Genomic DNA, 57,671 nt, shown 5'->3' on the forward strand with positions numbered 1-57,671 from the left:
AGTAACTCAGGTATGGCTGTGATTTCATTTGTTTTGCTATCAACGGCTGTTTGCCCTAAAACTAACTGGTGTTGGCAGCTCCATGCACTGACGGTATGTAAAGCACTTTTTCTATCTTTGGTTGTAAATGAACGACGTGCAGTTTTTCCATCCATAGCAATAATATCAGCACCCGTGGTTTCAATAAGTGAAGATATCCAAGATTGAAATGCATGCTCTATTTCATCTGATTTTAACCGACAAATGACACGGGCTATGGTGTCGTGTCTTGGAATACCCGCGTTGAAAGCGCCATATCTTTTTAACCAATCAAGTTTTAGATGCCCAAAGTCTTCAATATCCTCCCATCCTTGTGCACCGGAGATTACTGCACTAATGGCTAAAAGGAGAATATCGATAAGCTCATGCTTTTTACAGCGTTCAATGCGAGGATCGGTAATTGAATTAAAGTGTTTCAGAAAAGTAGCGCTCATATTTTACGTGACCAAGGTGATTATTATGCCTTGATCTGATCACTACATATTCTATAAGTTCAATTTATAATGATCTTGCCGTGATGTGAAAGGTTTTAGGTACTAGGTTTTAGGGAAGTGACTAGGAGCTAGGTGGACTTTGTTTTGTGGGAACAGGCTTTAGCCGTGATAGTGATAATGGTGTTTGAGGTTATGTGTTAAAGGTGTGCTGAACATAGCCCGTGGCTTTTCTCATTCACTTCTCTTTGTGCAAAATGTTTTTTGACTGTGGACATTACTTATAGGCGGCGAGTGGCTTGCCACTGCAAAAATAACTTAATTGTCGCGAGGTAAACTCGCTGCTACCAATGCGTAGGCGCGGGTTTACCCCGCGCAATTAAAATTTGTTCACAAAGAGGATAAGAGGCGCTGCGCTTTAGAGGGAAATAGGTACTAGGTTCTATTGAAGTGACTAGGCGCTAGGTTGAAGAGATAGCTGCGAGCTACGAGATTCGAGAAATAACAAGATTAAAGTTAAAGGGTTTGCTCGTTGCTCGTTGCCCGCAGCCCGCAGCCCGTTACCCGTTGCTCGCTGCTAGCGGCGCAAAACAATGAAAGTGCTTTGCTGTTATTCTGCTTGGAAATCTATTAGCATCTGACTATGTATTTGTTTACAGACTCATTATGAAAATAAACTCTTTTGGCGTGGTTGATACCGCGATGCAACGACCATGTACGCATTTTGATGAACGCCCGAATGATGAAGATATCTCTTTATTAGTCATTCATAATATTTCATTGCCAGCAGGGCAGTTTGCCACGCCGTTTGTTGACGATTTATTTATGGGCTGCATAGATTGCCAAGCGCACCCTAGTTTTACTGATTTGCAAGGGCTTAGAGTCTCGGCGCATTGCTTTATTAAACGCAGCGGTGAAATAGTGCAATACGTGCCTTTTAGTAAACGTGCTTGGCATGCTGGGCGCTCTGAATTTTTAGGGCGCAATCAATGTAATGATTTTAGTATTGGTATTGAGCTGGAAGGCACAGACACAACGGCGTATACCCAAAATCAATATAATGCATTACAATCTTTGACTAAGGCGTTGATAAATAAATACCCAGCAATCACTCGCTCGCGTATTGTAGGGCATTGCCACATTGCACCAGGGCGAAAAACTGACCCTGGTGACAGTTTTGATTGGAACCATTACTTTGCAGCACTATAACTATATTTTAATCAGCTTTAACTAGCGCCAATTTGGAATGAAAAAAGTATGATCTTAATTTCTATAATAATAGCCCTAATTTTAGAACGTTTAGGTGCTCGTTCTGATTATTGGCAAATAAGCTATTACGCACAAGGCTATTTAACGCGCTCGAAAAAACAATTAAGCGAACAAGGTTTATTTAATTCACCCGCTGGGTTTATGATCTGGCTATTTTTGCCAGTATTACTGATTGCCGTTATTTTTACCTTATCTGATTTTGTATTGTGGCAGTTGGTTATTAATGTTGCAGTGCTGCTGGTGTGCTTTGGCTGTGCTAAACAACGTGCTTTATATAAGTCGTACCTCAATGCGTTAACCCGTGATGATCTGCAAGCCGCTACCTTATATGCATTGCAAATGGGACAAAAGAAAACCGAAGATGAAATAGGTGGAGAAACCTTTGGCCAAACCTTGGCTTGGGTAAACTTTCGTTTTTATTGCGCGGTTATTTTTTGGTTTGTTGTTTTAGGTGTGCCTGGTGCAGTGTTATATGCCTTGGTACGTACTTTTGCTGATTTAGTGCGAGACGACCATAAAGTTGCCTATGCGAATCGCTTTAAACTAATTCATACATTATTATTTTGGCTTGATTGGCTACCGGCCAGAATCGCAAGTTTTGGTTACTTAGTAATTGGTAACTTTAATAAAGGCACCAGTTGTTGGTTGCAGTATGTGCTCGATTTTTCAGTAAGTAATCGTAAGGTAGTAACCAATACCGCACTTGCGGCAGAGCAAATTGAACAACAGCACTTTGGCTGCGCCTATGAAGCAACCTGTATGATGAAGCTGGTAAAACGCAATGTGTTGTTTTATTTAGTGTTGATTGCCTTGCTAACCTTGTTTGGCGGGTTAGCGTAAAGAAACAGGTACTAGGTTTTAGGGAAGTAATTGTCGCGAGGTAAACTCGCTGCTACCGGCGTAGGCGCGGGTTTACCCCGCGTAATTAAAATTTATTTACAAAGAGGTTATGAGGCGCTGCGCTTTAGAGAAGTAATAAAAGGTTCTAGGTAAGTGACTAGCTGCTAGGGGGGATTCGAAGCCCGTGGCGTTTTTTCTCATTTGCTCTCATTCACTTCTCTTTGTGCAAAATGGTTTTAAGTAATTAATTTTACTTTTGTCTTCTCGGTGTAGCGCGCAGCGCCTCCAGCCCTCGGTGGTGAAATATTCTTGTCGCCATAAATGACGACCTACAGGATCGCGGTGGGCATTCTTTGTAGGCGAGTGACTTGCCACCGTGAATGCCATCCCATTGTCGCGAGGTAAACTCGCTGCTACCCGCGCAATTAAAATTTATTCACAAAGAGGTTATGAGGCGCTGCGCTTTAGAGAAGTAATAAAAGGTTCTAGGGAAGTGACTAGCTGCTAGGGGGTATTCGAAGCCCGTGGTGTTTTTTCTCATTAGCTCTCATTCACTTCTCTTTGTGCAAAATGGTTTTAAATAATTAATTTTACTTTTGTCTTCTCGGTGTAGCGCGCAGCGCCTCCAGCCCTCGGTGGTGAAATATTCTTGTCGCCATAAATGACGACCTACAGGATCGCGGTGGGCATTCTTTGTAGGCGAGTGACTTGCCACCGTGAATGCCATCCCATTGTCGCGAGGTAAACTCGCTGCTACCCGCGCAATTAAAATTTATTCACAAAGAGGATAAGAGGCGCTGTGCTTTAGAGAAGTAATTATAAGAATAGGTTTTAGGAAGTTACTAGGCGCTAGGGAAGAGACTAGGTGCCCTAGAACCTAAAAATTCATCTCTCCACTATCTGGTCAGACCATTTGTTTTTTCTGTTTAAACCCTTCCCAAACTCTGGCTTTATCTCATACTGTTTAATCTTTGTGCTAAATGCGTTAGGCTGGATTATCGACAGCTGGCCTCGGTAAATTGACAGCAAACTTGCTTTTTGATAACGTATGGCTCAAATTTGGTATGACCAATTTACCTTTTGGTCTAGGCAATGGGCACAAGTTTGAATTATTCAGGCTATATTCCCACTACAATGCGGACGTTGATTAATGTCTTTAAAGATTAAAGCAGCAAAACTATCGGATGTTATTTTACAGCAACTTGAGAATATGATTCTTGAGGGCTCATTAGCTCCCGGAGAGAAACTGCCGCCAGAGCGTGAATTAGCCAAGCAATTTGAAGTGTCTCGTCCTTCACTGCGCGAAGCGATTCAAAAGCTAGAGGCAAAAGGCTTAGTAACGCGTCGTCAAGGTGGCGGAACGTTTGTAAAAAATCAGCTTGAAGAAGGACTCACTGATCCGCTTTTTGATTTGATCAGTAAGCATCCTGAATCGCAATTTGATTTATTAGAGTTTCGTCATGCATTAGAGGGCATTGCCGCTTATTATGCCGCGCTGCGTGGCACTAGTACGGACTTTGATAAAGTGAAGCAAAGCTTTGATTGTATTGCCGTAGCACATGATAATTTACAGCAAAAAGCCAAAGCAATTAATGCGTTTCACTTTAGTGTTGCAGAAGCGTCACATAATGTAGTACTGCTGCATTTAGTGCGCGGTATGCAGGCATTGCTTGAACAAAACGTATTACAAAATTTAACGGTATTGTTAGAAAAGCCGCACATCAGTTCGCGCTTAGCTGAGCATCGCCGTTTATTAATGGATGCAGTGATTGAAGGGAATCCCGAGCAAGCGCGACTTGCCAGTAATGCTCACTTAGCTTTCATTGAAGAAGCATTATTGGAAGCCGGCAAAGAGCATTCGCGAATTGAACGTAGTTTAAGACGCACCAAACAAAATTAGCAAACACAGTAAAAAATCAATAATTTAAGCAAGTACTGTATATGGCAACAACGATTACCACAGTACTAATTAAGAACATTCGTATTTTAAACATAAGGAAACCTCCATATGTCTGAAGTCAATAAAATTGACGTAGACGCGCTAGAAACACAAGAGTGGTTACAAGCTCTTGAATCAGTTGTGCGTGAAGAAGGTGTTGAACGTGCTCAGTTTTTACTTGAGCAAGTATTAGAGCAAGCCCGTTTAGACGGTGTTGATATGCCAACCGGCATTAACACAAACTACGTTAATACGATCCCGGTAGACCAAGAGCCTGCATACCCAGGTGATGTAAATCTTGAGCGCCGCATTCGTTCTATTATTCGTTGGAACGCAATCATGATTGTATTGCGTGCATCGAAAAAAGACCTCGACTTAGGCGGCCATATGGCGTCTTACCAGTCGTCTGCTGCATTTTATGAAGTATGTTTTAACCACTTCTTTAAAGCACCAAACGACGTAGACGGCGGTGACTTAGTTTATTACCAAGGTCATATTTCTCCGGGTATTTACGCACGTGCATTTGTTGAAGGTCGTTTATCTGCTGCCCAGTTAGATAATTTCCGTCAAGAAGTTGATGGTAATGGTTTACCTTCATACCCACATCCTAAGTTAATGCCTGAGTTTTGGCAGTTCCCTACAGTATCTATGGGCCTTGGTCCTATCGCGTCTATTTACCAAGCGCGTTTCTTAAAATACTTAGATGGCCGTGGCTTAAAAGACACCAAAAACCAGCGCGTCTATGCGTTCCTTGGTGATGGTGAAATGGATGAGCCAGAATCACGCGGTGCTATCTCATTTGCAGCCCGTGAAAAGCTAGACAACCTTTGCTACCTAATCAACTGTAACTTACAACGTTTAGATGGCCCAGTAATGGGTAACGGTAAGATCATTCAAGAACTTGAAGGTCTATTTAAAGGCGCAGGTTGGAACGTAATTAAAGTAGTTTGGGGTAGCGGCTGGGATATCTTACTTGCTAAAGATACCACAGGTAAGCTATTACAATTGATGAACGAAACCATCGATGGTGACTACCAAACTTATAAAGCGAAAGATGGCGCGTACGTACGTGAGCATTTCTTTGGTCGTTATCCTGAAACAGCAGCACTTGTGGCTGATATGACAGATGACGAAATCTTCGCGCTGAAGCGTGGTGGTCATGAGCCATCAAAACTATACGCTGCATTCAAAAAAGCGGAACAAACCAATGACCGTCCAACTGTTATTCTAGCTAAAACTGTAAAAGGTTACGGCATGGGTGAAGCAGCTGAAGGTAAAAACATTGCGCACCAAGTGAAAAAAATGGACATGACTCATGTGGCTCATTTACGTTCACGTTTAGGTTTACAAGACTTAGTCTCTGATGAAGAGATCAAAGAGCTACCATACTTGACCCTTGAAGAAGGTTCACCAGAGTATAAGTATTTACACGCTCGTCGTGATGACCTGAAAGGTTACACGCCAACACGTATTGCTAAGTTCTCTGAAAAGTTACAGTTACCAGAAGTAGAAGCATTCAAGCCACTACTTGAAGAGCAAAAGCGTGATATTTCTACTACTATGGGCTTTGTTCGTGCACTTAATATCTTATTAAAAGATAAAGGCATTGGTAAAAACATCGTACCAATTATTGCCGATGAAGCACGTACATTTGGTATGGAAGGTTTATTCCGTCAAATCGGTATTTATAATCCACATGGCCAAAACTATACACCACAAGACCGCGATATCGTTTCTTACTATAAAGAAGCAACATCAGGCCAAGTATTGCAAGAAGGTATCAATGAGTTAGGTGCAATGTCTTCATGGGTTGCTGCGGCAACATCATACAGCACTAACGATTTACCAATGATCCCATTTTATATCTACTATTCAATGTTCGGTTTCCAACGTGTTGGCGACATGGCATGGATGGCAGGTGACCAACAAGCACGTGGTTTCTTATTAGGTGCAACGGCGGGTCGTACAACGCTAAATGGTGAAGGTCTTCAGCATGAAGATGGTCACAGCCATATTCTTGCCAACACAGTACCTAACTGTATTTCTTACGATCCAACCTATGCGTATGAAGTGGCGGTTATCATGCAAGACGGTATTCGTCGTATGTACGGTGAAGACCAAGAAAACATTTACTACTACCTGACGTTAATGAATGAAAACTACGCACAGCCTGCAATGCCTGAAGGTGCTGAAGAAGGTATTCGTAAAGGTATCTACAAGCTTGAAAGCTACGCAGGCAAAAAAGCCAACGTACAGCTATTAAGCTCAGGTACTATCATGACTGAAGTACGTAAAGCGGCTGCTATCTTAAGTGAAGATTACGGCATTGCGTCAGATGTTTACTCGGTAACTTCATTCAATGAGCTTACCCGTGATGGTCAAGACGTTGAGCGTTTCAACATGCTTAACCCTGAAAGCGAGCAAAAAACAGCTTACATCACTAGCGTATTAAATGACTCAGTGACAGTTGCTGCAACGGATTACATGAAAAACTACGCTGAGCAAGCGCGTTCATTCATTCCTAGCAACAACTACAAAGTGTTGGGCACAGACGGTTACGGCCGCTCTGATAGCCGTGAAAACTTACGCCGTCACTTTGAAGTTAACGCAGGCTATGTTGTTGTTGCTACGTTATCTGAACTTGCTAAACGTGGTGAGCTTGAAAAGTCAGTGGTTGTTGAAGCGCTTAAGAAGTTCAACATCGACACGACCAAAGTTAACCCACTGTACGCATAAGAGGTTTTGCAATGAGTATTGAAATTAATGTACCAGATATCGGTGGCGATGAAGTTGAAGTAACCGAAATCTTAGTAAGCGTTGGTGACAAAGTTGAAGTTGACCAATCACTACTAACCGTTGAAGGCGACAAAGCATCAATGGAAGTACCGGCTGCGCAAGCAGGTACTGTTAAAGAAATCAAAGTAAACGTGGGTGACACGGTTACTACGGGCTCTTTAGTATTTTTATTTGAAGGCGAAAGCGCTGGCGAAGAAAAAGCGCCGGAAGCTGCGGCTAAATCTGAAGACGCAGCACCTGCTGCCTCTTCAGGTTCGACAACTAAAGAAGTTACTGTACCGGATATCGGCGATGATGAAGTTGAAGTGACTGAAATCATGGTTGCTGTTGGCGATACTGTTGAAGAAGAGCAATCTATCTTAAACGTTGAAGGCGACAAAGCGGCAATGGAAGTACCGGCGCCGTTTGCAGGGACTGTTAAAGAAATTAAAGTTGCCACTGGCGATAAAGTAAAAACAGGCTCGTTAGTGTTTGTTTTTGAAGTTGCTGGTAGTGAGCCTGCGCCAGCTAAAGCTGAGGCCGCTCCAGCTGCTGAATCTGCGCCTGCACAAAGTGCTGCGCCGAGCAGTAAAGAAGTTAACGTGCCAGATATCGGCGGTGATGAAGTTGAAGTCACTGAAGTTATGGTTGCTGTAGGCGATAAGGTTGAAGAAGATCAATCAATCTTAAACGTTGAAGGCGATAAAGCGGCAATGGAAGTACCAGCGCCGTTTGCAGGTACAGTTAAAGAGATTAAAGTTGCAGCGGGCGATAAAGTATCGACCGGTTCCCTTATCTTTGTATTTGAAGTTGCAGGCAGTGCACCTGCTGCATCAGCTGAAAAATCAGCGCCTGCACCAGAAGCTAAAGCAGAAAAAACAGAGTCTGCTCCTACTTCACAAGCAGCACCTGCTAAAGCGAGCAATGAAAGCTTCGAAAACAACAGTGCGTATGCTCATGCATCGCCAGTTGTACGTCGTTTAGCCCGTGAGTTTGGTATTAACCTTGCAAACGTTAAAGGTTCAGGGCGTAAAAACCGTGTTGTTAAAGAAGACGTGCAAAACTATGTGAAGAACTTAGTTAAGCAAGTTGAGTCTGGTCAGTTATCTGCTGGTAACGGAAATGCTGGAGGCGGTGAGCTTGGATTAATTCCATGGCCAAAAGTTGATTTTGCTAAGTTTGGTGAAATCGAAGAGAAGAAACTATCTCGCATTCAAAAGCTATCAGGTAAAAACTTACACCGTAACTGGGTGCAAATCCCTCACGTTACCCAGTTTGATGAAGCTGATATCACCAGCCTTGAAGCGTTCCGTAAAGAGCAAAATGCACTAGCGGAGAAGAAAAAGCTCGGCGTTAAAATTACGCCACTGGTATTTGTAATGAAAGCAGCGGCAAAAGCGCTAGCTGAGTTCCCTACATTTAACTCGTCGCTATCTGCTGATGGTGAAAGCTTAATCCTTAAAAAGTACATCAATATCGGTGTTGCAGTTGATACACCAAACGGTTTAGTTGTTCCTGTATTTAAAGATGTTGATAAGAAAGGCATCATTGAATTATCACGTGAATTGATGGAAGTGTCAGTTAAAGCGCGTGACGGCAAACTAACATCGTCTGATATGCAAGGTGGTTGTTTTACTATTTCAAGCTTAGGTGGTATCGGTGGTACGGCATTTACGCCAATCGTTAACGCGCCAGAGGTTGCTATTTTAGGTGTCTCTAAATCTGAAATGAAACCGAAATGGAATGGTAAAGAATTTGAGCCTAAACTGATGGTTCCACTTTCTATGTCATACGACCATAGGGTGATTGACGGTGCACTAGCGGCACGCTTTACTGTCACTCTTGCAAGTTACATGAGCGATATTCGCCAATTGGTAATGTAAGCAATTGGTGCATGTAGCTAAATAAATAGAATCAAATCCCAGCCAGTTGTTTTTTGCTGGGATTTTTACCATTTGCAATGATACAATCTGTGTATATCTTGCATAAATTTTTGATCTGCTCTCCCTTTCTGCCTTGCAGAAACATGGCAGTTAAACTTTAGGGCAGTGTCCCGTTCAAACAATTAAGGTAAAAGCATGAGCAACGAATTAAAAACTCAAGTTGTTATACTAGGCGGTGGTCCTGGTGGTTATTCTGCGGCTTTCCGTGCTGCTGACTTGGGCTTAGAAGTTACATTAGTAGAATCTCGCGACACATTAGGCGGTGTATGTCTTAATGTGGGTTGTATCCCTTCAAAAGCACTTTTACACGTAGCTAAAGTAATTGATGACGCTGCTGAAATGTCATCACATGGTGTTACTTTTGGTGCACCACAAATTGACTTAGACAAAATCCGTGATTGGAAAGAGTCTGTAATTGGTCAGTTAACTGGCGGCCTAGACGGCATGGCTAAAATGCGTAAAGTTAAAGTGGTTTACGGTTACGGTAAATTCACTGGCAGCAACACCCTTGATGTTGAAGGCGCTGACGGCAAAACTACAATTACTTTTGATAATGCAATTATCGCAGCAGGTTCGCAACCAGTTAACTTACCTTTCATCCCAGAAGATGACCGTGTAATTGATTCAACAGGCGCGCTTGAGCTTAAAGACGTACCAGAAAAACTACTTGTATTAGGTGGTGGTATTATCGGTCTTGAGATGGGTACTGTGTACCGTGCGCTTGGTTCTGCAATCGACGTAGTTGAATTTGCTGACCAATTAGTACCAGCAGCTGATAAAGACGTTATCAAGATTTACCAAAAATACGTGAGCAAAAAGTTCAACGTAATGCTTTCTACTAAAGTGACTGGCGTTGAAGCAAAAGACGACGGCCTATATGTAACGTTTGAAGGTAAAAACGCACCAGCTGAACCAGTACGTTATGACAAAGTACTTGTTGCTGTTGGTCGTACACCAAACGGTAAACTACTTGATGCTGACAAAGCGGGCGTTAACGTTGATGAGCGTGGCTTTATCAATGTTGATAAGCAACTTAAAACAAACGTTAACCACATCTTCGCGATTGGTGACATTGTTGGTCAACCTATGCTTGCGCACAAAGCGGTTCACGAAGCACACGTTGCAGCTGAAGTTATCTCTGGTCAAAAACACTTCTTTGACCCTAAATGCATTCCTTCAATCGCCTATACTGATCCAGAAATCGCTTGGGTTGGTGTAACTGAGAAAGAAGCAAAAGAGCAAGGCTTAAGCATAGAAACTGCGGTATTCCCGTGGGCTGCGTCAGGTCGTGCAATTGCATCTGCTCGTACTGAAGGTCAAACTAAGCTTATCTTTGATAAAGAAAGTGGCCGTGTAATCGGTGGCGCTATGGTTGGTATCAACGCAGGCGAAATGCTTGGTGAAATCGGCCTAGCAGTTGAAATGGGCGCAGATGGCGAAGACTTAGCACTGACTATCCACGCTCACCCAACATTGAACGAATCAATCGGCCTTGCTGCTGAAATCTTTGAAGGTTCGATCACTGATTTACCAAACAAAAAAGCAGTTAAAAAGAAGAAGTAAGTTCTTTTAGTTAATTGTTTAAAAACCCAAGCCTAGGCTTGGGTTTTTTGTTTTGTAGGCGCGGGTTTACCCCGCGCAGTGTGCTACAATACGCGCCGATCAATTTTTAGGTACTTTTTTAGGTGACAAACCTCGTGACTAACCGCTCTTCTAATTCAGTGCTTACTTTGCGTGCTCAGCAAATTAGCGAATCTCGCCGTGAGTTTAATGCTCGAGGTGGCAAAATGGATCGCTGTGAGCAATGCTTAATTGCAAAACATTATTGTATTTGTGACGGCGTAGAGCAGGCTGAGTGTGGTGCCGCGGTTTGCATGCTGATGTATCATAATGAAAGTTTTAAACCTTCTAATACAGGGCGCTTGATTGCAGAAATAGTCCCTGATAATCATGCTTTTCGTTGGGACAGAACCGAGCCTGATGCAAAGCTGTTAGCGTTATTGAGTGACTCACAATATCAGCCTATGGTGATTTTTCCTGCCACGGATGTTGAAGATGCCACGCGTGTAATAACCAAAGTGCAAACCCAGCCAAATAAACGCCCTTTATTTATCTTTTTAGATGGTACATGGCGTGAAGCGAAAAAAATGATCCGCAAAAGTCCTTATCTTGATAGTTTGCCTGTACTTTCGATCACTGCTGAAAAGCTTTCTGATTATCGCTTGCGCGTTGCACCGCATGCCCATCAACTAGGCACCGCAGAAGTCGCAATTATGGTGTTAGCACTAGCAGGAGAGGCTGATGCCGCAACTAAGCTTGAACAGCATTTTATGAAATTCCGCGATGCGTATTTATTAGGCAAGCGCAATAAAGGCAGACCCGAGTAACTCGGTTTTGCCGCGTAATTATATTTATTCACAAAGAGGTTAAGAGACGCTGCGTTTTTTCTTCTCTGTGTAGCGCGAAGCGCCTCCTGCCATTCTATGGAAAAATAGGTTTGTCGCCATAAATGACGACCTACAGGAGCACGGTGCTTACATTACTTGTAGGCGAGTGGCTTGTCATCGCGAAAGTAATCTCATTGTCGCGAGGTAAACTTGCTACAAACTCATATCCTGCACGGCAATAAAAAAGCGCGCTGTAAGTTAATACACCGCGCTTTGAAAACTTAAAACTTACAACTTAAAGCTCAAATCAATGCGATACCACAATTAAGCGAATTGCATCTAACTGCAACTGTGCTTTGCCGATATAACTTGTCAGCTCTGTGCGTTGCTTATCGTAAAAGGTCAGTTCTTCTTCACGGATATTTGGGTTGATCTGTTTCAGCGCAGCTAAACGTGCTTGCTCTTCACTGAGTGATTGCTGCATTTGCTCAAGTGCTTCAGCTCTAATCACCTCTAGCTTAGTTTGTGCCATATCTTGTGCTGTTTTAAGCATTGGGTGAATCGCACTTTGTAATGCGCCTGCTAGTTTACTCGCTGTTTGACGACCTACCGCAGAAAGCTGCTGATTAAAGCCATCAAAGCCGACGTTATCAGCTAAGTTGTTGCTAGCTTTGTCGAGCAAAATACGAATTGGTGTTGGAGGTAAAAAGCGGCCTACTTGCAGTGCTTTTGGGGCCATGGCTGCTGCTACGTATATTAGCTCAACAAAAAAGGTGCCTGGCGGTAACTTTTTGTTTTTAAGCAGTGCTACAGAAGCTGTGCCAAAGTCATCATCGCAAATCATGTCTAAGGTGCCTTGCACCATAGGGTGATCCCAACTAATAAAGTGTACATCTTCTTGTGCTAATGCTGTATCACGGTCAAACGTGACTGTCATACCGTCGTCTTTTAAACTTGGGAATGATGGGTTTAACATATGCTCAGTCGGTTTTAAGATAATGGTATTCTCACCTTTATCTTCTTGGCTAACACCGAAGGTGTCAAACACGTTGATCATATAGCTTGGTAGTTCAAACTGGTTGTCTAGTTTTTCAATATCGACTACTAAGGAATCCGCTGCGCCTTGGCCTGACGAGTGTAATTCAAGTAAGCGGTCACGACCACTTTCCATTTGCTTACGCAGCACGGCGTTTTGTTTGGCAACTTGCTCTAGTAATGGCTCTAACTCGTCTTCATCACAGTTATGCGCAGCAATAAACTCAAGTAGTTCATCTTTGAACTCTTTATACAATAATTGGCCAGTGCTTGAGGTGGTTTCAAAGGCATCTAAGCCTTCGTTATACCAACGCAGTAATACTTCTTGTGCGCTGCTTTCAAAGTACGGCACATGGATGTTGATATCTTGAGTTTGACCAATGCGGTCAAGGCGACCAATGCGTTGCTCAAGTAAGTCTGGGTTCAGTGGTAAATCAAATAACACTAAGTGATGAGCAAACTGGAAGTTACGACCCTCAGAGCCAATCTCAGAGCACAGCAATATTTGCGCGTTGTCATACTCGTCAGCAAAAAAAGCAGCTGCACGGTCACGTTCAATAATCGTCATTCCTTCGTGGAACACTGAGGCTTTAATTGCTTCACGCTCACGTAAGATTTGCTCAAGGCTGATTGCAGTTTCGGCTTTAGCGCAGATCAGCAGTACTTTTTCGCGTTTTAGAGTTTTTAGGGTGTCGATCAACCAATCAACGCGAGGGTCGAATTGTCCCCAGCTGGCGCTTTCCCCTTCAAATTCTTGGAAGATCTTTTCAGGGAATAGGGCACGCTGCGCGCTTAGCTCTGCATTTTGAATGCCGCTCATATTACCTAAAACTGAAATTGCTGTTTTATATTGCTTTGGCATTGCCATAGGGTAGGCATGCAGTTTACGGCTAGGGTAGCCATCAATGCCGCTACGGCTATTTCTAAATAAAATACGACCTGTGCCATGGCGATCTAATAACATCGCTAAGATTTCTTTACGGGCCGCAGTATCGCCATTTTGCGCTTGTTCAAGTACCGTTGTGATGTCGGTTTCTTTTAATAGCTCAATTAGCGTGGCTTTGGCGCTGTCATCCAGTGCCTGCTGTTGCAATAACTGGTTGGCTGCTTCTGCAACATGCTTATAATTACTTTCTTCTGCCACAAAGGCATCGTAATCATAAAAGCGATCTGGGTCGAGTAATTGCAAGCGCGCAAAGTGACTGCGGTGACCAAGTTGATCTGGCGTTGCGGTAAGTAGTATTAGCCCTGGAATATCTTGGCTCAGTTCAGCCATACGTTGATACTCGGTGCTTGGTTTGCCGTTATTGATACTTAAGTGATGAGCTTCATCAACAATCAGTAAGTCCCAATCAGCCATTGTGGCTTGTTCAAACCAACGTTTTTTCTTGGTTAAAAACTCAAGGCTGGTAAGCACTAATTGTTCTGTGTCGAATACATTGGGTGAATCAGCAAATGCTTCATCACAACGCTCTTCGTCAAAAATTGAAAAGTGTAAATTAAAACGGCGCAGCATTTCTACTAACCACTGATGCTGCAAGTTCTCCGGCACGACGATAAGTACGCGACTGGCACGGCCACTGATAATTTGTTGGTGTAAAATCATCCCTGCTTCAATGGTTTTACCAAGGCCAACTTCATCAGAAAGTAAAACGCGTGGGGCAAAGCGCTTACCTACTTCTTGGGCAATATAAAGCTGATGCGGAATTAAGCTTGCACGCTGACCAATCAAGCCTTTAATTGGCGATTGTTCACGCTCAAATTGATGTTGCCATGTTTGATAACGTAAGGTGTAGCGGTCAAAACGGTCTACTTGACCGGCAAATAAGCGGTCTTGTGGTTTATTAAATTTAATAAAGTGATCTAAAAAGGTTTCTTTTAATTGTGCTTGTTCGCCGTTATCAACACGGGTGCCGTGATAACAAAGAAGCTCGCCTATCGTTTCAATTGACTCGACTGTAAGTTCCCATTCTTCAACGCTTTTGATCACATCACCTGGATTAAATGCCACACGAGTAACCGGTGCTTCTAGCATTGAATACACGCGGTTTTCGCCACTGGCGGGAAATAAAATGCTGACCTGACGGCCTTCAAGGGCAACCACTGTGCCTAATCCTAAATCTGACTCTGTATCACTGATCCAACGCTGACCTAAGGAAAAATTCATGTATGTCTCGTCTATGAAGAAAAAGGCGGCTATGTTACCTGTTAGCTAACACCACTGCAAGGTGCGAACTAGCTGACTTTTAATTAATTTAGCAACTGTGAATTATTCCTATTAAAGCGTGGGCGATCAGGATTAATTCAAAACAAAAAAAGGTTTGTCATAAAACAGACTTTTATGACATCTAAGCTAAACTTAGAATATACCTTAACAATTAAGTTTTTCAGGGTGAACATTCAACCCGTTTTACTTGATTAGTTGGGTATAGCATAAAAATCATAAAACGTAAGGAAAGTGCTATGGAAAAAGCTTCGAACCTTGATAGTAAAATGTATGTGCTAGATACCAATGTATTGCTCCACGAGCCCCTCGCTTATTTATCTTTCCAAGAACACGATGTTGTAATTCCTATGACAGTTTTAGAGGAACTGGATCATATTAAAGACCGCAAACACGATGTGAGTCGCGATGCCCGTGTCGCCATTCGTGGTTTAGATGAAGTTCTCAAAGACGCCACGCCAGAACAAATGCTCAAAGGTGTCGCACTACCTAGTAATAAAAAGGCTAAAGCGTCATCCGCAGGCACTTTAATCATTGTTAACGACCATTTATTTGCAGATTCGATTTCTGGTTTACCTGGCAATGAAAACGACCACCGCATTATTAACTGCGCTGTACACCTACAAAAGCAACACCCGCACTGCAAAGTGGTATTAGTAACTAAAGATATCAATATGCGCCTAAAGGCAAAAGGCGCAGGACTGAAGTTTGTAGAAGATTATCGCACCGACCAACTGATTGATGACATTGCTTTATTGTCCAGTGGCTATAAAAAAATCACGGGAGATTTTTGGCAACATGTGGGTGAATGCGAAACGCAGCAGCAGGGCCGTGATGCGTTTCATAAAGTGGCAAAAAGTTTGATCCCTGATGTATTTTGTAATGAATATTTACTCGATGATAGTGGGCACTTTGCGGCAAGAGTTAAGTCGTACGATGATCAACATATTATGCTCAAAGATATTGGCGTTGAGCGGCTAATGCATCAATCAGCATGGGGAGTAAAACCAAAAAATATCTACCAAGGCATGGCAATGGACGCACTGTTAGATACGGGGGTTGAATTAGTCATTTTAACAGGCCCTGCAGGGTGTGGTAAAACTTTGTTAGCGCTTGCCTGTGCGCTTGAGATGGTGGTTGAAAAAGGGATTTACGATAAAGTAATCGTTACCCGTAATACGCCAGAAATTGCTGAATCAATTGGTTTTCTACCAGGTACAGAAGAGGAAAAAATGGCACCGTGGCTCGCGGCCATTACCGATACTTTAGAGGTTTTACATAAAGGAGATGAAAACCCAGTATCAAGCCGAAATTACATTATGGAAAAAGCTAACGTGCAGTTTAAGTCGGTAAACTTTATGCGTGGCCGCAGTATTCAAAACGCGGTGGTGATTTTACAACCCCGAATTGGAAAGATTTTAAAGTTTTTACCCCCTTGTTTTTATTGGCCTGTAGAAAAAGTAAAAAGAATTTCTCTAAACATGGATTTTTGTAACGACTTTAAGCATTCCCACAATAGCCAATCTTTACAGAGTATTTGTTATTTGGGATGTAAGTACAACACGCATTCTAGCAACGATGCAAACTTTTGGAGGGCTGCGTCATGAAAAGCTCTGTTGAAAACCGAAACCCTCGTGTTCTTGACACGTCTGCGTTGGTTCATGATCCAAAAAGTATCCTGTCATATCAAGATGATATTTACATCTGTCTAACAGTTCTAGAAGAATTAGATAACTTAAAAGAAAGAACTAACAAATCGGTTAGTGCTGATGCTCGTGTATGTATTCGTATGCTTGAAGATATAATAAATGGGCACAGTGCAGAAGAGATGGAAGCTGGTATTCCACTGCCTTCTACTGAAACAGCTAAACGAGGAAAACTGTTTATTGGAATTGATACCCAGCTCGATATGGCTAAAGAGTTAAAGCACGGTATTGGAAGTGACGCTGACAATAGAATAATTAACTATGCACTGTATCTTCAGAAGGACTTAGATAAAGACGTAGTAATTGTTAGCCGTGACATTAATATGCGCTTGAAAGCTCGAACCGTAGGGGTCATGGCAGAAGACGTTGCCGTAGATAATCAAATATCAGATATTGATCTTTTATACACAGGGGTACAAGCCTTTAAAGGAGATCTTTTTGATCGAATTAAATCAGACAAAGACTTCAAGGTTTCAGGAGAAGTTTATACTTTCCCAATAAGTCTATTTAATGATGAAGTTCAGCCAAACATGTATTGGTACGATGAAGCTGGACACATTGGGCGAATTTCAGAAGTAACAGATACTGAGGTATTCACAAAGTTATTGCCTCGTAAACAAGAAAAAGTATGGGGCATTTTGCCTAAAAATCAGCGTCAGGCAGTAGCTTTAAGCCAATTAACAGATCCATATTATGACTTAAATATCATCCTTGGCCCTGCTGGCTCCGGAAAAACTTTTTTAGCAGTTGCTTCGGCGCTGCATCAAGTATTGGAGTTAAAAAAGTACAAAAAAATCGTTGTGGTGCGCTCCAGAGACTTTATGGACGATGATCCGGGGTTTTTACCCGGTGACCTGACAGAGAAATCAATGCCGTTATTAGCAGGTATAACAGATGCGCTTATATCAATGCATTCAGGTGATAACAATGAAGGTAATATTAGTGCAACTGTTGAGCATGTGATCGAAAAAGCCAATATAGAATTTACTAGTATGGCTTACTTCCGAGGTCGTTCAATAGACGATGCTGTTTTAATCATTGATGAAGCTCAAAACATGACTAGAGCGCAAATTAAGGGCATGTTAAGCCGTGGTGGCAAAAATTGTCGCACAATCGTGTTGGGCAACTTAGCCCAGATTGATGATAAGTTTGTCACACCCGCATCTTCAGGTGCTAGCGCGGCTGTTAACGTGTATAGAAACTATGAAAAAGGCTCAGTATTGATATTTGATGAAGTAGAGCGTAGTAGCTTGGCTGAATTCACTGAAAAGAACATGTAGGCATCAAACTACAATTCACATTTCCTTATAATATTGCGACAATAGCCACTGCTTTTTGCAGTGGCTTTTCAGAGAAGCCCGTTCCCACGAAAACAGGACGAAATGGATTTACTCTGAACTAAAAGATTAAATATTCACAAAAACTGAGTGACATAGGTGCGTGGCCTAGCGTTGCCGTTTTTTGGTGTATTGATGTCTTTTAATAAAGAAGACCTGCTAGTAAATATAAAAAGGCAGGCAAAACGATTATCTAAATTATTAACTATTCCCCTTGGACAAGCCCAAGAAGCCCTAGCTATTTGTCTGTATGACTGTAACAGTTACAGCGATTTACTAGTAAAAATAAAAGCTGAATCCTTTGACAACCCATTGATAGCACTGTCTGCTCTCTCACCAAACTCGGAAATATTTTTAGTAAAAATATTAGCTAGCCACCTAGATAGCATCATTGGAAATTTTGAAAAAAAATTTCCCGGTTCCAATATAAATGAAGAATTAGTCATATCCCTTTTCGGACTTAGCTTTGATGAGTTCAAAGCCAAAATTTCTGACTGATTTTGTACAAATCCGTAAGTTGCCATTTAAAAATTTAGCGATATTATGAGTGAAAGGTTGTGCGGACAGCCTACGCCTACACATGTTTTTCGCCTTGAAAAACGTGAACAGTGAAGCGGAGCATCCGTAAAAATTTGGTTATTTGAACAATAAATAAAGCAATGTGTTGGTAGGCCATTGTTTATTGGAAAGTTGTTTGGAGAACTAAGTGATCTCACTTTATCAATTAAAGAATAAGCTCAATAAACAAGCAAAAGAGTTTGCTGAGTTATTAGAGTTTCCTGATCTTTACGCCCAAGGCCTGTGGGCTAGAGGTGTTTATAACTGCCCTCATTTTTCTGATACCCATAAATATCTCTCTGAAGTATTTGAAAAGAAAAAGCTGGACTCAATTCTAAAGCACGATTCCCTGAAATATTTAATGATCAACGAATACGATGATCAAGAAATTATTGAATCGCTTCATAAAGAAATTGAGTCAATGGCAAACCGTATTGAAAGCCTGATGCTGGTAGATATCGAAACATTAGAGTTAGTTTCAGTGATATACCAAGTTTTAGGGTTGCCTGAAAATGCCAAGTTTATTGTAAATACAGGTGCAGACTTCCGCTTAGAGTGGCGACCATACTTTGATGCCTTTGATGATCCGTTGATAGTTCAATATGCAGATTTAAAAGTTCATGGTTGTTATTTCAGGCTAATCGCTTGCAAGTTTCCGTTTGAAAAGCTTTCCTTGGATGACATTAGAAAATACATGTACATCAATCATGTAAACCATAATGGTGAGTTTGAAGGCTGTATTTCTGAAGGAAATACATTTTCTAAGCATGTGCACTGGCTGGTGTTGACACTTGAATTATTCAGTAGCGGCAAAGTAAATAAGGCTCAGTTCAATCCAACAACCTTCAAAATCGAAGGTATGCGCTATTTGGTATATGGCTTCCCATTGATTCCTTCCTTTGTATCTGATTGGCACAAACCTGATTTATGTCTACGAGTCAAAAATCTAGATGGCGATCAGAAGTTCATTGTTCGTATCGAACAGCAAGATCTTGTTTTTTATGCGAGGCGCGTTGATACCAACTTTTTTAACACAATCGATTATGAAAAATACATTTCGTTGTATCAATCTAGTGTTCTGTCACATTTTGATGCTGACAACAATTTGCTTAAAGTTGATGGGGTTAAATATCTAAGTTTTTTTCGTCCTTTTTCTGTAGAAGATATGAAAGGAGTTCAAGCATGAGACCTAGAGTAAAACTAACCAACGCAAAACTTATCTCAATTCAATCTGATACAGAGGAAAAAGTTGAACGGGTGCTTTACGGCACATTTGCTGACGAAAATGAAAATGGTAAAGAAGGAGATGCTTTATTCACGATAAAGGTTTTGGAAATCAATGGTCTAGAAAGTAAGTGCTTTGGTGTTGACTTTTATATCTTAGATGCTGAATCTAAAGAGTTTAATGTAAATGCATTTGAGTTTAATTTAATGCATGAGTGTATGTATTCTCCTAATGAGTTATTAGAGCTGCGAGATATGCTCCCGGCTAGTTATTAGTAAGGGAATACGTTGGATAGAATATATTTAAAGGATGCCTACATAGTATCTGTTTACGACTATAAAGAATTTGAAAAAATATTTCTTGGCGAGTTTTTATCAGGGGGGGTTATTGAAGATGAAACATTCAGGTTTCGGCCATTTCAGCAAATCGTGACTTCAAAGATTGTTAGCAAATCTGCTGATGAGGATAAGTTAGAAATATACACACATAGTGGGAGTTGTTATGTGATTGATGCTGACCATAAGTTAATTGATATTTCATTTGTTGAACTGGTTGTTATGAGAGCAGGAGCTTATTCGGCAGATCGAGTTTTAGAAATGAGAGAGCAACTTAAGTCTCAAAATAAAAGCCATTGAATAGCGAAGATAAGAAGTCTGATGAGATTATTATTTGTCACTTACCTCTTTGAAAAATTTGACGATAATCAAATATTCATAAATGTTTATACAGCATCAATTGACTTAGTCAAAAATTTGCATTAGTATTAGAGATGTATATTTGTAAGAGAATTTTATGTCTAAAGCATTTTCAAAAGTCTTAGTAATGACGCTTATGCTGGTTGCCTTTGTAGGGCAAGCATTTGCGTATTCTGCTATGCCTTGCGAAATGTCATCAGGTTCTCACGAATCACACATGAACATGAACATGAACATGAACATGGATCATGGTGATATGAATAAAAGCAGTAATGGTCAATCAGAAGATTGTTGTGACGTTGAATGTATTTGTCCTGCAAATGCTTGCTCATCTACGACAGTCCTAAATTCCAGTATTGATTCGACAGATATTCAAATATTCAGTGAATCTGTAGCTGCTCTGCAATCTAAACAACCTCATTCAATTTCCACTTCCCTTTATCGTCCACCAATTTTTGCCTAATACAGGATTAGTGCGTCCAAATTTCTCGCACATGTAATTAATTTTTCTGTTAGTCAATATAGCGTCGTAGCGCTATAGATATTTTCCAGCGATGTCTGGGGGCAAAAATGATCAATAAGTATTTAAAAATAGCAGTAGTAATGCTGCTTTCACCTGCGTTTGCAAACGCCAACGAACATAACCATGCACACAATAACGACGTAACACCTTTGGAGTTAATCGTTTATAAAACCCCTACTTGTGGGTGTTGTAAAAAATGGATAACTCATATTGAAGACAAAGGGATCGTTGCGCATTCCAAAGATTTCCGAAACATCGGCAACATCAAAACTAAGTATGGTATCAAACCTAATTACCGTTCATGCCACACGGCAGTGAGTAGAAATGGATTTGCCTTTGAAGGTCATATACCTGCTAAATTTATTCAGCAGTTCTTATCAGAAGAACATCCCAATGCGATTGGGCTTTCAGTTCCAGCAATGCCAGTTGGCTCTCCCGGTATGGAAGTCGATGACCGCTTTATGCCATACAACGTGTTAATTCTATTTAAAGATGGAACGAGCAAAGTCTATGCAAAAGTTAAGACATACGAGGAGCAATTCTAATGAAATTGAACTCTTCAAACCTTACTTCACTTTCAACTGCATTAATACTCGGCTTATCTGTATTCTCAGCTCAAGCTGAGAAAGTAGTGTCGCTTGAACAAGCTATCACCTTAGCTCAGCAAAATGATCCTTGGCTTCATGGTAGCCGATTGAAACAAAGTGCAGTTGAAAATAGAAGTATTGCTTCAGGTACTTTGCCTGATCCGAAAGTATCGCTAGGGATAATGAATTTACCAACAGATACTTGGGATTTAGATCAGGAAGGAATGACTCAGCTAAAGGTTGGCGTCTCTCAAATGTTTCCGAGAGGCGACAGTCTAGAGATCAAGAAAGACCAGTTACAAATTGAGTCCACGAAATTTCCACTGTTACGAGAGGATCGTAAAGCTAAGTTGAAAAGCCAAGTGTCACAACTTTGGTTAGATGCTTACTTAGCCCAACAAACTATTAAATTGATTGAAGATGATTAGTCTCTCTTTGAGCAGATGGCGGAAGTGGCTAAAGCTAGCTATTCAAACGTTGTTGGTAAAACTAGACAGCAAGATGTTATTCGTGCTCAGTTGGAAATCGTGCAGTTAGATGACAGATTAACTTCGCAAAAGCAGAAACTAGAAACGACAATCGCTCGTCTCAATGAGTGGCTTCATATTTACGATGCGGATCGTTTGAATGAATCATTCAACTTTGACGCGCAACCATTAGAGTTTAGCGTCTCAAAAGAATTGCCTTCGATTCAATTGAATAATCCAACAGTCCTAAAAGCATCTAATTACTCAAGAAATCTATTGGCTCAGGAGCTTTCGAATCACCCAGCCATACTTGCGATTGATATAAAACGCAAAGCTTCAGAAAAAGGAATTGAGTTAGCCAAACAGCAATATGAGCCGCAATGGGGTGTTAATGCTAGTTATGCCTATCGCGACAATATGCCCTCTGGTGATAGCCGAGCTGATTTATTTTCTGTTGGGGTAACGTTTGATTTACCCTTGTTTACCGAGAACAGACAAGATAAGCAAGTTGCAGCTTCTATTGCAGATTCAGAGACTATTAAAACCGAGAAACTATTACTGACAAAGCAAATGATCAGTGTTTTAGAAAAAGAACTAAGACAGCTTAAACGCTTATCAGATAGACAATCTATCTATCAAGAACAACTCCTTAAACAAACTCATGACCAAGCAGAAGCGTCATTGACAGCCTACACAAATGATGATGGCGATTTTGCCGAAGTTGTTCGAGCAAGAATTGCCGAATTAAATACCAGAATATCAGCTTTAAGAATTGATGTTGACGCACTTAAAACAGTTGCTCGTATCAACTATTTCTTTGCGCATTCTCAATCTAACTCAAATGCTGAACGTAAGTCGATGCAAACTTCACACAAAACTAATCAGCACTTATCCAGTCAGCAATTTGGAGAAAAATAATGTCAACGAATACAAAAACAATTATTGCCATCATCATTGGGGCAGCACTTGGTGCTGGAGCATTGAGTTTATATCAAGGTACTGGCTCAAACAGTAATAGTAATGAAGCAACATCAGGAGAAAAAAAGCCTCTGTATTGGGTTGCACCGATGGATTCTAATTACCGCCGGGACAAGCCCGGTAAGTCGCCTATGGGGATGGATCTAATTCCAGTGTATGAGGAAGGATCATCTGGTGATGACTTTGGCCCCGGAGCAGTAAAAATTGCGCCTCATGTAGTGAATAACCTTGGGGTTCGCACTGCACCTGTTGAACTGAAAAATATGCATACTGAAATCTCAACGGTAGGTTATGTTCAATATGATGAAGATAAGCTAATTCATATCCACCCACGGGTTGATGGCTGGATTGATAAACTTTACATCAAAGCAGCAGGTAACCCTGTAGAGAAAGGGCAGCCTCTTTATACACTATATTCTCCTCAGTTAGTTAATGCTCAGGAAGAGCTGTTAATAGCGTTAAAGCGCAACAATAGTTCTTTAATTTCAGCAGCCAAAGATCGCCTAAAAGCGTTACAGCTTTCAGCAGACTTTGTTCAAAAGCTAGAAAAGACACGAAAGGTTCAGCAAACAATTACCTTTTATTCACCACAAGCAGGTGTTGTCGATGGTTTGAAGGTTAGAGAAGGTTTTTATGTAAAGCCGGGAAACACCTTATTAAGCATTGGCCAGCTAGATCAAGTTTGGGTTGAAGCAGAAGTGTTTGAACGTGACGCAGCCTTAATTAAAAAAGGACTTCCTGTATCAATGACACTGGATTATTTACCCGGTGAGGACTGGGCTGGTGTCGTTGATTATGTTTATCCAACATTGAACAGTAAAACACGCACACTCCGAGTGAGATTGAAATTTGATAACACAGACTATCAATTAAAACCAAATATGTTTGCACAAGTCTCTATTCACGCTAATCAAGCTGATAGCACCATCCTCGTGCCTAAAGAAGCCGTTATTAGAACAGGTAAACAGGACAGAGTAGTACTTGCGTTAGGTGATGGGCAATTTAAATCTATTGAAGTGACTATTGGCCGGGTTGATATCGACAGCATCGAAATATTAGACGGCTTAAATGAAGATGACGTTGTGGTGACATCTGCCCAATTCTTGATTGATTCTGAATCAAGTAAAAGCTCTGACTTTAAACGAATGACTCATGATGAAGTGCCTAACTCTGTTTGGATGCAAGGGGATGTTAATAGTGTTATGGCAGGGCACCGCATGGTTAATATTTCACATGGCCCTGCTGAAGCTTGGGATTGGCCTGAAATGGTTATGGATTTTACTGTGGCTGAAAAAGTCGATATTGACTCATTAAAGTCAGGTCAATCTTTGCACTTTGAAGTGAGCAAAACCGAAGACGGTGGATATGAAATTACTGGAATTCATATCATGAGTGAGCCTGAAGTATCATCAGCAACAGTATCTGGTTTGATTAATGCGATTGATATTGATACACGGATTCTAAATATTAGCAGAGGCCCAATAGAGAAATGGGATAGACCTGCTGCGACGATGGATTTTATCGTCGCGGACAATATAGAAATGGTTGATTTCAATGTCGGTGATAATGTCACTTTCACTTTTGAGGTTAGAGATGACTTAGTTATCACTGACATTTCTCTTGAATCAGATGAACAACACGGCAAGGAAAATAAAGCTGCTGTTGATCATTCTAATCATTAAGTGGGAGAAAAATAATGATTGAATCAATTATTAGATGGTCTATCGGCAATCGTTTCTTTGTTTTGTTGATTACCTTAATTATCGCGTTTGGTGGTTTGTATTCATTACAAAAAACACCAGTAGATGCACTCCCCGATCTTTCTGATGTGCAGGTGATAATTAAGACGAGCTATCCGGGACAGGCACCACAAGTAGTGCAGGATCAAGTGACATTTCCTCTTACTACAGCGATGTTATCAGTGCCGGGGGCGCAAACTGTTCGTGGTTACTCATTTTTTGGTGATTCCTACGTCTACATTATTTTTGATGACGATACTGATTTGTATTGGGCTAGAAGCAGAGTACTTGAATACTTAAGCCAAGTAGCATCAAGCCTGCCTGATTCGGCAAAACCTCAATTAGGACCTGATGCAACAGGTGTGGGTTGGGTATACATTTACGCTTTAACAGATAAGTCTGGAAACCATGATCTAAGCCAATTAAGAAGCATTCAAGACTGGTTCTTAAAGTATGAACTACAAACTGTTCCGGGCGTGTCCGAAGTTGCCGCCGTTGGTGGTATGGTTAAGCAGTATCAAGTGCAAGTAGATCCTGATAAATTGAGAGCTTACGATATTCCTCTAAGTTTAATACAAATAGCCTTACAAAAAGGGAACAAAGAAACTGGCGCATCCGTTGTGGAAATGGCTGAAGCTGAATATATGGTTACCGCAACGGGGTATATTCAATCAGTTAGTGATATAGAGAAAATCCCACTTGGTATTAACGAACAAGGCACGCCATTGCGTATTGGTGATGTTGCTACCGTTAATTTAGGGCCTCAAATGCGCCGTGGTATCGCAGAGCTTAATGGTGAAGGCGAAGTTGTTGGTGGTGTTGTCGTTATGCGCTTTGGTGAAAACGCTCAACAAACCATAAACGGGGTAAAAGAAAAACTTGAATCGCTTAAATCTTCTCTACCAGAGGGGGTGGAGATTGTCCCTGTTTATGACAGATCGAAGTTAATAGATCGTGCTGTTGATAATCTTTGGAGCAAGTTGCTAGAGGAGCTTGCAGTCGTTGCTATTGTCTGTGTGGCTTTCCTATTTCATCTTCGCTCATCTATTGTGGCAGTTGTTACTCTGCCATTAGGTATCTTGGTGTCGTTCATTATCATGTATATGCAAGGCATCAATGCCAACATTATGTCTTTAGGCGGTATCGCTATTGCGATTGGTGCGATGACTGATGGTGCAATAGTGATGATTGAAAATATGCACAAGCATATGGAGAAAACACCACTAACAGATGAAAATCGCTGGCAAATTGTTGCTAAGGCTGCGAGTGAAGTAGGCCCTGCACTATTTTTTAGCTTACTGATCATTACAGTCTCATTCTTACCTGTATTTATCTTGGAAGCGCAAGAAGGAAGAATGTTCTCTCCGCTCGCCTATACAAAAACCTATGCAATGGCGGCATCAGCAGGTTTGGCGATCACATTGGTGCCTGTTTTGATGGGCTACTTTATTCGAGGCAAAGTTGTTTCTGAAAAGAAAAACCCGTTAAACCGATTATTGATTGCTATCTACATGCCTGTTTTAAAGCAAGTCATGAAGTTTCCAAAATCGACAATAGTAGCAGCAATATTAGTGACTATCGTTGGCTTTTGGCCTGTCGATAAAATTGGTAGTGAATTCATTCCGCCATTGGATGAAGGCGATCTCATGTATATGCCTACTACCTATCCCGGTATTTCAATTGGTAAAGCAAGGGAGTTATTGCAGCAAACAGACAAGCTTATTCGCACTGTGCCAGAAGTTGAAACTGTATTTGGTAAAGTAGGAAGAGCTGAAACTGCAACCGATCCTGCACCTTTAACCATGATTGAAACCTTTATTCAATTGAAGCCACGAGAGCAGTGGCGAGAGGGTGTGACTACTGAATCGTTAAAAGCTGAGTTTGATAAATTGGTTAAGTTTCCGGGCTTAACGAATGCTTGGGTTATGCCAATCAAGACCCGAATCGACATGTTAGCAACAGGCATAAAAACGCCTGTGGGTATTAAAGTCGCCGGACCAGAGCTTGATGTGATTCAGGAAATCGGCCAACAAATAGAGCAAATTTTACCCGAAGTTACAGGCACAGCATCAGTTTACTCAGAGCGAGTTGCAGGTGGACGATATATCAAGGTTGATATTTCACGCGATAAGGCAAGTCGCTTTGGGTTAAACATCGAAGATGTTCAACAAGTGGTTTCTACAGCTATTGGTGGTATGAACGTTACCCAAACGGTAGAAGGTCAAGAGCGTTACCCTGTTAACTTACGCTATCCGCAAGACTATCGAGACTCTCCTGAGCAGCTATCACGATTACCTGTTGTAACACCAAGTGGTCAACGCATTGCACTAGGTGATGTCGCAGATATTCGAGTTGAGAACGGTCCGCCGGGAATTAAGAGTGAAAATGCTCGTTTAAATGGCTGGACGTTTATCGATATAGACGGTGTTGACGTAGGTACTTATGTTGAAAGTGCAAAAATACACTTGGCTAATAATCTAAAACTACCAGCAGGTTATTCAATTACTTGGGCTGGGCAATACGAATATATGGAAAGAGCGAAAGAAAAGCTCACCTATGTATTGCCTTTAACACTCGCCATTATTGTTATTCTACTTTACTTAAACTTCAGAGCGTTTAGTGAGGTGGCTATCATTATCGTTACCTTGCCGATGGCGATGATTGGTGGCTTATGGTTGATGTATCTGGAAGGGTTTAACTTCTCTGTGGCTGTTGGCGTGGGCTTTATTGCTCTAGCTGGGGTAGCGGTTGAGATTGGTGTGATAATGTTGGTCTATCTCAATCAGGCACTTGCTGAGCTTAAGGAAAAAGCTGAAGAGCGAGCTGAACCTATCTCTGATGATGCATATCAAGATGCATTATTGCACGGTGCAGGCTTACGAGTTCGTCCAGTAATGATGACAGTTGCAACAATCATTATCGGCTTGATGCCCATTTTATATGGTACAGGAACAGGTTCGGAGATTATGAGTCGTATTGCTGCACCTATGGTAGGCGGAATGACAAGTGCTGTGCTACTCACTCTTATTGTGCTCCCAGTAATTTACTCAATCGTTAAAAAGCCAGAATTAAACGCCTTTAACAAGGAGCTTTCTAAGGCGGAGCTAAAAAGTAATGCTTAGCACGGCTAGAAAATATCACAAATGGCTAATGGCATTTGTCGGAATACAATTCCTCTTCTGGTCTATTACAGGCGTGTATATGGTGACTATGGATATTCACTATATACACGGCGAAACCTTGGCTAAGAGTGAGGAAGCCAAAATAGATTTAGCAAGTATGGATTACTCCATTGTAAAGCTAGCTGCGGATTATCCTAAAGCTAGCCAAGTTACACTTACTCAAAGTATGGGCCGTCCTTTGTATTCTTTTATTAATGGAGAAAATGGAAAAGTAGCAATAGATGCTAAAACTGGAGCTGTTCAGGCACTTGTAGATGAAATCAAGGCTAAAGAAATCGCACAATACCATTATGCGCTGAATCATCAAATCGACAGCGTAAGGTTGATTAAGTCAGCGACAAACTTGCCTGCTGAGTTGTCCCCAAGGCATTTACCTGTTTGGAGAGTGACGTTTGAGCAATTCTCCACACCGACATTTTATATAAGTCAACAAACAGGATCACTTGTTGCCAAGCGTCATGATTACTGGCGATTGTTTGATTGGATGTGGCGGTTCCACATTATGGATTACTATGATGGAGAAAACGTATCTAACTGGTTTTTGTTCTTGGTCGCAACTCTAGGTCTAATGGGAGCAATTACTGGCGCAGTATTGACTTATTACCGAGTGCTTTCCCCAAATAAAAAGGGAGTCATTTGATGCGACTATTTAAGTTAAATACAACGATACACAAGTGGCTTTCTTTATTTGTTGGTTTACAACTGCTTATTTGGTTGGGAACGGGCCTTTACTTCAATTTGATGGATCACAGTAAAGCCAGTGGTAATGAACTTAGAGTTCATTCTCATCATGAAGGTAGCATTACAGGCTTTGACCTATTCCCTATTAAAGACATTACTAGTAATGCTCCGCAGGAAGTAAACCTTATATGGGTTTTACATCAGCCTTACTATCATTTTGTGTTCGATAAGGGGCAGCATAGCTATCAAGAACGCCACTCAAAGCTATTTGATGCTGTAACAGGAAAGCCATTTAATTTGTCTGAAGAACAAGTACTAACTTTGGCAAAAAACTCCTACTCAGGACAGGGTAAGTTAACTACTCCAGTGTTATCTCAACCTCCGTTTTCTGATCACGTAAGGCAGCAAAATCCTATGTGGCAAGTTGCCGTTGAGGATGAGAACAATACAACTATTTATTTAGATAGTATTACAGGTCAAGTACTTCGCCATGCCAATGATGATTTCAGATTGAAAGATCTGATGATGAAGCTTCACTTTATGGACTATGGCAATTCTGGAGGATTTAACCATTGGTTGATCATTGCATTTGCTTTTGCAACGCTATTCCTTTCAATTACTGGTGTTACTTGGCTGATACAACAGTATCGAAGTGGTTTACTGAAGCTAGGTTGGGGCACTAACAGGCAAAAAGTGGCAGTGACGTTTTCCAATGAAAATACTATTACTGACATCTCAGCAGTTGGTCGCTCAACTGTACTAGAAGGGCTAGCTAGTTCACATGTATACCTTCCTTCAGGTTGCGGTGGTGGCGGTACTTGTGGCAAATGCGTGTTCTTAAGTTCAACTAAATTACCTATCACACTATCTGAACAGGAACATTTATCTCAGGAGCAACTTAAGGAAGGTTATCGGCTTGGATGTCAGCATAGGTTCTCTGAAATTAGTTCGATTGAAGTTAATACTGATCGCAATATTGAAAATCATGAGCTAGTTGTGGTTGCGACTAATTTCATTACTCCTTTTATCAAGGAAGTGAAATTTAAGCTGAAATCAGGCAAACAGTTGGCATTTAAAGCTGGTGCATATATGCAATTTGATGTGCCAGCAGGGATGAATAGCTTACGTCCAGATGATATGCCAGAGTGCTATGAAAAATACTGGGATAGCTACTATCATGGAAAATTTTCTCATAACGGTGTAACTCGCCACTACTCATTAGTTAACTTTGACGAGGAGTCTGATGAGTTAATGTTTAATATCCGTTGGCAGACCGCAAAGAATGGTTTTAAAGCAGGAATAGGTTCAAGTTATTTAGGTTCACTCCAAGTAGGTGAAACGATAACTGCAAAAGGCCCTTTTTCTGATTTTTATGCCACTTCAAATAAAAAAGTTAGTCGCGTGTTTATTGGTGCGGGTTCAGGACTTGCACCACTGAGGTCTATTATTTTTGAACAGTTGAAAAAGCATAAAGATAAAAGTGGTTTGACTCTTATCTATGGTGCGCGAACTGAAGATGACTTGCTATACCATAATGAATTGAAGTCACTGAGTGAGAAGCATAAAAACTTCTCTTATATTCCTACTCTTTCTAATCCTTCAGAAGAATGGCAAGGGCACTCAGGCTATGTTCAAAAAGTACTTCTGCCGTATATGAACCAAAAATCAGAACTGCTTTTGGCTGAGTTTTACTTGTGCGGTCCAGAAGCAATGATGAGTGAAGTGGAAAAAATAATTACAGATGCTGGGATTCCAAGTAATCAAATTTTCAAAGATAAATTTAGTCGTTAATCCATTAAATAAATAGAGGTATATATGAAAACATTAATTAAATTTTTAACCGTAATCAGTGTCGTTTTTAGTAGTGCGGTATTTGCGCATGTGCATCTTGAAAAAAGTGTGCCTGCTGATAATGCAATGCTAATGAATCCTCCAGAAGAGTTAACTTTGGTGTTCACCAAAGAGGTACGGGTTGTAAAAGTTTCATTGGCCAATAAACAAGGCGAAGAATTTAAATTTGGATTCGAGCCTTCTAAAGTCGCTACTAGCAAATTTACATGGAAACTACCTAAATTAGCTCCTGCAAACTATGCTGTGGATGTAACCTTCTTAGGTAACGATGGTCATAAAATGAAACATAGCTTCGGCTTTATGGTTCACTAAAATAGGCGGTGTGATTGATATGGAAATGTATATCTGGAATACAGTCATTGTACTGTCAAAAATTGTATTTTACGTCGGCTTTGCCTGTATTGCTGGTTATACATTTTTCAGGCAAATATTTGAGAATAATGAATCTCATACTAATGCTGTAATAGCGAATTTAACGTGGACAAGAACTTATATAGTTATGGCTTTGATCGCTAATATTACTTGGTTCTTTGCCAGTACTGGTGCAATGGCAGAAGAGGGAATTCAGGGGGCGATAGACGCTGATATATTGGCTATTATGTGGGACTCCTCTGTCGGCACTGGAGCTTTGCTTCGAGCGCTTGGGCTAGTTACCGCAATAATCGCTTTAGCTTTAAGGTTCAAACTCGCTGTGAACTCGTACTTAAAACAAAGCGCTTTAATGTTGAGTTTATTAATCCTTGCATACTCATTCACGTTACTGGGTCATATTTCTGAGTTAGGCACAATTGAAAAAGGCTTGCTTATTTTGCATGTGCTCGTTATGGCATGGTGGTTTGGGGCGTTATTGCCACTAAAACAGGCTTGCCATCAGCTAAGTTATGCAGAACTTCATTTGCTGATGGAAAGCTTTGGCAAACAAGCAAGTTTTACATTGAGCCTATTGTTGGTAGCAGGCCTCTGGCTCGTGATTCAATTGGTCGGAAGTCTTGATGCACTAATAAGCTCAAGTTACGGACAAACACTGTTGTTTAAATTGGCCCTTGTAGTGTCTATTTTGGCACTTGCTGCTAAACATAAACTAATACTCGTTCCACAACTTAAAAATAGTCAAGGCAGAGAGGCTTTATCTAAATCTATCTCGATAGAAATGGTAGTAGCTTTTGCCATTTTATCTGTAACGGCTGGGCTTACTAGTGTTGTTGGCCCTGCAAATTAAAACCTAAAAGAGAAAATGAAAATGAAAACAATAAATATCCTACTCGTTTTATTAATGACGTTTAGTTTCGCAGCAAACGCTCATGGTGATAAGAATAAAGACAAAGGATTGTTTAAAGGTGTAGATACACCAGCCGCAAAAGTTGTTTTGGCATTTCATCAAGCACTTGAAACTGGCAATCAAAAACAGGCTAGAGCGCAGTTAGCGGATGATGTCACCATTTTCGAGGGAGGCCGCGTTGAAAGGAGCGCTGATGAATATGCTCATCATCATATGTTGTCGGATATGAAGTATTTAGCAGCGATGAAGAGCGACACACTTGAACATCAAGTGACGATACTTGGAAATACAGCTATCTCTGCCTCGCGTAGTCAAACTAAAGGTACTTACAATGGTGAAGAACGTGATTATCAAGGGATGGAAACAATGGTTCTCGAAAAGCAAAACGGTGAATGGAAAATTAAGCACATTCATTGGTCACACTAATTTATTGGTCAAACCTCGGAGAGTAAAATGAGAATTAAAGATCCATCACATCAAATTTCTACACCGCGTAGACGCTTTGTACAAGGTTTAGCTGCTGGCGGTATATTAGCTGCTTTTCCAAGCATTCTTCATGCTGCTTCATCTTTAGTGGCTGGAACAATAACAGGTACTGTGCCCGAACTAAGTGGAGAAATAATAGATCTGGTGATAGATGAGTCACCCGTAAACTTCACAGGTGTTGTAAGAATGGCTACAACAATCAATGGCTCAATACCAGCTCCTACCTTGCGCCTCAGAGAAGGTGATGACGTTACTATCAGGGTAACTAATAAATTATCAGTGCCGAGTTCAATTCATTGGCATGGGATCATTCTTCCGTATCAAATGGATGGCGTACCGGGTATTAGCTTTAAAGGTATAATGCCGGGTGAAACCTTTGTTTATAAATTTAAGCTGCAACAAAGCGGCACATATTGGTATCACTCACACAGTGGCTTTCAAGAAATGACAGGTATGTACGGCGCATTAATTATTGAGCCAAGAGAAAAGGATATTATTAGTGCTGACAATGAGCATGTTATCCAATTGTCTGATTGGACTGATGATGACCCAATGGATTTGTTCCGCAAGTTAAAAGTACAGAGCGATGTATTTAACTTTAATCAACCTACTGTTCCAGAGTTTTTTGATGACATTTCAAATAGCAGCGTTTCAAATGCGCTACAACGCCGGGAAATGTGGAATAAAATGAGAATGAACCCTACAGATCTTGCAGACTTATCAGCATCTGCAATGACTTTTTTAATGAATGGTTGTGCGCCTTTGACAAACTGGCGTGGAATGTTTAAAGCTGGCGAAAAGGTTAGGCTTAGATTTATTAACGGTTCTAGCAATACGTTTTTTGATGTAAGAATACCTGAGCTGAAGTTAACAGTTGTACAAGCTGATGGACAAAATGTTGAACCTGTGACAGTAGATGAATTTAGATTTGGTCCCGGTGAAACTTATGATGTACTTGTCGAGCCAAAAAATGATGCATATACGATTTTTGCACAAAGCATGGATCGCTCAGGTTATGCTAAAGGTACTTTATCAATGGCACCTAATATTGATGCACCAGTACCTGCTCTAGATCCCGTTGAATGGTTAACGATGACAGATATGATGGGGAATATGGCCCAAGGTGGTGAGCATTCCGCGATGGCAGGTATGGCAGGTATGGCAGACATGTCGGGCATGAATTCTAATAAAATGGATCATAGTGCAATGGGTCATGGAGCGATGGCAATGGATCATAGTAAACATGGAATGACTAAAAACCCATTAGCTGTTGCTAGCACTAAAGTGCGTCATGCAAAAACAGAGTATGGAGCTTCTGTTGATATGCGTGTTGATATGCCTAGAACAAACCTTGATGATCCCGGTATAGGTTTACGTAAAAATGGACGCCGTGTTTTAACACTTGCAGATTTACATTCTCTTGAGGGAATTACAAACCAGCAAGAGCCAGAGGCTGAAATTGAATTACATTTAACTGGAAACATGGAGCGTTATAGCTGGTCATTTGATGGCTTGGAATTTGGAAAAAGCACGCCAGTTCACATGAAGCATAATCAACGTTTAAGAGTTATTTTACAAAACGATACAATGATGACACATCCCATGCACCTGCATGGTATGTGGAGCGATTTGGAGAATGAAAAAGGTGATGTACAGGTTCGTCGCCATACTATCCCTGTACAACCAGCGCAAAGAATTAGTTTTTTAACAACACCTCATGACGTAGGTCGCTGGGCATGGCATTGCCATTTATTATTCCACATGGATGCAGGTATGTTTAGAGAGGTAGTTGTATCATGAAAAAATTAATACTAACCAATACGTTAAGACTATTATTAATAGGTTTGCCCCTTATAAGTGTATCTGTATCTGCAAAAGATGAGATGACTGAGATGGGTGATTCTAAAATGCAAGCACAAGGTGGAGATGCACCTAAAGATGCTAGAGACCCCCATGCTTATGCAGCAGGTACAACTTTGACTGAAGGTCCTTATGCACTCAGTAGCGACAAACGACTGACTTTGGCAGATGAGCATTCATTTTACGCGCTACTAGGGGATCGTCTTGAATATAATGAGCAAACAAACGCAGGTGTTTTTGACTTTCAGGCATGGTATGGCACTACTTTTGATAGATTAGTCATCAAAACTGAAGGAGATTTTAGCGAAGGTAATTTAGAGGAGAACCAAACAGATTTTCTATGGGGCCACGCAATATCTGCTTATTGGGATACACAAGTCGGTATTCGACTTGATTACAATAACGAAGGTGAAAACCGCAAATGGCTAGCTTTTGGTTTACAAGGTCTAGCCCCCTACTGGTTTGAAATTGATATGACTGCGTATTTAGGAGAGCAAGGTAATAGTGCATTTTCGATCGAAGCTGAGTATGAGCTATTACTTACTCAAAAGTTAATTGTTCAACCACGAGCAGAGTTGACGCTTTACGGTAAGGATGACGTCCAAAATAACCTTGGTAGTGGCTTGTCTAGCAGTGCTATTGGTTTTCGGGTTCGTTATGAGTTTACCCGCCAGTTTGCTCCCTATGTTGGCGTTGAGTGGACAAATAAATTTGGTAATACAGCCGACTTTGCGAAGTTAAATGGGCAAAGTACTCGTGATACTGCTTTTGTTGCAGGTATCAAGTTCTGGCTCTGATATGAAGAAATACTATATTGACTTGATGAGAGCTACCGCAACTATATTGATGGTAGCTTTCGTTTTTTGGGATTTAAACCATTTTAGTTATGTTAGGAAAGGCCTAGCTAATAGTTTTTTTGGAAAGAACTAAGAGCAGTAATAGTAAGCTACTTCTTGTTTTCAATCGGTGCCAGTCTGGTGTATACCTATCAAGGTGGAATATCAGCTAAGAAGTAAAGTTGGCGAATGGTTAAGGTTAAAGAGTCAAGGCAAAAAACATCGCCATTGAAAGACGTACAATAGGCCATTTTATCACTTTTGATGAACGGGAATTGGATGTGCCCGGGATAGAACCGATTGTTGCAAAGTACTGCGCTTAAAGCTGAACAATTGGAAAAATGATCCATTACTCAATACCTAGTTATGAGCGTAGGGTTTTTATTTCTTTTAATGGTGCTCATGCTTGGCTTCAATCTCATGAGTATAAATTAGACACCCCTTTTATACTTGTGAAGTTAAAGCTGTTTAAAAAAGTAAAAAGTAAAAAGTAAAAAGTAAAAAGTAAAAAGTAAAAAGTAAAAAGTTTAGGTTTTAGTTCAAAGGTTGATCAAGATCATAAAATTATTTTTATAAAGTGGCTAATATTGTAGGTGATAAATAAGGAATTAAAATGTTTGGACTTTTCAAGTGGTTTAAAATAGTGGTAATTACTCTGTTGCTTACGCAGCATGGCTTTGCTATTGCTAAACCAATGAATTGTGAAGAACATCAAAATGGATCTTCCGACACGCATATTATACAACCAAGCAAAAATATGCATCATCAATCAATGAATGACAATAGTCACTATCACACTGAAAATTCGCAAGATTCTAAAAACCGTCATGGTGATGAAGACTGTGAAAAATGTAAAGCTGGTGATTGTGTTTGTTGTGAAGGCGGTTTTTGTACAAGCTTTCATTTAAATGCCTATCTTGTGGAAGCGCAAGACGAAGGTATTTGCAATATTCATTCTGAGCTAATTCTACAGCGTATACCCCTACCAAAATCTGGTATCCATCTCTTACTTTATCGTCCACCAATTATTGGCTAATCACGGGATCAGTGCGCCTTTTTTTCGCCAGTCCCATCAAAAATAAAACGATTTACTGATTGGTTTAAATTACCAACCGTTTTGAACAATTAGCACAATATTTTTTGGAGGCATGATGAACATGCTCAAACTATTGCTATTTACAGTACTTAATGCTGTCGATTTTGACCGAGATTTCTCTTTTACCAAAAAATTAGTTTTTAGCTTATTCACTAGAATTAGTACTTGACCTGTGTCTTAGACAAAGGTCTAAGCTGAAGATGAGAGTACAAACTTAGCTAAAAAACTGAGGAGTGAATATGAAAGTTGCGGAGCTGGCAAAAAGCCTTGGAACGACTGCTGATACGGTGCGCTATTACACCAGATTAGGATTGTTAAAACCTGCTAAGTTAGTGAACGGCTACAAGTCATACTCGAATAAAGAAGTATCGAGACTTAAATTCATTTTAAGTGCCAGAAACCTTGGTTTTTCCGTTGCAGATATCAAGGAAATTATTAATGAATCTGAAGATGGTAAAAGTGCGTGCCCATTAGTCAGAAGCCTGATCAAAGAGCGGCTTGAAGAAACAGAAAAGCAGTTTCAAGCAATGTTGGCACTTCGAGGAAAAATGTCTTCTGCGCTTTCTCGATGGGAAGAAATGGAAGACAAAGCACCGACTGCAAACATGGTTTGTCATCTCATCGAAAACTTTGAGCAAATTAAAAAAGCATAGGAGGAAAAAGGGTGGCTACTAACACAAATATAAAAACTGAATCAGGCTGTTGCTGTCAGGCAAAAGCTCAATCCTCTTCGTGTAAAAGTAAGGAGAATACGTTGGAGAAAGTATCACATAACCAACAGCTTATCATTGAAGGTGCTGGGTGTGCTAGCTGTGTAGGCAAAATTGAAGGGGCGTTGAAGGCAACTCTTGGAGTCGTCAGTGCGGAAATGAATTTTGCTGATAGGACAGTAACAGTTTATGGGACAGCTAAAACAAAAGAGTTGATCAAAGCTGTTGAGTCAGTGGGGTATAACGCGAAGCCAATTGATGATAGCTCAGCAACAGATGCGCTTGATGAGAAAGAGGCTGCGGATTTTGCATATTACAAAAAGCTAATGCGCGATACGTTTATTGCCCTTTCACTCGGCGTTCCTTTGATGATCTACAGCATTGTAGTTGGAGAAATGACGGTTGAAACAAACCTTGAACGAATTTCTTGGTTGGTTGTAGGCATTTTAACTTTTGGTGTTATGTATTTTTCAGGCAAGCATTTCTATGTAGGAGCATGGAAGAGCTTCAAAAATCATTCAGCCAATATGGACACCCTAATTGCTTTAGGAACAGGCACGGCTTGGTTGTATTCGATGGTTGTCGTGTTTGCACCTGACGCTGTTCCATTGATGGCACGGCATGTTTATTTTGAAGCTACCGCCATGATCATTGGCTTAATTGATTTAGGTTTAGCATTAGAAATCAAAGCCAGAGGTAAAACCTCTGAGGCCATTAAACGTCTTATCGGCTTGCAAGCCAAAACAGCAACCGTGGTTCGTGACAACAAAGAAGTTCAGATAGGTATTGAGCAGGTTTTATTTAACGATATTGTGAAGGTAAAACCGGGTGAAAAAATTCCCGTCGATGGCGTGGTATTGGAAGGACACACCTCTATTGATGAGTCCATGCTGACAGGCGAACCTATGCCTGCTGAAAAAGCTGAAGAAGATGAGGTTGTCGCAGGTACTTTGAACAAATCAGGCATGATTTTATTTAGAGCCACACGCGTTGGTAAAGACACGGCGCTTGCACAGATCATCAATATGGTGAAACGAGCACAAAATTCGAAACCGCCGATTGGCCGTTTGGCCGATGTTATTTCAGCTTTTTTCGTACCTGTCGTGATGATCACCTCTGTGTTAAGTGCGCTAGCATGGCTTAACTTTGGACCTGAGCCAGCCATTGCTTTTGCCATCGTTTCAGCAACTACTGTGCTTATTATTGCCTGCCCGTGTGCTTTAGGCTTGGCAACACCCATGTCTGTCATGGTGGGAGTAGGAAAAGCAGCAGAAGCCGGAGTGCTTATTCGCAACGGTGAGGCACTGCAAACCGCCTCTAAAATCACTGCCATGATTTTAGATAAAACGGGCACTATTACTGAAGGGGCACCTAAGGTAACCGATATTATTTTAGCAAAAGCTACTGACGAAAAAGACGTACTACAGCTTGCAGCAAGTTTAGAAAGCGGCTCAGAGCATCCTTTAGCGCAAGCGATTGTTGAAAGTGCGTTAGATCAGGATATTGAGTTACTAAAAATTGAAGCCTTTAACGCCATTACGGGTTTTGGTGTAGAAGCAAGCTGCAACAACAAAGCCCTGCTTTTCGGAAACGATAAACTAATGAAGTTAAAAGGCATAGACCTCACAGGCTTTGTTGAACAAGCACAGTCTTTAGCCAAAGAAGCCAAAACACCTATGTACTTTGCTGTAGATGGTGAACTTGCAGCAATCATTGCTGTTGCAGATCCTATCAAGTCAGACTCAATCTCTGCTATCAAACGGCTTCAGGCTAATGGTATACGCGTCATCATGTTAACGGGTGATAACAAGGAAACCGCTGCCGCCGTAGCTAAAAAAGTGGGTATTAGTGAGTTTCTTGCTGAAGTGCTGCCAGAAGATAAAGCCAACAAGGTGAAAGAGCTACAAGAAGGCGGCGAAATTGTTGGTATGACAGGAGATGGCATCAACGATGCTCCTGCGCTAGCGTTAGCCGATGTTGGCTTCGCCATAGGCACAGGGACTGATGTAGCTATCGAAAGTGCTGACATTACCCTAATGCGTGGTTCACTTCATGGCCTTGCTGATGCCATAGCGGTAAGCAAAGCTACTTTACGAAATATCAAACAAAACTTGTTTGGCGCGTTTGTCTATAACGTAGCCGGGATTCCTTTTGCTGCGGGGGTTCTATATCCCTTCTTTGGCATTCTGCTTAGCCCTGTAATTGCAGGTGCTGCAATGGCGTTTTCGTCATTGACTGTAGTGTCAAATGCAAATCGACTTCGCTTTTTTAAAGCAAAAGAGCATTAAGGAGAATCACAATGATGGTTATTAACTTATTAGGCTTAATGTTAATCGCGCTGATTGTTTGGTGGTTTTGGCTATATAAACCCAATAAAACAATCGTTCAAGGTAATGAAGTACTCATTGAAGTGAGGGATGGTGTGTATTCCCCATCCTCAATTCAGGTGTCTGCTAGCCAACCTGTCACTCTGAAGTTTATGCGCAAAGATCAATCCCCCTGCGCTGAAACAATGCTTATTCCTTCATTGGATATAAGCGAACAGCTTAAATTAAATGAAATTACTCAAATTACCCTATTGAACTTATCACCGGGAGAGCATGAGTTTCACTGTCAGATGCAAATGTATCGCGGTGTCTTAAAAGTCGTTTAGGAGGGCAATATGAAAAATCAACACCCTAATTTTTGGTCAACACCTACAGGCTGGGCTGCACTGGCACTTATTGCCGCAGTGACCTACTTCTTAGTGCTTGAGCATGGTCAACATATGCTGCAATTTCTTCCCTACTTGATTTTATTGCTATGCCCCTTGATGCACGTATTTATGCATGGCAGTCATGGTAAACATGGTCACGATCATTCACATGCGCCTGATGAAAAAAAGGAAGAGAGCTTTCAAGAACTCACGGATAAAAATGCAGCCTATCGCGATGGCTACATACAAGGGTTAGAAAAGGCACGTAAGGAATCACATAAAAAGGAGAGCAGTGATGAATGAAACATATGATTATGGCTTATGGTCAATGGTGATACTGAACTCAGCAATTTTTATCTTTTTTGCCTTTAGTTTTGTCAAACCAAAAACATCAACTGATTGGAGAAGTCTAAGCGCGTTCTCTGCCTTTATTGTTGCCCTATTTACTGAAATGTATGGCTTTCCTTTAACTATCTATTTTCTGTCGGGGTGGCTGACGGAGACCTATCCAGAAGTAAATTTCTTTGCGCATGAAAATGGGCATTTATTACATACTTTCTTTGGATTTCAAGGTGATGCCCATTGGGACCCATTTCATATAGTGAGTATGGTGTTAATTGTTGCAGGTTTCTTTATGTTGTCTTCAGCATGGAATGTATTGCATCACGCGCAAAAACATCATCAATTGGCTACAACTGGATGGTATGCAAGGTGTCGCCACCCACAGTATGTAGCTTTCATTCTAATCATGTTCGGCTTTTTATTGCAGTGGCCGACAATCCCAACACTTGCGATGTTTCCGATCTTAGTCGTTGTTTACGTCAAGCTAGCGAAACGCGAAGAAGCACAAGCGATTGCTGAGTTTGGTTCGGAGTACCACAGGTATATGGAATCGACACCAAGTTGGATCCCAAATTTTAATAAAAGTGTAGAAGGTAAAAATCATGAAAACGTTAACTAAATCAATTTTATTTATTAGTTCACTACTTATAACCACTAGCTCATTTGCCCAAAACAATGAGCATAAGCATGAAGGTGCGAACAAAGCTGATATGCATCAAGGCATGGCAATACCACATGAGAACATGGGAGAAATGCACAAAAAGATGATGGAAATGAAAAAGGAAGTCCATGCCATTAAAACTGAAAAAGATCCTGAAAAGCAACAGCAGATGATGGTTGAACATCACCGTTCAATGATGAAGATGATGCAATCCATGCACAAAAACATGGAAGAAATGCCAATGCATCAACAAATCAAGATGGCTGAACATCATTTAGAAATGATGGGGAACATGATGCCGCAGATGAACCGTAAAATGGAAGAAATGAAAGATAGCAATCAACAGCATTCACACAAACATTAGGAGAAAAATTATGAGCGATTTAAATCATAGAGTTGGCGTTAAAGAGCAAAATTTAGTTGTTCGAAACCTAAAGCTTAGCAATGTCACAGAAGAAAGCTGTGACGAGTTAGTAAAAGAAATAGATCAGCTTTTTGGTATAGATGAAGTTAGTTACAACATCAAAGAAGGTGAAATACACCTTGCCTATGATGCCGCAAACGTAAGCCTTGATGGGATTGAGGAGGTAATCCGTAAGTATGGCGCAGATGTTCATGATGATTGGTGGACACATACTAAAGAAAGTTACTATAAATTTGTTGATCAGAACATCAAAGATAACTCTGTTCATAAGCCTTGGAGTTGTCATCAAGCACCTTCGGGGGCTGGCCGGAAAAACAAATGAATTCATAAAAAAGTGTATAGATAATTAGTTAGTCAAATGAGGTAACAGTGATGAAAACACCCTATATAAAAGCTCTTTTATTGCTTACATTCGGTTTATATTTAGTGGGTTGTTCCAATACCACTTTTTATCATAAATACATGATGAGAGGTCAGGTAGTAGAAAGTTCTGATAATCGAACTCTAATCTGTATTGGTGCTAAGCATGGCGCAGAGGTTGGGCAAAAATACAGTGTTATTAGATTCCATGAAAGAATAGTATTGAGTGAAGGTGAAGATCCCTACACTATCGAAAAGGTAGGAACGGTACAAATTACTAAAATTGTGAATGATCATTTCGCAACTGTAAAGCTAGTGTCTGGTGACATTGCAGCGAAAGATATGGTGGAACTTGAAAACTAATAAAGTGGTGGCGAAAGCCACCACAAGAGCATAACAATAAAACTTAATGAAAAAACTTTAGTGTTATTTTGTACAACCTTTGAGATTGTTTGCTCAGTTCTGGTTATCTTGATGCCAGTACGACAGAAAAAATGTTACATATGAATTAGAAAGGTGTGGGCTGGCATCCTAGGTCTAATCTTAACTGTTAAGGGGCCGCCGAATAGAGCTATACCTTTACATCAGCAGCATAATCAATGCTCCCGCGATCATAAATAAGTTTTCAGATAGCGATACAAATCCAAGTGGCACACTGCTATCGCCGCCTACACAGGCACACTTTAACTGGCGTTTGTCGATGTAAACGGCTTTGAAAACTGAAATTGCTCCAACTGTGCCGATAAACAATGAAAATGGTGCCACTGCGAGAGGCTGTAGTTGGGCAACCATACCAATACCTGCATATGCTTCAATGAAGGGATAAATATAACCATATCTTATCCATCTCATCGCTAGTAAATCATAAGTAATAAACGAATTTGTGAAACTGTATAGGTCTTTCAGTTTTTGCACCGCTAAGAGCGTCATTGAAAAAGCTATAAATAGCATCAGTGTTCTGATGGAGATAAATGAGCCGGAAGCAAAATGTTGAGATGCGACAGCAAGAAGTGCAGCTATCGAGAAAATGGCTACAACGGGCGTGTAGGTTGTGCCAGTTTGACCTGCTTCATCTTTACCAAAATACTCTCTTAAGTCATCGTATCCTCCGACACGCTTTCCTTCAATAAAGGTTTGTGGCGTAGTTTTGACATCATGCTTAGCTTTGAAGTCATCAGCTTGTTGTCTTGACGTGAGCTTATGATCTTCTACATCATACCCTTGCCTCTCCAGCAAATCTTTCGACCTTAAACCATAGGGGCAGATATGTTCGTCAGTGACCATTCTGTACAGGGTAGCTGTCTTAGTCATCTTAGTCTCCTTTGTTCAGTGTGCCTTCAAACTTTGGGAGCGGTCGTTGCTCAGCCTGAGCTTGTGAGCTGACCTTTCCATTTTCAGAAATATCTTTAATCAGCCATTCCATTTCTTTTATTTCTTTTCGTTGGGCTTTAATAATACCATTTGCCAATTCACGCACGCGTACATCCTCCAAAGTTGAATGCTCACTAGTAAGAATAGCAATGGAGTGATGAGGAATCATCGCTTTCATGTAAGCAGTGTCAGAAATTGTGCTTTGAGAGCGAACAAGATAAAGACATATGGCAAACAGTATTGTCGCCAATAGAAAAATAGCCATGTTGAGCTTCTTGTTACTGTACATGCCAAGCATAAAGGCCAGCATGATCATTGCCATACCTGCTCCCATATACAACGCCATATAGATACGCGTTTCACTAAACCATATATGTGATACTGCGTAAGTGTTGAGATACATCATGACAAACATAGCAATGGTTGAGGTGATGATCATTGCAGCAAATCTTGAGTATTTCATAAGTAATCCTTACATTGATAGTGTAAATATTTCCCACTGTTAGCCTATTATTCTCTACATGTGGTCATGTTCTCGAAAAAGTGCAAGTAATGAGCCAGTATCAATAAGAGTATTTGTAATACGATTGACTCAATTTCAGCTTATATCTAAAGTTTAAGTTTTGAACTTATGATAGACACAGGCTAAATTGGCTTTAGTTAACAATCTAATGGGAGAACTCAAAGCACTACAAGCTGAGCTTCAACAAATGGCAAGCTCGTGTACAAGTGAAGCGTGTGAAATAATTAAGTCACTTTATAGTTAGAATTGTCATTCATTTTCTATCCGTAGTGTACGAATTTCTATTTTTTATTACGTTCATGTACGAAATTTATTTAATATACTTTCGTTCATTTAATTGTTAAGGTGTGCGAAAGTTACAGGTTTCGTATATATGAAAGTTGGTTTTGCAAGAGTTTCAACTAAAGAACAAGATTTAAATGTTCAACTGTCCAAGTTGGACGCTCAGGGCTGTGAAAAAATATTCCAAGGCAAACAGTCTGGTGCTTCGATTCGAAATGAAGAAAAGCTTTAGGAACTCATCGACTTTATCAGGGAAGGTGATGAAGTTATTGTTACTCGCCTCGACCGTTTGGGACGGTCGTTAAAATCTATTCTTGAGGCAATTGAAAGCATCCATAAGAAAGGTGCTTGTTTGAATATTATCGACGGCTCTCTCAATACCAAAAATGATAATCCGTTTGCCACTGCCATGATCAACCTATGTGGAGTATTTGTGACTGTGCATAATGATTGAGATTGATCTCATTTTAGACTGAAAGGTTTTAAAGGGATGCCGCCAATCTCTCTTTTTATGAAAGTATGATTTTTTAATCATAATATCTGAGACTCAATCAGTTATATTACGATAATTTGATGCTATTTGCTAACGGCAGCTCCTCCGACATTGCGGACATTAGCATCAATGAATACCTTATGACTTCACTTAGCCAAAAGCGGAAGTTAGCTTTTGAGTTATTAACGAAAATTCAGAGTGTAAAGCAGACGTTGAAGAGTCAATAATAAACTTCAATTTAAACACTCTAGTGCATTAACGGCTGCAACTAATTTTGTCGTTCTAGAATTGGCGGAATTTTGCTGTTCCATATGAGAAGTAAACACACCAGTCACCATTCAATAGTTTGGCAAAACCTTGTGTGACTCATACTTGTGATACCGCTGACATGAATTTGTCAGCATTTCTTCCGTTTTTATCTGTCCACATTTAGGACATGCAATAGTCGATTAATGTTCTATATTCTGCCCGTATGCCTCTAACAGAGTTAACTATCTAGTGACTTAATGATCCCGCATGCTTCAATAGTATTGTTCGAACCACAAGCACTAGCCATCTGTTGTAATTCAGCTTTAAGCGCCCTTAATTCTTTCATGCGTTTATTCACTAGTGCAAGTTGCTGATCAATTAATGCATTAACGCTAGAGCAGCTTTCTTCTGGCTTATTTTTTAATTCGATAAGACGTTTAATATCATTGAGTGATATATCTAGGCTGCGACAATGTTTTACGAACTCCAATTGTTTAAGTGCTTTACTATCATACAGCCTGAAATTACCTTCTGAACGGTTTGGATTTAACAGTAATCCTTCTCTTTCATAATATCTAATCGTTTGTATTGAACAGCCCGATTTTTTAGACAATTCGCCTATTTTCATCAATTTCCCCCAGACATTTGACTCTATAGTTACTATAGAGTCTATAGTATAAGTATGCAACGAAAAGGATATATAAAAAATGACTGAGAAATATTTAAACAATACGAATATCGTTAATTTTGAACACAAAGATATCCAATCCTTGATCGATCAACGTAGGTGGAAAAACTTGGATAACTTCAACAAAATTGGTGCCGCTTATCAGTTTGTAAAAGATGAGATTTTCTTTGGTTATAATGAAAGCGATGATATTGCAGCAAGCGATGTGCTAGCAGATGGTTATGGACAATGTAATACTAAGGGTAATCTGTTAATGGCACTATTGCGTGGACTAGGCATTCAATGCCGATTTCATGGGTTTACCATAGACCAGCAACTACAAAAAGGTGCTATCCCAAGCTATGTATTTTGGTTAGCACCTAAATACATCATTCATAGTTGGGTAGAAGTTTACTTTGAAGGGCGTTGGATAAACTTAGAGGGCTTTATATTGGATGAGCAATACTTAAGCTCTCTACAGGAGAAATTTGACCAAGTAAAAGATGATTTTTGTGGTTATGGTGTTGCAACAAAGTGCTTTTCATCACCAGATACAGATTGGCGTGGAGAAAATACCTATATTCAAAAAGAAGGTATTCATGATGACTTTGGGCTTTATGATTCCCCTGATGAGTTCTATCTCGAAAAAGGGACTAACTTGTCGGGGTTCAAACGCTGGATATATCAACGCTTGATACGTCACTTGATTAATATGAATGTATCAAAACTAAGAAATAGAAAAGTACTAGAGGTACAAAATGCACAACCATAATCATAGTCATCAACATGGTAAAGATGACCGTATTGGTTGGGCATTTTTCCTTAATGTGACATTCACTATTATCGAATTTATAGGTGGTTGGCTCACTAACAGTACGGCGATAATGGCAGATGCAGTTCATGATTTGGGTGATAGCCTGTCTATAGGGTTTGCTTGGTTATTGAGTCGTTTTTCAAATAAAGAAGCATCAGATAGGTTTAGTTATGGTTATCGTAGACTTACTCTCTTTGGCGCATTGATAAACAGTATTGTTTTAATCATTGGCTCAATTTGGATTTTATTTGAAGCAATTCCAAGGCTGTCCAATCCTGAAATGCCTGTAGTCGAGGGGATGTTAGGGCTAGCGATACTCGGCGTTGCCGTTAACGGATATGCTGTATTAAAATTAAAAGCGGGTGAAACATTAAATGAGAAAGTGCTGACATGGCACCTTCTTGAAGATGTACTTGGATGGGTTGCCGTTCTTATAGTCTCTATCGTACTGTTGTTCGCTGAACTGCCGATATTAGATCCCCTTTTATCAATAGGGTTCACGCTGTTCATCTTGTTTAATGTTTTCAAAAACCTGAAATCAACACTCGTTTTATTTCTTCAAGCTGCACCCGATAAAGAGACTCAAAAGCGTATTAAACTATCACTAATGGAATTTCCTGAAGTTAATGGTATCCACCACATGCACTTTTGGTCACTAGATGGTGAAAGTCACGTTTTAACAGCGCACCTTGAGCTGAGTGACAACTTTGACGTTAAAGAATTAATTAGGCTTAAACAAGAAGTTGCAGCTAAATTATCTTCCTATCATTTATCGCATACAACGATAGAGTTTGAGTTTTTAAATGAAAATTGTCGGGATGAAGCGCAGTAAGCTTTATCAATAAAATGTTGGGCATACAATATAAAAAGCAGCTTAATTAGGCATAACCTAGTAATTAAGCTGCTTTTTTGTTTTTAAATTTCGTCAGATTGCTGTTTACTACTCTCAGCGCCATGCGCCCATTGATATAAAATAGGCAATACAAACAAAGTTAAAATTGTAGAAGATACAATACCGCCGATAACAACTGTTGCTAGTGGTCGTTGCACTTCTGCACCAATTCCAGTGTTTAACGCCATTGGAATAAAACCTAAACTTGCGACCAGTGCCGTCATTAAAATAGGTCTTAAACGAATGATGGCACCTTCAATGATCGCTACGTAAAGGTCGCCTTTTTCATGCCAAAGATCTCGAATAAAAGCCAACATAACCAAGCCATTTAATACGGCAACACCTGACAATGCTATGAAGCCGACACCTGCCGAAATAGATAAAGGCATGTCTCTTAAATAAAGAGAAATTACGCCCCCAGTTAATGCTAACGGTACACCACTGAAAATGATCAATGCATCTTTTAATGAACCAAATGCAATAACCAAAATACCTAAGATAACAATTAGTGTGATCGGCACAACTAAGCTTAATCTTTTACTCGCTGACTCTAGCTGTTCAAAGGTTCCGCCATAATCAAGCCAGTATCCTGCTGGAATTTCTCCTTCCTGATTAATTTTAGCTTTCACTTCTTTGACAAAACCGCCTAAATCTCTACCACGAACATTGACGGTAACCACAACTCTTCTTTTACCTCTCTCACGGCTAATTTGAGCAGGTAAAGACTCAGATTTAAGCTCTGCAACTTCTTCAAGTGGCACATAGTTACCATTCTCAAGTGGAAGCGGCAGATGCTTCAAGCTATCGATATCCGTTCTTATTTGCTCCGGTAGACGAACAACTAACTCAAATCGTCTGTCTCCTTCATAAATGATCCCCGCAGATTCACCGCCAATTGCAGTAGCAACCCAGTCTTGCAGTTCGGTAACGCTCAAACCATACCTACCAAGCGCTTCTCGTTTAGGAATTACTGATAAAGATGGAACACCTGTGACCTGTTCCATTCGGGCATCAGCAGCACCGTCCACGGTTTTCACTATATTTAGAATATCTTTTGCGGTGAGTAATAACCGATCCAAATCATCACCAAATATTTTGATGCCGACATCAGCTCTAACGCCAGAAATCAATTCATTGAAACGCATTTGAATAGGCTGAGTGAATTCATAGTTGTTGCCCGGAATGTTTTTCAGTACCTCTTCCATTTCTTCAACTAATTCACTCTTTGGCTTTGAAGGTTCGGCCCAATCTTTACGTGGTTTTAAAATAACAAAGATATCAGCAATACTCGGTGGCATTGGGTCAGTTGCTACTTCTGGTGTGCCGATGCGCGAGAATACTTTATCAACTTCAGGAAACGCTTTAATACGTTGCTCAAGTACTTCTTGCATTTCTACTGATTGCTCTAGGCCAGTCGATGGAATTCTTAATGCCTGTAGTGCAATATCACCTTCATTTAATTGAGGAACAAATTCTGTCCCAAGCGTAGTTGCTAACCAAAGGCTATACCCCATTAACAGCGTTGAGAATGAAACAATAATCCAACGAAATTTCATCGCCATTTTTAACAATGGTTCATAAATAGACTTGGTTGAACGAATAACTACACTTTCTTTTTCGCTGATTTTACCTTTCATAAACACAGCTACAGCAGCAGGAACCAGTGTAACTGAAAGGATCATTGCGGAAATTAACGCCATAACGACAGTTGCCGCCATAGGGTGGAACATTTTCCCTTCAACGCCAGTTAGCGTGAAAATGGGGATGTAAACAACAGTGATAATTGCCACACCAAACAAGCTTGGACGTATCACTTCTGAAGTGGCTTCAAAAACGGTATTTAGGCGTTCTCTTAAGTCTTGCCTATGACCGTTGTGTTGGGCCTGTGCTAACCTACGGACAGAGTTTTCAACGATGATTACAGCCCCGTCCACTATCAAGCCAAAGTCCAATGCGCCGAGACTCATTAAATTGGCAGATACTCCTGCTTGCACCATACCTGTGATTGTCATTAACATGGAAATAGGGATAACAGCAGCGGTAATGAGAGCTGCACGTAAATTTCCAAGTAGAATAAATAACACAACAATAACTAAAAGCGCACCTTCAACGAGGTTTTTGGTAACGGTTGCAATCGCTTTATCTACTAACGTTGTTCTGTCGTAAACAGGCTCTGCGGTAATGCCCTTTGGCAGAGATTTTTGTATTTCGCTGAGCTTATGTTCCACTTCTAAAGCAACGGTGCGAGAATTCTCACCAATCAGCATCATGGTTGTACCAAGCACTGTCTCAATGCCATTACGAGTAGCAGCCCCTGTTCTAAGTTCTTTGCCTATAGCAACATTGGCAACATCACTTATTTTTACAGGAATACCATCGTTCTTTTTGATGATGACATTGAGGATCTCATCTATTGTCGCTAGTTGCCCAATGGAGCGTACTAAAACTTGCTGTCCGTTTTGTTCGATATAACCTGCGCCACGGTTGTCATTGTTTTTACGTAATGCATCAGATATTTCTTCAAAGGTTACCTGATGAAAAAGTAATTTTTCGGGTTTAGGCGTTATGTGATATTGCTTGTTGTAGCCGCCGATACTGTTGACCTCAATGACGCCTTTAACTTGAGCCAATTGCGGTTTAATGATCCAGTCTTGTATTTCTCTTAAGGCAATAGCGGTATAAGGCTCTCCATTAGGCATTTTAGCGTCAGGAGAAGCTTGTACGGTATACATAAATATTTCGCCAAGCCCTGTCGAAATAGGACCCATTTCTGGCTCTAAGCCAGAGGGAATAACGCCTTTTATCGCAGCTAATCTTGCATTGATTAAGTTGCGAGCAAAATAAATATCGGTTCCCTCTTCAAAGATAACGGTTACTTGAGATAATCCATATCTTGACAGGGAGCGGGTGTGAGACAGCTTTGGCAATCCGGCTAAGGCGGTTTCTACAGGAAAGGTCACCCTTTGTTCCGCTTCCAAAGGTGAATAACCGGGGGCAGAAGTGTTTATTTGTACCTGCACGTTTGTTATATCTGGAACAGCATCAATGGGAAGTTTTTGATAACTCCACATGCCAACGCCGATGATTACCATCAGCAGACTTAATACTAAATAGCGTCTATTTATTGCAAGACGCAAAATTGATTCAATCATATTGCGTCTCCTAATCGTCGTCTTCTACTTCAGATTTCAAAATATCCGCTTTTATCAGATAACTGTTTTTGTTTACATATTCAGCGTCTTTACTGAGGCCATCAATGACCTCGATATAGTTTTTGTCTGAACGTCCGAGCACAAGTGGCGCAAACTCGTACTCTTCATCTTCTTTTACAAAGACACCAAATTGTCCTCCCAGTTCTTGTATCGCAACTTTCTCGACGGCTAAATCCACCTCAAATCGGTTTATCTTTACGCTGCCCATTAATAATTGGCCTGAGGTTAGGTTTAGCTCAGTGTTATTTAAACGTACACGTGCTAAAACATAAGACTGATCTTTAGCTGGAATTATATTGGTGATGGTTGAGTTGAATGCCTGTTCACCATGCTCAATATCAACAGGTTGACCGACTTTGATTTGATTATATTGGCTGGTAAACACCTTAAATTCAGCCCACAAGGTGTCAAAATTGACGATTTCAAACAAGCTAGTGTTTTGCGTGATACCGCCAATATTTCCATTTCGCTGTAAAACAGTCCCAGAAACAGGGGATGTTATTTTATAGGTATTTAAGCTTTCATTAGATTCAATAACGGCTAATAGATCTCCTTTTTTTACCTTATCACCAACAGTGGAGTTAATTGTCTTTATAACGCCGTTATATCTAGCGCCAACTTGAAATAATTGTTCAGCGCCTATCGTCGTAGCGCCGTATACAGGGATAGTTTGGTTCAACGTTTTTGAAGCTAAATAGGCTGTTTCAACACCAAGCCTTTTTGCCATGTTATTGTTTATTTTGCTAATGCCTTCTTCGCCTTCATGTTCATCTTCACTAGCGATAACACTTTGAATGGGTGATAGATACCCAATAAAAATCAATAGTGCGAGTAAATAGTTTTTCATTTTGAATTCCTAAACGATTCAGTTAATAACTGAATCAATAAATTGTTATTAAACTTAAAGTGATGTTTATTTAGAGTGACAGCGCTTCGTTTGTTAGTTTTTCTATCTCTGCGCCATAAATTAGGGCAGCAGATGCCGCATCAATGAGGGTTCGCCGAGCATTTAACAGCTCTTGTCTAGCCGATACATAATCAAGATATCCATATCGACCTTTTTGATAGGCGTCTTGAGTATCTTCCAGTGCATCTTCAAGCATTGGGATAACCGACTGCTTTAATGAATTAGCTGTTAATATGGCTTGTTTTCTATTGGAGTATGCTCGTAGTAAGTGATTTCTAAACCTCAACTTAGTCGCCTCTTTCTCTATGGCAACTTGGTCACGCTCTGCTAGCGCACTAGCGATTGCACCAGAATTTCGCTTTTCAGCAAACAAAGGTAAGCTAAAGCCAGCGACCAGTGCCGTATCATTGGCTTCTTGAGAGCGCCTAACACCAACAGACCATTTGATATTGGCCGTTGACTCTGTTTTAGCCAACTGTAATTCGGCCTCTTTTAGTCGCTGCTCACTTGCATAAACTTGAATAGCAGGGTTTTTCTCTAATTTCGCAAAGAGACTACTAAAATCACTATCATTGCCAAACTGAAACAGATCTCCAGTTACTCTAGAGAATGACACTGATGTTTCTCCCCAGTAAGCTGATAAAGAAAGCTTTAGATATTCCAAGCGCTTTTGTTCAGATTGAAGGGTGAGGTTAGCCTGAGCAATAACTGCTTTTGAACGTTTCACTTCAGCCTCAGGAGTAGCACCTGCGCGGTTACGCTGAGATACAATCTCTAACGTTTCTTGTGCTAAGCTCAATGCATTATCTGCCAATATCACTCTTTGTTGGGCTGCAAGTACTTCCACGTACTTCTCAGTGACTTGAGCCATTAAATTAAGCGCAGAGACTTCTTTCTCAGCATTGAGTAGTGCTCTTGATTTTGAAACAAGTCCAATCCGCGCTGAGCGTTTATCTCCCATTTCGATAACCGAAGATAGAGCGACTGTTAATTCAGCACTGTCGAATGCATTAAATTCACCTGAGCCTGCAAAGTTCTCAGCTTCAACTTCTAGTTCATAAGCGGGATTTAAACTTGCTGTTTGTTCTTGTCCTGTTAATGCGGTTTGTTTGAAATCAAATATTTTGAGTTCAGGATTTTGTTTAAGCGTCCACTGAATTGCCTCTTGAAGATTTAACTGCTTTTCAAAGGCATAAACATTAAATGTAAAAAGTGACAACGCGAGAAACGCGATATATTTAAGCTGAGGTGTTACACACCTCAAAATTGCTATCTTGCGATGCTCACAGGTATTAAGTGCCATGTATACTTTCCTATAAATTTATATGTGATATTTAGGTCATTAACATTTGACCTTTCTTAATTTTCTATAAAATTTAGGCGTATTTAGGTGGGCGGAATGGCACCGACATATAGCCTTTTAGCTCAGGAGAAACTAAGGCGTAGGTAAGGAAATATTCTATTTTTTGTAAAATATTACAAGAATAATCTGCATTTAAAAATAAGTGACAACAGCAACAAAAATTACAATTATCAATTAAAGTTTGGCTATTACTCACCTCAAATAAATTGGAGGTTTCTGGAGATTCTAGCGGGGTAATAGACTCAGTTAGTGATGTATTAAAAGAACTTTCAATTAAGTTTACTTCAAGCTCTTCTAGCGAAAAAAACACAGATTGCACCGCGATTAAAATCATTATCACGTATGATATATATGGTTTAAAATATGACGGACGCATTAGGTTCATTGTTATCTAGTTCGCTTCAATCAGTCTGATAGTTCCCAAAGTCGTTGGGACTATGTTTAAATCTGAAACATGAGTAAACCCTGATTCAACCTCTAAAGAAGGAAGGACTCCATCTACATTATCTTTTGTAGTTTCAAAACCATCTAATAACTGAACGACAAAGAACAATATCCGTTGAAATATTGAAGTCGGCTTTCCCCAGTCAGCAATTAATAAAATGCCACCCGGTTTAAGTACCCGACGAATTTCAGTTAATGTCGCACGCTTAGTTGAACGGCTTAAGTGATGAAAAAACAAACTTGAAACTACGATATCAAAGGAATTATCACTAAAAGGCATTTCTTGTCCAAAGCCCTGTCTAAAAGAAATATTAAGATCCTTGCCTATAACTTTTTTCTGTGAAATATCTAAAGCGGTTTGGTCTGCATCTAAGCCTATTACGGTATATTTAGGTGATTTTTCAGCTATTAATTTTGTTAGCGTTCCGGTTCCACATCCAACATCAAGTAGGTTGTTTCCTTTGACGTTGGCAACTTTATCTACAATCAGTTTTTTAAAAAATGCTTCTCTCGTGGTGATAGCAACGAGGCTGTCATAAAAATTAGTTAACCAATGAAATCGTAATGGCGGAATGTAGGCATTGTTTTTCATAACTTCATTTCCCTTTAGCCGTTTGAAGCAGACTTAAACTAGCTATAAAGATGCTATTAATGGTTTTAAAATTTAAATAAATAGCCATGATGAATTTGTTTAATACTTTAGCTGTAAGATACGGCGAGCACCGTTTAAAACTACAACAGCAATAATCAAACCAATCACTAAATCTGGATAACGGCTGCTTGTTACTGTAACTAAAAAGCCAGCTAAGATTACCCCAACATTTGCAATAACGTCATTTGCGGAAAAAATCCAGCTTGCTTTCATATGAGCGCCGTCTTCTTTATTACCAAATATTAAAAATAGACAAGCAATGTTAGCGATTAGTGCTATTCCACCAAATATCATCATTAAAGAAGAGATCGGTTCACTACCGTAAACAAAGCGTCTTACGACTTCGCTCAAAGCACTTAGCGCTAGAATAACTTGAAGCACACCAGATATATGTGCCGCTCTAAGTTTCATGCTGATACTTTTACCTACCGAATAAATAGCCAAACCATACACAGCAGCATCAGCAAACATATCTAATGAGTCTGCAATTAGGCCAGCAGACTGTGCAATCAACCCAGCAATTACTTCTATAAAAAACATGACTCCATTAATGGCTAACAACCATTTTAGGGTTGATGCTTCTTTCATCTCATTTTTTTGGGCTAGATCTTTTGCTTTTGCAGCTTCGGTGCTGCAACTTTCTTTAGTTGATGCCAACTCTGCACCGAGATTGAGTTGTTGTAATTTTTTTGTTATCTCATCTAAATTTTCATCATGAAAAACCTTGACTAAACGGCTAGGAATATCAAATTGCAACCCAACTGAAGGCTCAATTGAGTCAAGTGCTAACCTAATCAATCTCTCTTCTGAAGGACAGTCCATTTGAGGTACTTTAAATGTACTGACAAACGCGCCACTATAGTTATCTAATTGTGTATCAATTTTTACATCTTCATTGGTAGAAGATGATTGACACTGACCACTACATTTTTCTGACATATTTAACATTCCGTAATAATATTAAAATAAGTATAAAATCTATAGTGGCTATAGAGTCAAATAAAAATTATTCAATATGAAAAGTTTGGGAAGTAACTCAAATAGCTATTCCAAGAAAATAATTGTTGGGGGGTAGTGACAGCAAACACTGCTAACATTATTTGGACTGCCCGTTTTATACCGATGTTTATCAAAGATAAAAAATAGAAGAGCTATCTAGATAGAATAAATTAACCGATGATCCTAATTCCACATTAAAGTCGCGTTGGTGTGTTACTAATTGTACAGAGGATCTAAAACAAGATTTAAATTTAAAAGTAAGAGCAACGACTATATTGTTGGAACACTTGTCATGAGATACGCTAAGCCTAATGTCCGGTTTCGTATCAAAGTGAATTTTAGCTGAAGTAATTTTGTACCATCGTTTACGACTGCTTCAGGCTCAAATCTGACGAAGATTTCCTAGTACTCACCCAATCTGGCTTGATGAGAAATAATCTCAAACATTATGCGTAGCCACATATTCGCTCAACTTGAGCGGGATCTTATAAAAGCCAGAACCACAGAAGGTCGTGAAGAGGCTAAAGCTAAAGGCAAACACATGGGCAGATTGCCTGCTTTATCAGACAAACAAGCGAAAGAATTATATAAAGATAAATTAAATGGTGAATCGATCTCTGCATTAGCGAAGAAATATTCTGTTAGCCGCCCCACGGTTCACCGAACTATTGAAAGAATGGAACAAAAGAAATAATAAATAAAAGGAGACGTTATGTGGTCTGATAAAGAATCAAAAATTGATTTCTTAAATTTTAATGAAACGGCTGAGTCAATAAAAGATCTTATAACAGAAAAGGAGTTAATGCCTATTAGTATAGGCGTTTTTGGTGATTGGGGCGCTGGAAAATCGACGATTCTTGAACTTACTAAGGCTTCTCTGGAAAGTGATGAACAAGAATATATCCAAGTACATTTCGATGCATGGACTTTCCAAGGGTATGATGACGCTAAAGCGGCGTTACTAGAAACAATTGCATCTACTTTAGTTAAAAAAGCAGCAGACGATAAAAATCTCAGTGCAAAAGCAAAAGAGTTTGCTGGACGAATAGATAAGATCAGACTGATGGGATTGCTAATGGATGGTGGTGCAGCATTAGCTGGTATACCAACTATGGGTGGTATACAGAAGATCATGGGACTATTCAGTGGTGGTGACGATGGTGAACTGGATGTTGATGATGTAAAAGGTGCTGTCGATGGCGCTAAGGATGTCGCGAAGAAAAACAAAGGTTTGATCAAAGATAATAAATCATTTTCACCTCCTAAAGAAATTAAAGAATTCCGAAAAGCATATTCTGATCTGTTAAAGGAGTTTGATAAGCCACTTATTGTCTATGTCGATAATTTAGATCGCTGCTCTCCATTTAATGCTATTTCGACCCTTGAGGCGATCAGGTTATTTCTATTTTTACCCAATACTGCATTTGTTATTGCCGCCGATGAGGACATGATCCGCTTGGCAGTGCCTGAGTATCACAAAGGTGCATCTCAACGACATCAAACTGATTATTTAGACAAGCTTATTCAAATTCCTGTGCATGTACCAAGACCCGGCGTTCTGGAGATAAGGGCATATTTAATGATGCTTACTGCTCAAGATCACGGCGTTACCGATGCGCAATTAGAAACGATAAGATGTGCCCTTGAAGAGTCATTAAGGCTGTCGTGGAAACAACCACAAATTACCGTTGACGAGCTACTTCAAGATCACGAGATTGAAAAGCATTCCGAACTCAGAAGTAAATTTGTGGTTGCTGAACAGTTAGCTCCACTATTAGCTGAATCCACAAACATTAACGGCAACCCTCGCATAGTTAAGCGATTACTCAATCAGGTTAAGATGAGAAAGAAAACCGCTCATCGCAGAGGAATGCAGCTTGATGAAAAAACTATCACTAAGCTGGTAATTTTTGAGAGGTGCTTAGGCACTCAGGCTACCAACAAGCTTTATGAATTAATTGATAAGGAAAACGGATATCCAAAAGTATTAGCGGATCTTGAAAATTCAGAAGTCGAATTTGACGAAATTAATTTACCTGAAGAGTGGAAACTCGACCTAGCTTTTATTGATAAATGGTCGAAATTACCTCCCATGTTCACTGAAATGGATTTGACACCAGCGGCATATCTGAGCAGAGAAAGCATTCCAATGGGGGCTGTTAATTCGGTAATGTCTGGAGCCGCTCAAAAACTCGTAGAAGAATTAATGAAGCAAAAGGTAAGGGTCAGTGGCGTTAACTCTACTGCGATTACCACAACTCCGAAGGAAGAATACATGTCAGTCATGGATGGTTTGATTGAAAACTTTAAGTTGATTGGTGATTGGACCGAAAGACCAACAGGCATTTATGGGGCTGTGTTACTTGCCAAGCAGGATGATAAATGTAGCTTAAGTCTTCTTACATTTTTAAAAAGCTTGCCCCGCCAAAGATGGCTTAATCCAATTTTAAAAGAACTAGAGGGAACTAAGTAATATGGGTACGTCCGCATCGTCAACAGGACCAAATAATAAGAGTCCACTTATTCCATCTTGGGCAGAGCAAGGAGATCCTGTCACAATAGAACCTGCATCAGGTACTGATGGGGATGAGCAAGCTGGCTCTGATAATAATCAAGCTGATGATCAGAATGACAATAGCAATGATATTGACAATGACAAGGTTCAACAAGAAATCGGTGGTTCACCTACAGCAACACCGCCTCCAAATAGGTTTGCCAGTGCCAGAAGAGCATTTGGTAAATATGCGCAAACAGGTGGCTCAACCTCAGATCTAAGGCGTTCATTAAAAAGTTACTCTAGAAAAGGCTCTGGCGGAGGTAAAAGCACAAGCAGGAGACTATCAAGCGGCATAACTGCTGGTTCTGGATTGCTTGGTGTCATGCGTGGCGACACCGTAACGGTTAATAATCAAAGCTTATCATTAGGTGATCTAACTGGGCTATCGACTGATCAAGCAATCGACAAAATTGCTAGCCATTTAGCGCCTGATAATGCCGATTCGGATGCTGTAAGAGTTGCGTTGGATTACGCACTAGAAGAAGCACTCCCCGATACAGAAGAATTTGACCCAAACAGTTTTACTGACGAAGTTATCCAAGAAGCCATAGGCTGTTATTTAACAGACCTTATTTTTCAGGATGTGGTTGAAGGCATGGGCAGAGCTTGGTTTCATGTTGAGCCAGCAAGCAAGCATCATCAAATGGAAGTTGAATTAAGGGAACTAATAAAAGTGATTACACAAGAGCAGTTAGACAAAGTAACTAATGGCAACCCCAGTACTATTAGCAAAGAAAATATTACTAAAATTCAAGCCGATGCTATTGCTATGACGGTTGATGAATGGGAGAGCTTTAATGACTAATTTTTACTTTAACCATGACCCTGCTAACTTGCCTGACTTTTCTGATGATTGTCATCCTGTCCAAATGTTTCATACGCATCAAAATGACATCACTAAGCACAGCTTGGTGTCAAAACAACTACTACAAACAGTTCGTGATTTAGGATTGAATGTAGATGCTGATTCAATAGATCTGATAACAATTGCTACCGCCGTTACCGCTGCTGATACATTTGAATTAAGGGATAATGCAGAAAATGCATGGGCTAGAAAAATGCATTTGCATGTTCCTGTAACTGATG

The 57,671-nt window shown here is 40.3% G+C and carries 50 protein-coding genes and 2 pseudogenes (1 of these 52 running past the window's edge); 41 read left to right on the plus strand and 11 right to left on the minus strand.

The features are described from left to right. On the minus strand, positions 1 to 473 hold a 473-nt coding region (locus V7783_RS03630; protein ID WP_335677595.1), incomplete at its 3' end, for an ISAs1 family transposase. 663 nt (positions 474 to 1,136) lie between these two features. Between V7783_RS03630 and ampD the strand changes: the two genes are divergently transcribed. From ampD to V7783_RS03665, 7 genes are all read left to right on the plus strand, one after another. Beyond that, on the plus strand, positions 1,137 to 1,679 hold the full coding sequence (gene ampD / locus V7783_RS03635) for a 1,6-anhydro-N-acetylmuramyl-L-alanine amidase AmpD (protein ID WP_335677596.1): 543 nt from the start codon (positions 1,137 to 1,139) through the stop codon (positions 1,677 to 1,679). A 48-nt stretch (positions 1,680 to 1,727) separates the two neighbouring features. After that, a complete protein-coding gene (gene ampE, locus V7783_RS03640; RefSeq protein WP_335677597.1) occupies positions 1,728 to 2,579 on the plus strand; it encodes a beta-lactamase regulator AmpE in 852 nt (283 codons plus the stop codon). A 1,150-nt stretch (positions 2,580 to 3,729) separates the two neighbouring features. Further along, positions 3,730 to 4,479 carry a pyruvate dehydrogenase complex transcriptional repressor PdhR gene (pdhR, locus tag V7783_RS03645; protein ID WP_064667159.1) on the plus strand — a complete coding sequence of 250 codons (750 nt, stop codon included), beginning with the start codon at positions 3,730 to 3,732 and terminating at the stop codon, positions 4,477 to 4,479. 108 nt (positions 4,480 to 4,587) lie between these two features. After that, positions 4,588 to 7,254, plus strand: a complete 2,667-nt coding sequence (gene aceE / locus V7783_RS03650; RefSeq protein WP_335677598.1) for a pyruvate dehydrogenase (acetyl-transferring), homodimeric type — start codon at positions 4,588 to 4,590, stop codon at positions 7,252 to 7,254. An 11-nt stretch (positions 7,255 to 7,265) separates the two neighbouring features. After that, positions 7,266 to 9,176: a pyruvate dehydrogenase complex dihydrolipoyllysine-residue acetyltransferase gene (aceF, locus tag V7783_RS03655; RefSeq protein WP_335677599.1), complete on the plus strand. Its 1,911-nt coding sequence runs from the start codon at positions 7,266 to 7,268 to the stop codon at positions 9,174 to 9,176. A 195-nt stretch (positions 9,177 to 9,371) separates the two neighbouring features. Continuing rightward, entirely contained in the window at positions 9,372 to 10,799 is a 1,428-nt protein-coding gene (gene lpdA / locus V7783_RS03660; RefSeq protein WP_335677600.1) for a dihydrolipoyl dehydrogenase, read from the plus strand. Between the two features lie 134 nt (positions 10,800 to 10,933). Then, positions 10,934 to 11,623, plus strand: coding sequence for a tRNA-uridine aminocarboxypropyltransferase (locus V7783_RS03665; protein WP_335677601.1), 690 nt, complete (start codon positions 10,934 to 10,936; stop codon positions 11,621 to 11,623). A gap of 307 nt (positions 11,624 to 11,930) precedes the next feature. Here V7783_RS03665 and rapA read toward each other — a convergent pair whose 3' ends face one another. Further along, on the minus strand, positions 11,931 to 14,825 hold the full coding sequence (gene rapA / locus V7783_RS03670) for an RNA polymerase-associated protein RapA (protein WP_335677602.1): 2,895 nt from the start codon (positions 14,823 to 14,825) through the stop codon (positions 11,931 to 11,933). Positions 14,826 to 15,121: 296 nt separating this feature from the next. Here rapA and V7783_RS03675 point away from each other — a divergent pair, with 296 nt between their 5' ends. The 27 genes and pseudogenes from V7783_RS03675 (at position 15,122) to V7783_RS03805 (ending at position 41,523) form a co-directional block, all read left to right on the plus strand. Then, positions 15,122 to 16,489, plus strand: coding sequence for a PhoH family protein (locus V7783_RS03675; protein ID WP_335677603.1), 1,368 nt, complete (start codon positions 15,122 to 15,124; stop codon positions 16,487 to 16,489). Next, complete coding sequence (locus V7783_RS03680) at positions 16,486 to 17,868, plus strand: PhoH family protein (RefSeq protein WP_008464132.1); 1,383 nt, start codon at positions 16,486 to 16,488, stop codon at positions 17,866 to 17,868. The genes V7783_RS03675 and V7783_RS03680 overlap by 4 nt, the downstream gene beginning before the upstream one ends. A 192-nt stretch (positions 17,869 to 18,060) precedes the next feature. Then, the gene (locus tag V7783_RS03685) at positions 18,061 to 18,423 is read left to right on the plus strand and encodes a hypothetical protein (RefSeq protein ID WP_024595179.1); all 363 of its coding nucleotides are present in this window, start codon (positions 18,061 to 18,063) and stop codon (positions 18,421 to 18,423) included. A 208-nt stretch (positions 18,424 to 18,631) separates the two neighbouring features. Then, positions 18,632 to 19,669: a hypothetical protein gene (locus tag V7783_RS03690; protein WP_013465892.1), complete on the plus strand. Its 1,038-nt coding sequence runs from the start codon at positions 18,632 to 18,634 to the stop codon at positions 19,667 to 19,669. After that, positions 19,666 to 19,983 carry a hypothetical protein gene (locus tag V7783_RS03695; RefSeq protein WP_335677604.1) on the plus strand — a complete coding sequence of 106 codons (318 nt, stop codon included), beginning with the start codon at positions 19,666 to 19,668 and terminating at the stop codon, positions 19,981 to 19,983. Before V7783_RS03690 ends, V7783_RS03695 begins: the two co-directional genes overlap by 4 nt. A 12-nt stretch (positions 19,984 to 19,995) precedes the next feature. Continuing rightward, positions 19,996 to 20,343 (plus strand): hypothetical protein, encoded by a 348-nt coding sequence (locus tag V7783_RS03700; RefSeq protein WP_016899198.1) that lies wholly within the window; start codon positions 19,996 to 19,998, stop codon positions 20,341 to 20,343. A 157-nt stretch (positions 20,344 to 20,500) separates the two neighbouring features. Then, complete coding sequence (locus tag V7783_RS03705) at positions 20,501 to 20,866, plus strand: hypothetical protein (RefSeq protein ID WP_010558035.1); 366 nt, start codon at positions 20,501 to 20,503, stop codon at positions 20,864 to 20,866. A gap of 107 nt (positions 20,867 to 20,973) precedes the next feature. Continuing rightward, positions 20,974 to 21,471 (plus strand): DUF411 domain-containing protein, encoded by a 498-nt coding sequence (locus V7783_RS03710; RefSeq protein WP_004589252.1) that lies wholly within the window; start codon positions 20,974 to 20,976, stop codon positions 21,469 to 21,471. Beyond that, positions 21,471 to 22,898 (plus strand): annotated as a pseudogene (locus V7783_RS03715) (TolC family protein). Before V7783_RS03710 ends, V7783_RS03715 begins: the two are co-directional and overlap by 1 nt. Continuing rightward, on the plus strand, positions 22,898 to 24,640 hold the full coding sequence (locus tag V7783_RS03720; protein WP_004589254.1) for an efflux RND transporter periplasmic adaptor subunit: 1,743 nt from the start codon (positions 22,898 to 22,900) through the stop codon (positions 24,638 to 24,640). Before V7783_RS03715 ends, V7783_RS03720 begins: the two are co-directional and overlap by 1 nt. A gap of 14 nt (positions 24,641 to 24,654) precedes the next feature. Continuing rightward, on the plus strand, positions 24,655 to 27,819 hold the full coding sequence (locus V7783_RS03725; protein ID WP_004589255.1) for an efflux RND transporter permease subunit: 3,165 nt from the start codon (positions 24,655 to 24,657) through the stop codon (positions 27,817 to 27,819). A 79-nt stretch (positions 27,820 to 27,898) separates the two neighbouring features. Next, complete coding sequence (locus V7783_RS03730) at positions 27,899 to 28,519, plus strand: PepSY domain-containing protein (protein WP_223230573.1); 621 nt, start codon at positions 27,899 to 27,901, stop codon at positions 28,517 to 28,519. Next, positions 28,519 to 30,351 (plus strand): 2Fe-2S iron-sulfur cluster-binding protein, encoded by a 1,833-nt coding sequence (locus tag V7783_RS03735; RefSeq protein WP_024596190.1) that lies wholly within the window; start codon positions 28,519 to 28,521, stop codon positions 30,349 to 30,351. Before V7783_RS03730 ends, V7783_RS03735 begins: the two co-directional genes overlap by 1 nt. A gap of 24 nt (positions 30,352 to 30,375) precedes the next feature. Next, positions 30,376 to 30,723, plus strand: a complete 348-nt coding sequence (locus tag V7783_RS03740; RefSeq protein ID WP_004589258.1) for a copper resistance CopC family protein — start codon at positions 30,376 to 30,378, stop codon at positions 30,721 to 30,723. Between the two features lie 19 nt (positions 30,724 to 30,742). After that, entirely contained in the window at positions 30,743 to 31,630 is an 888-nt protein-coding gene (locus V7783_RS03745; RefSeq protein ID WP_024596191.1) for a copper resistance D family protein, read from the plus strand. Between the two features lie 15 nt (positions 31,631 to 31,645). Further along, a complete protein-coding gene (locus tag V7783_RS03750; protein ID WP_024596192.1) occupies positions 31,646 to 32,116 on the plus strand; it encodes a YybH family protein in 471 nt (156 codons plus the stop codon). A 27-nt stretch (positions 32,117 to 32,143) separates the two neighbouring features. Continuing rightward, a complete protein-coding gene (locus V7783_RS03755) occupies positions 32,144 to 33,976 on the plus strand; it encodes a copper resistance system multicopper oxidase (protein ID WP_335677605.1) in 1,833 nt (610 codons plus the stop codon). Then, complete coding sequence (locus tag V7783_RS03760) at positions 33,973 to 34,833, plus strand: copper resistance protein B (RefSeq protein WP_004589262.1); 861 nt, start codon at positions 33,973 to 33,975, stop codon at positions 34,831 to 34,833. Before V7783_RS03755 ends, V7783_RS03760 begins: the two co-directional genes overlap by 4 nt. Before the next feature lie 652 nt (positions 34,834 to 35,485). Next, the gene (locus V7783_RS03765) at positions 35,486 to 35,908 is read left to right on the plus strand and encodes a hypothetical protein (protein WP_010558026.1); all 423 of its coding nucleotides are present in this window, start codon (positions 35,486 to 35,488) and stop codon (positions 35,906 to 35,908) included. 299 nt (positions 35,909 to 36,207) lie between these two features. Next, positions 36,208 to 36,621, plus strand: coding sequence for a MerR family transcriptional regulator (locus V7783_RS03770; RefSeq protein WP_335677606.1), 414 nt, complete (start codon positions 36,208 to 36,210; stop codon positions 36,619 to 36,621). A gap of 101 nt (positions 36,622 to 36,722) precedes the next feature. Further along, positions 36,723 to 38,966: a heavy metal translocating P-type ATPase gene (locus tag V7783_RS03775; RefSeq protein ID WP_008467856.1), complete on the plus strand. Its 2,244-nt coding sequence runs from the start codon at positions 36,723 to 36,725 to the stop codon at positions 38,964 to 38,966. An 11-nt stretch (positions 38,967 to 38,977) separates the two neighbouring features. Further along, positions 38,978 to 39,331 (plus strand): cupredoxin domain-containing protein, encoded by a 354-nt coding sequence (locus tag V7783_RS03780; RefSeq protein WP_004589267.1) that lies wholly within the window; start codon positions 38,978 to 38,980, stop codon positions 39,329 to 39,331. A gap of 9 nt (positions 39,332 to 39,340) precedes the next feature. Next, on the plus strand, positions 39,341 to 39,676 hold the full coding sequence (locus V7783_RS03785) for a DUF2933 domain-containing protein (protein ID WP_008467859.1): 336 nt from the start codon (positions 39,341 to 39,343) through the stop codon (positions 39,674 to 39,676). Further along, the gene (locus V7783_RS03790; RefSeq protein WP_008467861.1) at positions 39,669 to 40,334 is read left to right on the plus strand and encodes a methyltransferase family protein; all 666 of its coding nucleotides are present in this window, start codon (positions 39,669 to 39,671) and stop codon (positions 40,332 to 40,334) included. Before V7783_RS03785 ends, V7783_RS03790 begins: the two co-directional genes overlap by 8 nt. Next, the gene (locus V7783_RS03795; protein WP_008467863.1) at positions 40,318 to 40,740 is read left to right on the plus strand and encodes a hypothetical protein; all 423 of its coding nucleotides are present in this window, start codon (positions 40,318 to 40,320) and stop codon (positions 40,738 to 40,740) included. Before V7783_RS03790 ends, V7783_RS03795 begins: the two co-directional genes overlap by 17 nt. A gap of 10 nt (positions 40,741 to 40,750) precedes the next feature. Then, positions 40,751 to 41,122, plus strand: a complete 372-nt coding sequence (locus V7783_RS03800; protein WP_008467865.1) for a hypothetical protein — start codon at positions 40,751 to 40,753, stop codon at positions 41,120 to 41,122. Positions 41,123 to 41,172: 50 nt separating this feature from the next. Continuing rightward, complete coding sequence (locus V7783_RS03805; RefSeq protein ID WP_004589646.1) at positions 41,173 to 41,523, plus strand: hypothetical protein; 351 nt, start codon at positions 41,173 to 41,175, stop codon at positions 41,521 to 41,523. Positions 41,524 to 41,739: 216 nt separating this feature from the next. Here V7783_RS03805 and V7783_RS03810 read toward each other — a convergent pair whose 3' ends face one another. Both V7783_RS03810 and V7783_RS03815 read right to left on the minus strand, forming a co-directional pair. After that, positions 41,740 to 42,471 carry a MauE/DoxX family redox-associated membrane protein gene (locus tag V7783_RS03810; RefSeq protein ID WP_008109669.1) on the minus strand — a complete coding sequence of 244 codons (732 nt, stop codon included), beginning with the start codon at positions 42,469 to 42,471 and terminating at the stop codon, positions 41,740 to 41,742. 1 nt (position 42,472) lies between these two features. After that, positions 42,473 to 42,994: a DUF305 domain-containing protein gene (locus V7783_RS03815; RefSeq protein WP_008109672.1), complete on the minus strand. Its 522-nt coding sequence runs from the start codon at positions 42,992 to 42,994 to the stop codon at positions 42,473 to 42,475. A 433-nt stretch (positions 42,995 to 43,427) separates the two neighbouring features. Here V7783_RS03815 and V7783_RS03820 point away from each other — a divergent pair. Next, positions 43,428 to 43,790, plus strand: a pseudogene (locus V7783_RS03820) (recombinase family protein). A gap of 526 nt (positions 43,791 to 44,316) precedes the next feature. Here V7783_RS03820 and cadR read toward each other — a convergent pair. Continuing rightward, positions 44,317 to 44,706 (minus strand): Cd(II)/Pb(II)-responsive transcriptional regulator, encoded by a 390-nt coding sequence (cadR, locus tag V7783_RS03825; RefSeq protein ID WP_008109677.1) that lies wholly within the window; start codon positions 44,704 to 44,706, stop codon positions 44,317 to 44,319. 79 nt (positions 44,707 to 44,785) lie between these two features. On the opposite strand from cadR, the gene V7783_RS03830 reads away from it, so the two are divergent. Both V7783_RS03830 and V7783_RS03835 read left to right on the plus strand, forming a co-directional pair. Continuing rightward, positions 44,786 to 45,517: a transglutaminase-like domain-containing protein gene (locus tag V7783_RS03830; RefSeq protein ID WP_005245162.1), complete on the plus strand. Its 732-nt coding sequence runs from the start codon at positions 44,786 to 44,788 to the stop codon at positions 45,515 to 45,517. Beyond that, complete coding sequence (locus tag V7783_RS03835; RefSeq protein WP_008109680.1) at positions 45,504 to 46,391, plus strand: cation diffusion facilitator family transporter; 888 nt, start codon at positions 45,504 to 45,506, stop codon at positions 46,389 to 46,391. The genes V7783_RS03830 and V7783_RS03835 overlap by 14 nt, the downstream gene beginning before the upstream one ends. A gap of 83 nt (positions 46,392 to 46,474) precedes the next feature. Here V7783_RS03835 and V7783_RS03840 read toward each other — a convergent pair whose 3' ends face one another. The 6 genes from V7783_RS03840 to V7783_RS03865 form a co-directional block, all read right to left on the minus strand. After that, entirely contained in the window at positions 46,475 to 49,603 is a 3,129-nt protein-coding gene (locus V7783_RS03840) for an efflux RND transporter permease subunit (RefSeq protein WP_024602003.1), read from the minus strand. 10 nt (positions 49,604 to 49,613) lie between these two features. Beyond that, complete coding sequence (locus V7783_RS03845; protein WP_008109684.1) at positions 49,614 to 50,510, minus strand: efflux RND transporter periplasmic adaptor subunit; 897 nt, start codon at positions 50,508 to 50,510, stop codon at positions 49,614 to 49,616. 70 nt (positions 50,511 to 50,580) lie between these two features. Next, complete coding sequence (locus V7783_RS03850) at positions 50,581 to 51,873, minus strand: TolC family protein (protein ID WP_008109686.1); 1,293 nt, start codon at positions 51,871 to 51,873, stop codon at positions 50,581 to 50,583. A gap of 73 nt (positions 51,874 to 51,946) precedes the next feature. After that, positions 51,947 to 52,243: a hypothetical protein gene (locus V7783_RS03855; RefSeq protein WP_223230508.1), complete on the minus strand. Its 297-nt coding sequence runs from the start codon at positions 52,241 to 52,243 to the stop codon at positions 51,947 to 51,949. A gap of 81 nt (positions 52,244 to 52,324) precedes the next feature. Then, positions 52,325 to 52,969 (minus strand): class I SAM-dependent methyltransferase, encoded by a 645-nt coding sequence (locus tag V7783_RS03860; protein WP_008109690.1) that lies wholly within the window; start codon positions 52,967 to 52,969, stop codon positions 52,325 to 52,327. A 99-nt stretch (positions 52,970 to 53,068) separates the two neighbouring features. Further along, positions 53,069 to 53,968, minus strand: coding sequence for a cation transporter (locus V7783_RS03865; protein ID WP_008109692.1), 900 nt, complete (start codon positions 53,966 to 53,968; stop codon positions 53,069 to 53,071). Between the two features lie 508 nt (positions 53,969 to 54,476). Here V7783_RS03865 and V7783_RS03870 point away from each other — a divergent pair. The 4 genes in view from V7783_RS03870 to qatC are tightly spaced (at most 18 nt apart) and all read left to right on the plus strand, a layout consistent with a single transcriptional unit that may run on beyond the window. Further along, positions 54,477 to 54,722 (plus strand): helix-turn-helix domain-containing protein, encoded by a 246-nt coding sequence (locus V7783_RS03870; protein ID WP_033103103.1) that lies wholly within the window; start codon positions 54,477 to 54,479, stop codon positions 54,720 to 54,722. Positions 54,723 to 54,740: 18 nt separating this feature from the next. After that, positions 54,741 to 56,501, plus strand: coding sequence for a KAP family P-loop NTPase fold protein (locus V7783_RS03875; RefSeq protein ID WP_024596196.1), 1,761 nt, complete (start codon positions 54,741 to 54,743; stop codon positions 56,499 to 56,501). A gap of 1 nt (position 56,502) precedes the next feature. After that, positions 56,503 to 57,390, plus strand: a complete 888-nt coding sequence (locus V7783_RS03880) for a hypothetical protein (RefSeq protein ID WP_008109702.1) — start codon at positions 56,503 to 56,505, stop codon at positions 57,388 to 57,390. Further along, on the plus strand, positions 57,383 to 57,671 hold the 5' portion of the coding sequence (gene qatC, locus V7783_RS03885) for a Qat anti-phage system QueC-like protein QatC (protein WP_008109704.1). The gene runs 1,046 nt beyond the window's last position; the window shows 289 of its 1,335 coding nt (coding positions 1–289); its start codon is at positions 57,383 to 57,385; its stop codon lies beyond the right edge, outside the window. The genes V7783_RS03880 and qatC overlap by 8 nt, the downstream gene beginning before the upstream one ends.

The sequence above is a fragment of the Pseudoalteromonas sp. genome, from assembly GCF_036960685.1.
Taxonomy (GTDB): Bacteria; Pseudomonadota; Gammaproteobacteria; order Enterobacterales; family Alteromonadaceae; genus Pseudoalteromonas.

What these genes read in the sequence shown, in the direction of transcription:
- V7783_RS03770 (WP_335677606.1), top strand. Translation starts at nt 36,208, where the DNA reads ATGAAAGTTGCGGAGCTGGCAAAAAGCCTTGGAACGACTGCTGATACG.
- V7783_RS03740 (WP_004589258.1), top strand. Translation starts at nt 30,376, where the DNA reads ATGAAAACATTAATTAAATTTTTAACCGTAATCAGTGTCGTTTTTAGT.
- V7783_RS03835 (WP_008109680.1), top strand. Translation starts at nt 45,504, where the DNA reads ATGCACAACCATAATCATAGTCATCAACATGGTAAAGATGACCGTATT.
- V7783_RS03875 (WP_024596196.1), top strand. Translation starts at nt 54,741, where the DNA reads ATGTGGTCTGATAAAGAATCAAAAATTGATTTCTTAAATTTTAATGAA.
- V7783_RS03805 (WP_004589646.1), top strand. Translation starts at nt 41,173, where the DNA reads ATGAAAACACCCTATATAAAAGCTCTTTTATTGCTTACATTCGGTTTA.
- V7783_RS03795 (WP_008467863.1), top strand. Translation starts at nt 40,318, where the DNA reads ATGAAAACGTTAACTAAATCAATTTTATTTATTAGTTCACTACTTATA.
- aceF (WP_335677599.1), top strand. Translation starts at nt 7,266, where the DNA reads ATGAGTATTGAAATTAATGTACCAGATATCGGTGGCGATGAAGTTGAA.
- V7783_RS03705 (WP_010558035.1), top strand. Translation starts at nt 20,501, where the DNA reads ATGTCTAAAGCATTTTCAAAAGTCTTAGTAATGACGCTTATGCTGGTT.
- V7783_RS03745 (WP_024596191.1), top strand. Translation starts at nt 30,743, where the DNA reads ATGGAAATGTATATCTGGAATACAGTCATTGTACTGTCAAAAATTGTA.
- ampE (WP_335677597.1), top strand. Translation starts at nt 1,728, where the DNA reads ATGATCTTAATTTCTATAATAATAGCCCTAATTTTAGAACGTTTAGGT.
- V7783_RS03750 (WP_024596192.1), top strand. Translation starts at nt 31,646, where the DNA reads ATGAAAATGAAAACAATAAATATCCTACTCGTTTTATTAATGACGTTT.
- V7783_RS03810 (WP_008109669.1), bottom strand. Translation starts at nt 42,471, where the DNA reads ATGACTAAGACAGCTACCCTGTACAGAATGGTCACTGACGAACATATC.
- V7783_RS03880 (WP_008109702.1), top strand. Translation starts at nt 56,503, where the DNA reads ATGGGTACGTCCGCATCGTCAACAGGACCAAATAATAAGAGTCCACTT.
- V7783_RS03830 (WP_005245162.1), top strand. Translation starts at nt 44,786, where the DNA reads ATGACTGAGAAATATTTAAACAATACGAATATCGTTAATTTTGAACAC.
- aceE (WP_335677598.1), top strand. Translation starts at nt 4,588, where the DNA reads ATGTCTGAAGTCAATAAAATTGACGTAGACGCGCTAGAAACACAAGAG.
- V7783_RS03695 (WP_335677604.1), top strand. Translation starts at nt 19,666, where the DNA reads ATGAGACCTAGAGTAAAACTAACCAACGCAAAACTTATCTCAATTCAA.
- cadR (WP_008109677.1), bottom strand. Translation starts at nt 44,706, where the DNA reads ATGAAAATAGGCGAATTGTCTAAAAAATCGGGCTGTTCAATACAAACG.
- V7783_RS03845 (WP_008109684.1), bottom strand. Translation starts at nt 50,510, where the DNA reads ATGAAAAACTATTTACTCGCACTATTGATTTTTATTGGGTATCTATCA.
- lpdA (WP_335677600.1), top strand. Translation starts at nt 9,372, where the DNA reads ATGAGCAACGAATTAAAAACTCAAGTTGTTATACTAGGCGGTGGTCCT.
- V7783_RS03685 (WP_024595179.1), top strand. Translation starts at nt 18,061, where the DNA reads ATGTCTTTTAATAAAGAAGACCTGCTAGTAAATATAAAAAGGCAGGCA.
- V7783_RS03860 (WP_008109690.1), bottom strand. Translation starts at nt 52,969, where the DNA reads ATGAAAAACAATGCCTACATTCCGCCATTACGATTTCATTGGTTAACT.
- V7783_RS03865 (WP_008109692.1), bottom strand. Translation starts at nt 53,968, where the DNA reads ATGTCAGAAAAATGTAGTGGTCAGTGTCAATCATCTTCTACCAATGAA.
- pdhR (WP_064667159.1), top strand. Translation starts at nt 3,730, where the DNA reads ATGTCTTTAAAGATTAAAGCAGCAAAACTATCGGATGTTATTTTACAG.
- V7783_RS03785 (WP_008467859.1), top strand. Translation starts at nt 39,341, where the DNA reads ATGAAAAATCAACACCCTAATTTTTGGTCAACACCTACAGGCTGGGCT.
- V7783_RS03850 (WP_008109686.1), bottom strand. Translation starts at nt 51,873, where the DNA reads ATGGCACTTAATACCTGTGAGCATCGCAAGATAGCAATTTTGAGGTGT.
- V7783_RS03680 (WP_008464132.1), top strand. Translation starts at nt 16,486, where the DNA reads ATGAAAAGCTCTGTTGAAAACCGAAACCCTCGTGTTCTTGACACGTCT.
- V7783_RS03765 (WP_010558026.1), top strand. Translation starts at nt 35,486, where the DNA reads ATGTTTGGACTTTTCAAGTGGTTTAAAATAGTGGTAATTACTCTGTTG.
- V7783_RS03870 (WP_033103103.1), top strand. Translation starts at nt 54,477, where the DNA reads ATGCGTAGCCACATATTCGCTCAACTTGAGCGGGATCTTATAAAAGCC.
- V7783_RS03800 (WP_008467865.1), top strand. Translation starts at nt 40,751, where the DNA reads ATGAGCGATTTAAATCATAGAGTTGGCGTTAAAGAGCAAAATTTAGTT.
- V7783_RS03780 (WP_004589267.1), top strand. Translation starts at nt 38,978, where the DNA reads ATGATGGTTATTAACTTATTAGGCTTAATGTTAATCGCGCTGATTGTT.
- V7783_RS03755 (WP_335677605.1), top strand. Translation starts at nt 32,144, where the DNA reads ATGAGAATTAAAGATCCATCACATCAAATTTCTACACCGCGTAGACGC.
- V7783_RS03730 (WP_223230573.1), top strand. Translation starts at nt 27,899, where the DNA reads ATGGTGACTATGGATATTCACTATATACACGGCGAAACCTTGGCTAAG.
- V7783_RS03735 (WP_024596190.1), top strand. Translation starts at nt 28,519, where the DNA reads ATGCGACTATTTAAGTTAAATACAACGATACACAAGTGGCTTTCTTTA.
- V7783_RS03710 (WP_004589252.1), top strand. Translation starts at nt 20,974, where the DNA reads ATGATCAATAAGTATTTAAAAATAGCAGTAGTAATGCTGCTTTCACCT.
- V7783_RS03815 (WP_008109672.1), bottom strand. Translation starts at nt 42,994, where the DNA reads ATGAAATACTCAAGATTTGCTGCAATGATCATCACCTCAACCATTGCT.
- V7783_RS03790 (WP_008467861.1), top strand. Translation starts at nt 39,669, where the DNA reads ATGAATGAAACATATGATTATGGCTTATGGTCAATGGTGATACTGAAC.
- V7783_RS03720 (WP_004589254.1), top strand. Translation starts at nt 22,898, where the DNA reads ATGTCAACGAATACAAAAACAATTATTGCCATCATCATTGGGGCAGCA.
- rapA (WP_335677602.1), bottom strand. Translation starts at nt 14,825, where the DNA reads ATGAATTTTTCCTTAGGTCAGCGTTGGATCAGTGATACAGAGTCAGAT.
- ampD (WP_335677596.1), top strand. Translation starts at nt 1,137, where the DNA reads ATGAAAATAAACTCTTTTGGCGTGGTTGATACCGCGATGCAACGACCA.
- V7783_RS03725 (WP_004589255.1), top strand. Translation starts at nt 24,655, where the DNA reads ATGATTGAATCAATTATTAGATGGTCTATCGGCAATCGTTTCTTTGTT.
- V7783_RS03675 (WP_335677603.1), top strand. Translation starts at nt 15,122, where the DNA reads ATGGAAAAAGCTTCGAACCTTGATAGTAAAATGTATGTGCTAGATACC.
- V7783_RS03760 (WP_004589262.1), top strand. Translation starts at nt 33,973, where the DNA reads ATGAAAAAATTAATACTAACCAATACGTTAAGACTATTATTAATAGGT.
- V7783_RS03840 (WP_024602003.1), bottom strand. Translation starts at nt 49,603, where the DNA reads ATGATTGAATCAATTTTGCGTCTTGCAATAAATAGACGCTATTTAGTA.